Here is a 56,233-nt window from a genome sequence, read left to right as displayed (position 1 = left end):
GGCCGCCTCCAGCTCGTGGCCCTATCAGGCCAACGGCCTGAAGGCGGAAGGCCAGCCTGTCGCCACCGTATTTCCGAAGGAGGGGGTGACCGGCTGGGCGGATACCACCATGCTGCACAGCGAGGCGAAGCACCCGGTCTGCGCCTATAAATGGATGAACTGGTCGCTCACGCCGAAGGTGCAGGGCGATGTGGCGGCCTGGTTCGGCTCGCTGCCGGTGGTGCCTGAGGGCTGTAAAGCCAGCGCGCTGCTCGGAGAGAAAGGCTGTGAGACCAACGGCTATGACCAGTTTACCCGCATCCACTTCTGGAAAACGCCGATTGCCGAGGGGGGGAAATACGTTCCCTACAGCCGCTGGACGCAGGACTACATTGCGATAATGGGCGGCCGCTAAGGATCGGAGGTAAACAATGACGTACGCGGTCGAGTTTCAGAATGTATCGCGCCTGTATGGCGATGTACGGGCAGTGGACGGGGTCAGCATTGGCATCCGTGACGGCGAGTTTTTCTCGATGCTGGGTCCTTCGGGCTCGGGGAAAACCACCTGCCTGCGGCTGATTGCTGGTTTTGAGCAGCTCTCCGGCGGCACCATTCGGATCTTCGGTCAGCCGGCCAGCGAGCTGCCGCCCTGGCAGCGGGACGTCAATACCGTGTTCCAGGACTATGCGCTGTTTCCCCATATGTCGATCCTCGACAATGTTGCTTACGGCCTGATGGTCAAAGGCGTGGCGAAGAAAGCGCGCCATGCCCGCGCCCAGGAAGCGCTGGAAAAGGTGGCCCTCGGTTTTGCGCACCATCGCAAGCCCTCCCAGCTCTCCGGCGGTCAGCGGCAGCGGGTCGCCATCGCCCGGGCGCTGGTGAACCAGCCGCGGGTGCTGCTGCTCGACGAGCCGCTGGGCGCTCTGGATTTAAAGCTGCGCGAGCAGATGCAGGTGGAGCTGAAAAAGCTACAGCAGTCGCTGGGGATCACCTTCATCTTCGTTACCCACGACCAGAGCGAAGCGCTGTCGATGTCCGATCGCGTGGCGGTGTTTAACAACGGGCGCATTGAGCAGGTGGACGCCCCCCAGGATCTTTATCTGCATCCGAAGACCGCCTTTGTCGCCGGTTTTGTCGGCACCGCCAACGTCTTTGAGGCCGAGGCGGCCCGGCGGTTATGCGGCCTGGCGGGCTGCTGGTCGCTGCGCCCGGAGCATGTTCGCCTGCAGGGCGGCGGGGAGGTGCAGGTGCAGGGCGTGGTTCAGGCGGTACAGTATCAGGGGGCGGCGACGCGGATCGAGCTCCGGCTGGCGGATGGCGACAAGCTGCTGGTCAGCCAGGCCAATATCGACGGCGCGGCGGCGGCGAGCGTTCCTCGAACCGGGCAAACGGTGCAGGCGTCATGGTCGCGTGCGGCGATGACCCCGCTGGAAAGCGGAGGCTGAGATGACCATGCCGATTGTTCCTGCGCAGGCCGGACGCGTATCGGGGATCTTCTGGCGCCGGCCGGCGCTGGGCCTGTTTTTGCTGCTGCTTGGGCCGTTGATGTGGTTTGGCATCGTCTATCTGGGCTCGCTGCTGACCCTGCTGTGGCAGAGTATCTACACTTTTGACGACTTCACCATGTCGGTGACCAGCGACTTTACGCTGGCCAACCTGCAGGCATTGTTCAACCCCGCCAACTACGACATTATCGTCCGCACCCTGGTGATGGCGCTGTGCGTGACCTTGGCCAGCGCCCTGCTGGCGCTGCCGATGGCCTGGTATATGGCGCGCTACACCAGCGGCAAAATGAAGGCCTTCTTTTATATCGCGGTCATGCTGCCGATGTGGGCCAGCTATATCGTCAAGGCCTACGCGTGGGTGCTGCTGCTGGCCAAAGATGGCGTAGCGCAGTGGTTCCTCGGCCATCTCGGGCTGGAAGGGGCGCTGAACGCTCTGTTGACCGTCCCGGCGGTGGGCGGCAACACCTTATCCACTTCCGGCCTCGGACGCTTTCTGGTCTTCGTCTACATCTGGCTGCCTTTTATGATCCTGCCGGTGCAGGCGGCGCTGGAGCGTATTCCGGGCTCTCTGCTCCAGGCCTCGGCCGATCTTGGCGCTGCCCCACGGCAGACCTTTCGCTACGTGGTCCTGCCGCTGGCTATTCCCGGAATTGCCGCCGGGTCGATCTTCACCTTTTCTCTGACGCTGGGCGATTTTATCGTGCCGCAACTGGTCGGCCCACCGGGGTACTTTATCGGCAATATGGTCTACTCGCAGCAGGGGGCGATCGGCAATATGCCGATGGCGGCGGCGTTTACCCTCGTGCCGATCGTGCTGATTGCCCTTTATCTGGCGTTCGTGAAACGTCTGGGAGCCTTCGATGCACTCTGAACGCGCACCCTGGTACCTGAAACTGGCGACATGGGGCGGGGTGGTCTTTCTCCACTTTCCGCTGCTGATCATCGCCATCTATGCTTTTAATACCGAAGATGCTGCCTTCAGCTTTCCGCCGCAGGGGCTGACGCTGCGCTGGTTCAGTGAGGCGGCAGGGCGCAGCGATATTTTGGAAGCTGTGACGTTGTCACTTAAGATCGCCGCCCTGTCGACGGCCATTGCCTTAGTGCTTGGCACGCTTGCTGCAGGCGCCCTGTGGCGGAGCACCTTTTTTGGTAAGAACGCGGTGTCGCTACTGCTGCTCCTGCCCATCGCCCTGCCGGGGATTATAACCGGCCTGGCGCTCCTGACAGCCTTTAAAGCGGTCGGCCTGGAGCCTGGTCTGCTGACCATCGTGGTGGGGCACGCGACCTTCTGCGTGGTGGTGGTGTTTAACAACGTCATCGCTCGCTTCCGCAGGACCTCCTGGAGCCTGGTGGAGGCCTCGATGGATTTGGGGGCGACTGGCTGGCAGACCTTTCGCTACGTGGTGCTACCCAATCTGGGTTCGGCGCTGCTGGCGGGCGGGATGCTGGCATTCGCCCTGTCATTTGATGAAATCATCGTCACGACTTTTACCGCGGGGCATGAGCGAACCTTGCCGCTGTGGTTATTGAATCAGCTGGGGCGGCCGCGAGATGTGCCCGTTACCAACGTTGTCGCGCTGTTGGTGATGCTGGTAACAACGATACCAATCTTAGGGGCCTGGTGGCTCACCCGCGACGGCGATAACGTCGCCGGAAACGGGAAATAAAACCATGAAACAGGATAATGCTATGCAACACAACCTCTTAATAAACGGTAAGTTAGTGGCAGGTGAAGGCGAAAAGGTGCCGGTATACAACCCTGCGACCGGCGAAGTGATCCTGGAGATTGCCGAAGCGACAGCGGCCCAGGTGGATGCCGCCGTTGAGGCGGCGGATCGGGCGTTTGATGCCTGGAGCCAGACGACGCCGAAAACGCGCGCGGAATGCCTGCTGAAGCTGGCGGATGCCATCGCGGCACAGGCGGAGTCCCTGGCGCAGCTGGAGTCGCTGAACTGCGGCAAGCCGCTGCACTGCGTGCTTAACGATGAGATGCCGGCCATTGCGGACGTTTTCCGCTTCTTCGCCGGCGCCGCCCGCTGCCTGCCGGGAATGGCGGCCGGAGAGTATCTGGAAGGGCATACCTCGATGATCCGTCGCGACCCGGTGGGCGTGGTAGCCTCCATCGCGCCGTGGAACTATCCCCTGATGATGGCGGCCTGGAAGCTGGCCCCGGCGCTGGCGGCAGGCAACTGTGTGGTGATAAAACCCTCCGAGATCACGCCGCTGACGGCGCTGAAGCTGGCAGAGCTGGCAAAAGATATCTTCCCGGAAGGGGTGATCAACGTACTGTTCGGCCGCGGCAAAACGGTGGGCGATCCGCTGACCGCCCACGCGAAAGTGCGGATGGTTTCCCTGACCGGGTCGATTGCCACCGGCGCCCATATCATCGGCCATACCGCCTCGTCGATTAAACGTACCCATATGGAGCTGGGCGGTAAGGCGCCGGTCATCGTCTTTGACGACGCGGATATCGACGCGGTAGTGGATGGCGTTCGGACCTTCGGGTTTTACAACGCCGGCCAGGACTGTACGGCCGCCTGCCGGATCTACGCACAGCAGGGTATTTATGAGCAGCTGGTGGAGAAGCTCGGGGCGGCGGTGGCCAGCCTGAAAATGGGGGCGCCGGAGGATGCCGCCACCGAGCTGGGGCCGCTGAGCTCGCTGGCCCATCTTGAGCGGGTCAGCGCCGCGGTGGAAGCCGCAAAGGCACTACCGCATATTAAAGTGGTTACCGGTGGCAATCGGGCTGACGGCGCCGGCTATTATTTCCAGCCGACGCTGCTCGCCGGAGCCCGGCAGGAGGACGCTATCGTGCAGCGCGAAGTGTTTGGCCCGGTGGTCAGCGTGACGCCTTTCAGCGATGAAGCGCAGGCCCTGAGCTGGGCAAATGACTCCCAGTATGGGCTGGCCTCTTCGGTGTGGACGAAAGATGTTGGCCGCGCCCACCGGCTCAGCGCCAGGCTGCAGTACGGCTGCACCTGGGTCAACACCCACTTTATGCTGGTGAGTGAAATGCCGCATGGCGGCCAGAAGCTGTCGGGCTACGGGAAAGACATGTCGATGTATGGCCTTGAGGATTACACCGTGGTTCGCCATGTGATGGTTAAACATGGCTAACGGATTGACCCTTAAGCGGCAAAAGATTATTACGCAATGGGTGTGTTAGTGCGCTAATAGTCACGATGGCAAAAATGGTTAAAACTCGCGGCGGGGGATGTGAGATTATTCTGATACCCCTTCAAGAGCTAAGCCATCGTGAGTGCCGGAGATAAGCGCCGGATGGGGTTCGCCAGCCACCCTGGGCGCATCGCGCCCGGCGGGTGAGGCGGCAACGTCGCGGTTTGCGACCGGATACCGGCCCCTGCCTGATGGCAGGGGCTTTTTTATGTCCACAGTAAGCCAGGAAGAGGAGGATGCCAGCGACGCTGGAGCAGGGAGGAATTTGTTTTAACCGTATTCAGCGTTTGGTTTTTTTGCTCGGCAAGCTGGCGCTGCGACGGTCACGGATATAGGAAATAAGATTATACACCGCCGCGACCAGCAGGATCAGCGCGATGACCAGCGTGATGATTCCGGACATATCCACCTCGAAATATAAAAGCGCACTGCGCTAAAAACATTACCAATAGTTATGAATGTAAGTATTCTCTGCAGAGAAGGCAAATGATATTTGTTGTCATTTAGCGCTATTTTGGGCCCTGGCCAGCGAGGCCAGACAGGAAAAGGTTTGGTTACAATAGTTTGTGGTAGCCTGTTATCTTATTCAGATCCAGCGCCAGCGTGGTATATCGCATTTTCGGTCAAGGCGCGCTAATCTTTTCATTTGCGATTGGCGAAATATTATCTTTATCAGATGAATCAGATTGCGCTGAACAGAAACTATTTCACGACTATAAATAAGGCTTTTATATTTGCAGTCAGCGGGTGATATTTATTCGCAATATTTAATCACCGACGAATCAATCCACCATACGCGCCAGCGCGGTGGCGCACCCTCCCGGGTTTGACTTTCCGCCGCCGCTCATGCGATCATTTCCTGCATATTCAGTTTTAACGTTGATGTCGCTGTGAAAATTTTTGCTTTTATTCTGCTGGCTGTCGGCACCGTGGCGCTGAGCTATGGTAACGCGCCGGCAAAACGTATTCAGGGCTGTGAGAACGCGGGAGTGGGGCAGGCCGTCTGCGCCGCCGCCGAATGGGATAATGAGAAAGTGAATGTTCTGCCTCATTATAACCCTGAGCTGAACAAGGTTATTATCGCAGGCCATTCAGCCCGTAGCGTTTATGACCCTGATAATGGCGCCAGCCTCCGCACGTAAAAAAGCAGCCCAGTGGGCTGCTTTTTTAGGTTTCGTTGCTGAGTAAAATGATTAAAACCAGCCAAATCTCACCGACAGCAGGCTGATAAGCGCGAACGCGGCGCAGACATTAATCATAACGACGGTCTTGCTGGAGACATCCATAACGCCACCTTAATGAGTAAGTCCCTAAAGGTATAGTACGGCGGGCGCGGTTGCGCTATCGGATTAAGACGAATCAGGCTTTGTTCTGAATATTGAGCCCGATTCTGAATTTGTTATACAGGTATCTCTGAATCACGACGTCATGGCAGATAATTATCCCACCATGGAACGCTCCTCAGGGAAGGAAAACTAAGAATGACGTTATATCAAAAAATGTTGGTGTTTTACGCCATTATGGGCGTGATCTGTGCCGTAATTAGCTGGTTTTTAACCAAAGAGAGTTGGGTGATCCGCCTGCTGGCGGCCCTGTTGATCGGTGCCACCTGGCCGTTCAGCTTCCCCATGGCGCTGCTCGTCTCGCTGTTTTAACCTTCCGGCGGCGGACGACAGAAAAGGGTGGCGGCAAAGGTAAGGTTACTGTATAAAAACACAGTAACCTTATCATGGAGGCAAACAGGTGAACGGTTTCTTTTCGTCCGTCGCAGGCGCCACATTGCGCTGGCTCGATCTCCCGGGAGAGGGGCTTCCGCTGGTGTTTATCCACGGCCTCGGCTGCGCGTCCTCTTACGACTACCCCCGCGTCGCCAGCGACCCCGCGCTCAACGGGCGGCGCAAAATACTTATCGACCTCCCGGGCTTCGGCTACAGCGATAAACCGCACGACTTTAGTTACAACATACATAAACAAGCGCAAGCTGTGGAGCAGGTCCTCAACCACCTGCGCCTGCAGCGCTTCGCGCTGTATGGGCATAGCATGGGTGGAAGCATCGCCATCGAAGCGGCAGGGCTGCTGGCGGAGCGAGTGACGACGCTGCTGGTGTCTGAACCCAACCTGTTCGCCGGAGGCGGTGAGTACAGCAGACGCATTGCGGCGCAGGCAGAGGGGGCCTTTATCGCTGAAGGTTACGCCAGGATGCTGGCGGAAGAGCGCTCGCCGTGGGCCGGCTGTTTGCAAAACAGCGCCCCCTGGGCCGTCTGGCGAGCCGCCAGCAGCCTGATAAACGGCAGCGACACGCCCTGGTTTACCCAGCTCTGCCAGCTGCGCTGTCAGAAGATGCTGATCGTCGGCGAGCAGTCGCTCCCTTATGCGGATATCGAACGGGCAGAGGCGCACGGGATCCCGGTCGGGATTGTGCCCCACGCGGGGCACTCGATGGCGTGGGAAAACCCGGAAGGGCTGGCGCAACTCATCGCCAGCCACGGCTAAGGGGAGACGGCGTCAGAAAGGCAGTTCGCGGGGCTGGGTCTGGAGCGTTATCCAGCGCAGCTCAGTGAATTCTGCAATTCCGGCCCGGCCGCCGAACCGGCCATAGCCGGAGGCTTTGCAGCCGCCAAACGGCATTTGCGCTTCATCATGAACGGTTGGACCATTGATATGGCAAATGCCGGTTTGCAGACGTTGCGCCAGGTTCCACGCTCTGGCGCTGTCGCGGCTGTAGACCGCCGCGGAAAGGCCATATTCGCTGTCGTTGGCTACCGCCAGCGCCTCTTCGTCATTATTAACCCGAATAATCGCTTTTACCGGGCCGAAGGACTCTTCGTTCCACAGCCGCATCTCGCGGGTGACGCCGTCCAGTAAGGTCGGCGCCATGTGGGTATCGCTGGCTTTACCGCCGGTCAGCAGGCGGGCGCCCTTGGCTAAGGCATCGTCGATTAACGCGTTGCAGCGGGTGACGGTATTCATGTCGACCACCGGGCCGGTCAGGCTGGCGGGGAGAGAGGCGGCGCGCCTCGCCAGCAGAGGGATAAAGCGCTCCGCCACGGCGTTGTCGACAATAATGCGCTCGGTGGACATGCAGATCTGTCCGGCGTTGGCGAAGGCGCCAAAAATGGCGCCCGCCGCCGCCTGTTCGATATCGGCATCGTCGAGGACCAGCAGCGGCGCTTTGCCACCGAGCTCCAGCACCGCTGGTTTCAGATACTGCCCGCAGGTGCGGGCGATAATCCGCCCCACCGGCGTGGAGCCGGTAAAGTTGACACGCCGCACCGCCGGATGGGCGATCAGCGACTCCACCAGCGCCGGCGCGTCTTGCGGCGCGCAGGTAAGATAGTTCACCACACCCGGCGGGAAGCCCGCCGCGTCGAGGGCGTCGATAATCAATCCTTGTGTCGCCGGGGAGAGCTCAGCGCCCTTGAGGATCACCGTGTTGCCGCAGGCCAGCGGCGTCGCCAGCGCCCGGGTGGCAAGGATCAGCGGCGCGTTCCACGGCGCCATGCCCAGCACCACGCCAGCCCCCTGGCGGACGCCCATCGCCAGATTGCCCGGCACGTTGGATGGAATGATCTGTCCTTCAATCTGGGTGGTCAGCGCCGCCGCTTCGCGCAGGATATCAGCCGCCAGATGGACGTTAAATCCGGCCCAGTGCGCGGTCGCGCCGGTTTCCGCCGCCATGGCGGCGATAAATTTAGCCTCCCGCAACAGCATATGTTCCGCCGCGTCGAGCAGTAAGCGACGCCGTTCCGCCGGGAGCGTATCGCGCCACTGTGGGAAGGCGCTGGCCGCGGCCTCGACGCAGCGTTTGCCGTCGGCGAGACTGGCGGCAGCGGCAACCGAAGCGACATCGTCTTGGGCCGGGTGGCGCCGGGTGAAGGTCCGACGGTCTTCGGCATCATGCCACTGGCCATCAATGTACAGATTGCAGGTGATTGTCATGGGGGTAGTAACCTCTTGTTCTGCGGTCCCTCCAGTGTACCGGTCGCCGCTGATGGCGAGCGTGAGCGGGGCGGTTATCGCACATTTTTTTGCCGTAATTGTGCGTAGCTCACAACATCCCAATCGTGCCTGACGCAATAAGCAGCGCGACGCCGATTAAACCAGCAAATTCAGCGCGATTGGCATAAGGTGATAGCCATTGATTATTTGCCGGTGGCGAGGGGCTGTGCTGTTATTACTGTTCTTATAATCAATAATCAGGACTTATAACCATGTCTACAGGGAAAACTACGCTGGCGCTGCTGCTGAGCGCGCTGTTGCCGGTCAGCGCCGCATGGGCCGCGGGCAATGATACGCTGGTCTATTGCTCAGAGGCCTCCCCGGAGTCTTTCAACCCGCAGATCGCCAGCTCCGGCCCGTCGTTCGTCGCCAGCTCGCAGGTGCTGTATAACCGCCTGGTCACTTTTGACCCGGTGAAGAACACGCCGATCCCGTCGCTGGCCACCGAGTGGCACGTCTCTGAGGATGGCAAGACCTGGACCTTCACGCTGCGTCAGGGGGTGAAGTTCAACAGCAATAAATTCTTCAAACCGACCCGCGATTTTAACGCCGACGACGTCCTGTTTTCCGTGCTGCGCCAGATGGATCCTCAGCATCCTTATCACAAGGTGTCGCAGGGGAACTATGAGTACTTCCACGACGTGGGCCTCGATAAGCTGATTAAGTCGGTGAAAAAGGTCGATGACTATCACGTCCAGTTCGTACTTAACGAGCCGAACGCGGCGTTTCTTGCCGACTGGGGAATGGACTTCGCCTCTATTCTGTCGGCGGAGTATGGCGAGGCGATGCTGAAGAAAGGGACGCCGGAAAACGTTGATAACTGGCCTGTCGGTACCGGACCCTATGCCCTGCAGCAGTATAAAGTGGATTCGCAAATCCGCTATATCGCCAATCCCCACTACTGGGAAGGCGAGGTGCCGACTAAGCACTTAATCTTTTCCATCACGCCAAACGTCGAGACACGCCTGGCGAAACTGCAGACTAACGAGTGCCAGATTATTCCTGCGCCTTCGCCGGTTCAGTTCCCGGTAATTAAGGGCAATAAAGATCTGGCGCTGCACGCCGTCGAGGCGCTGAACGTCGGCTACCTGGCGTTTAACACGGAGAAAAAACCGTTTGATAATGTGCTGGTGCGCCAGGCGTTAAACTATGCCACCGACAAGCAGGCAATCGTTAAGGCGGTGTTCCTCGATTCCGGTACGGTGGCGAAGTCACCGATCCCGTCCACCATGCTCGGGTATAAAAAAGACCTCCCGGACTACGACTACGATCCGCAGAAAGCGAAAGCGCTGCTCAAGCAGGCGGGTCTGGAGCAAGGGGCGGAAGTGACCCTGTGGTCGATGCCGGTTCAACGTCCGTACAACCCGAACTCAAAACGCATTGCTGAAATGATCCAAAATGACTGGGCGAAAGTCGGGGTGAAAGCGAAGATCGTCAGCTATGAGTGGGGCGAATACCTCGCCGGCATGCGTAAAGGTGAACACGATAGCGCGCTGTACGGCTGGATGTCGGACAATGGCGACCCTGACAACTTTGCCGGCACGCTGCTCAGCTGTGATAATATCCAGACCGGCTCTAACGCCGCCCGCTGGTGCGATAAGTCGTATGACGCGCTGGTGAAGAAAGCGCTGCTGGTGAGCGATCCGCAGGCGCGCGCCACGCTCTATGAACAGGCGCAAGAGATCTTCTACCAGCAGGCGCCGTGGATCACCCTGGCGACCGGCAAGACCTTCTATGCCACCCGCAGTAACGTCAGCGGCTACCGCGTGAGCATGATGGGCAGCGATTTTTCCAAAGCGAAGCTGAATTAAGCGAAAGGAGAACAGGATGGCACATCTGGATGAGGTTATCGTCAAAGTCGATGACACTATTGCCGAGGGGGTTATCGCTCATATGAATGAGCTGCTGATCGCCCTGAGCGATGACGCGCAACTCAGTCGTGAGGAGCGCTATACCCAGCAGCAGCGCCTGCGCACCGCTATCGCCCACCATGGCCGACAGCATCAGGAAGAGCAGGACGCGCGCCGCGAGCAGTTGACCAAAGGCGGCGCGATCCTCTGAAGAGGTGCTCAGAACTGGCGTCTGGCCACCAGCCAGGCGCCCACTACCAGCATCACCGCGCCGCATAATGGCCCGATCAGCGCCCGCAGCGGTACGCCGTGGGCGCGAATTAAATCCATGATCAACCCGCCGACCAGTTGGCTGGCCACCAGTACCGCAATGGTGGTGGCCGCGCCGACGTTTTGATAGCCGCTGATGCTGGCAAAAACGAAAAAGGACCCCAGCAGGCCGGGGATCAGCGTCCACCACTTCACGCTCATGGCCAGCTCCTGAAAGCCAGCGGCGCCCTGGCGCAGGAGTAACAGGGTCACGAAAATAACGATACCCACCAGCGAATTGAGCAGCATGGCGATGAGGATCGTCGACGCCGACTGGGTGATGCGCACCATCAGGGTGTTCTGTAGTACCAGGCCTACGCCGGCGGCCACCAGACAGGCGAGGGTGAGCGACGCATTCATGCCTTACCGTCCGGTTCCTGGCGCGCATCCAGCTGCAGCTGCATAAAGGTGAGATCCAGCCAGCGGCCAAATTTGGTTCCCACCTGCGGCATCTGCCCGGTGGTGATAAAGCCCAGCGTTTCATGCAGGTGCAGCGAGGCGTGGTTCTGCGACTCGATCCCGGCGACCATCACATGTTTATTCAGCCGCCGCGCTTCGGCGATCAGCGCAACCAGCAGTTTGCGGCCCAGGCCTTTCCCCTGATGGTCGGGGTGAACGTACACCGAATGCTCCACGGTGTGGCGAAAGCCGTCAAACGCGCGCCAGTCGCCAAAAGAGGAATAGCCGGTGATGACGCCGTTTTCCTCGCTCACCAGCACCGGAAAGCCGGCCAGCTGGCGGGCTTCAAACCACGCGATGCGGTTGTCGGTATCCACGGTTTTATCATTCCAGATAGCGGCGGTATGCACGACGGCGTGGTTATAGATCTCGGCGATCGCCGCGCAATCGTCTTTAATGGCAGGGCGGATGGACATAGCAAACCTCAGTTCTCGTACACTATAGTAGTACGTTATTATTACAATAATGAACGTCACGCTGTCATCCGTTTTCAGCAAAATATTGCTGATGGGCCAGGGTTTGCGCGGCCCAACGGGCGATTGTGTAATGCGGGCGCGCACACTATAGTGTTACGTTATGAATACTATAGAAGACAACCTCAATCAGCGCATTAGCGCGCGCATCCGCATCGAGCGCGAATCCCGCGGCTGGTCGCTGAACGACCTCGCCGAACGGGCTGGCGCTTCGCGGGCGATGATCCATAAGATCGAGCGCGGTGAAAGCAGCCCGACGGCCTCAATGCTGGGCCGCCTTTCCGGCGCCTTCGGCATCAGTATGTCAACGCTGATCGCCCGGGCGGAAATGCAGGAGGGCAAGCTGCTGCGCTTTGCCAGCCAGCCGGTGTGGCACGACCCGCAAAGCCACTATCTCCGTCGCCACGTCTCGCCGCGCAGCGATCTGCCCATTGACATGGTGCAGATCGAGCTGCCGCCCGGCAGCGATGTGCCGATGCCGGCCTCGTCCTACGCGCTGGCCCGCCAGCTGATCTGGCTGCAGCAGGGCGAACTGGTGTTCATGGAAGGGAATACCCGCCACGAGATGCAGACAGGGGACTGTCTGGAGCTCGGCCCGCCGAACGACTGCCGCTTTATCAATGAGTCCGCAGAGACCTGCGTCTATCTGGTGGTGCGCCTTAATCAATCGCCATCCGGCTCTTAATGTTAAAGCGCATTGCGCATAAAGCAGCTAGCCTCAGTACAGTCTGCTAACAAGAGGAGTTTGCTATGACAGAACAACCGCAACGCCATCGCCGCTGGGTACTGGCTTCCCGTCCCCATGGTGAACCGACGGCAGAGCATTTCCGCCTGGAAGAGAGCGAGGTACCGACGCCAGGGCCGGGTCAGGTTCTGCTGCGTACCGTTTATTTATCGCTGGATCCCTATATGCGCGGGCGGATGAGCGACGCGCCGTCCTATTCACCGCCGGTGGCCATTGGCGCGGTGATGGTGGGCGGGACCGTGAGTCGCGTCGTGACCTCGCAGCATGATGATTTTCAACCAGGCGACTGGGTGCTTGGCTACAGCGGCTGGCAGGATTATGAGCTTTCCGACGGCAGCGGACTGGTGAAGCTGGGGGACAACCCGCAGCACCCGTCCTGGTCGCTGGGGGTTCTGGGGATGCCGGGCTTCACCGCCTACATGGGGTTGCTGGACATTGGCCAGCCGAAGGCGGGTGACACGCTGGTGGTCGCTGCGGCCACCGGGCCGGTGGGCGCCACGGTCGGACAGATCGGCAAAATTAAGGGCTGCCGTACCGTCGGCATCGCCGGCGGCGCGGAGAAGTGTCGCTATGCGGTTGACACCTTAGGCTTTGATGTCTGCCTTGACCATCGCGCAGCGGACTTTGCCGAACAGCTGGCCCAGGCCTGCCCGCAGGGCATTGACGTCTACTACGAAAACGTCGGCGGCAAGGTGTTTGACGCGGTGCTGCCGCTGCTGAATACCGCGGCCCGGGTTCCGGTCTGCGGGCTGGTGAGCGGCTATAACGCCACCGGTCTGCCGGATGGGCCGGATCGTCTGCCGTTGCTGATGGCGACCATCCTCAAGAAACGCATCCGGATGCAGGGCTTTATTATCGGCCAGGATTACGGGCATCGGATCGCGGAATTCCAGCAGCAGATGGGGCGCTGGGTGCAGGAGGGGAAAATTAAATATCGCGAACAGCTGATTGACGGTCTGGAGCAGGCGCCGCAGGCGCTGATCGGCCTGTTGAAAGGCGAAAACTTTGGTAAGGTGGTGATCCGCGTGTCGGCGGACGACTAATACGCCGGGTTTAGCCTGAATGCGCCTCTCTCCCGGCCGGGAAGAGAGGCGCTGCATGAATATCAGGCGTAAAAGGCTAACCGCTGGGCGAGCAGATCGACAAAGGCTTCGCGGTCCACATCCAGCAGCAGGGTGGTATTGGGCAGATTGCCGGTCAGATGGTAGTAATCGACCACCGTCATCCCCTGGGTATATTTTCCTTCCGTTTCCACGCCGACCCAGCGCTCGATGGTGGTAAAGAGCTCCGGCTTGAGGAGCCAGGCGATGGTGCAAGGGTCGTGCAGCGGTGCGCCGTCGAAGCCCCACTTTTCATCCTTATGGTAGGCCATAAAGAAGTCGAGCAGTTCGGCGACGATAGTGGATACCGGATTGCCAATCTTGCGGAATCGCTCAATATCCGCAGGAAGGATCTGCGCCCGGTGGGTGACATCCAGGCCCGCCATTACCACCGGGATCCCCGACTGAAAGACCATCTCCGCAGCCTGCGGATCAACGTAGATATTAAACTCCGCCGCCGGCTGCCAGTTGCCCAGCCCCATGGCGCCCCCCATGATCACGATGCGGGCGATCTTCACGTGCAGCTCCGGATGGCTGGCGAGCAGCAACGCCACGTTAGTCTGCGGCCCGGTGGCCACCAGTGTCACTGGCTCCCGGCTTTCCCGCAGCACCCTGGCCATCAGCTCGACGGCGGTGCAGTTCTGCGGGGCAAAGGCCGGCTCCGGCAGGTTCGGGCCATCCAGTCCGCTTTCCCCGTGCACGTTATCGGCGATGATCAGGTCGCGCATCAATGGCTTCCACGCGCCGCCGGCGACCGGAATATCCGCTCGGTTCAGCAGGGTCAGCATACGCAGCACGTTGCGCAGGGTCTTCTCCGGCGTCTGGTTGCCTGCGGAGGCGGTGACGGCTTTCACCTCCAGCTCCGGCGAGGCGAGAGCGAGGACCAGGGCGATCGCGTCATCATGTCCCGGATCGCAATCAATCATAATCGGCAGTGCCATAGCAGCTCCTTGTTGGCGTTGTTCTGTGACCAGACTAACGCTGCGGCGCGAAGCAGACGAGATAGTGTGCAGAATAGTGTGATGGCAAGCACGGTTGCACCGGCAATCGCACGGTTAGTCGCGGCGGTCCTGCGTCATCAGGCCTCGCCTTGCGGTGGCGCAAGCTTGCGTCCGCCGCGGCGCGATAGAATAAAAATCGCTAATCCTTACGGATATTAATGGTTTGCTTTTCGGCGAGCGGATTCTTATCCTTAAGAAAACTCAAGAGGTTATGACGATGAAAGATGTAGTAGATAAATGCAGCACCAAAGGCTGCGCCATTGATGTCGGGACGATCATTGATAACGAGGACTGCGTCTACCGGGCTGAGAAATTATTCCCGAGCCGCGAGGAAGCGGAGTCAACCGTAGCCGCCGTTCGCGAGCGTGCCGCCGCGGCGGCGCCCGCCAGTGAACCGCCGCAGGTTGACTACACCCTCGCCGCCGCCGGCGACGAGGTGAAGCTCGATCTGTCCATCGCCTTCTCCTGCCAGGCTGAAAAGATCATTTTCGAATTGTCCCTGAGAAACCTGCTTTAATCAGCGTCCTGGGCGCCAGCGCCCGAGAATAACACCTTCGCCCGCGAATCCGCGGGCGAAGTCGAGCGTTACTCGAAGCGCCAGGCGAGGTTTAGCCCGATACCGTAGTTGCGTCCGGGCGCGGGCTCGTAGTAGCGTCCGTTGGACTCGTTGACGATGACGGACCCGACGTACTCGCGGTCGAACAGGTTGTCGACCCGGCCGAACAGATCCATATCCATCCTGCCATAGCTCCACTTATAGCCGGTCGTCAGGCCGACCACCGTCCAGGACGGGGCTTTGGCGGTGTTTTCGTCATTCGCCATGATGTCGCTCATGTAGCGAATATCGCTTCCGGCGTACCAGCCCTGCTCCGGCTGATAGCCGAAGGAGGCGTAGCCCATATTGCGCGCGATCCCCGGAATACGGTTACCGTTGCAGCTGGCGTCGCCGCAGACGTTGGTGCGATAGGTCGCGTCCAGCCAGGTCCAGGCCGCCTTCAGGCGCCAGCTCTCGCCAAACTGCTGATCCAGTCCCAGCTCCATGCCCTGACGACGGGTCTTGCCGGCGTTTTTATAGCTGGTGCGCCCGCCGCTGCTGCTGTCGACCACGATCTCATTATCGGTATCAGTCTGGAACAGGGCGGCGGTGAGCAGCCCATTGCCGATCCGCGTCTTGCTGCCGATCTCCACCGTGTCGTTGGTGGAGGGCTTCAGGCCGAAATTAAGGCCGCTCTGGTTATCGGAGCGGTATGACAGTTCGTTGATGGTCGGCGTCTCGAAGCCGCGGCCGGCGGAGAGGTAGACGTTCCACGCGTCGGTCAGGGCATACTTCAGCGAGCCTGCGGGCAGCCATTTGTGATAGCTGGCATCGCCGCTGTCATCGCCATTGCCCGGCGTGATGTAGTAGTCATTCGAATCGAACCATACCGAGCTGTAGCGCACCCCGGCATCGAGCGAAAGTTTGTCGGTGAGCTGCCACTGGGTCTGCAGGTAAGGGTCGACGTTCCACATCAGGTTGCGTTCGTTACGACGCAGCGCGCCCTGTTCGCCATACTGCGGCGCGCCGTTGACCATCACAAAGTTTTCATAGCCTTTGCGGCGCTCGCTCATGTTCTCGTAGTCAAGACCGGCGGTCAGGGTGACCGGCACCAGCAGCTCCCCGCGATGGGTCAGCCGGGTATCGATCCCCTGGTAGTGGCGGGTGAGGTCAATCACCCCGCCGGCGTGGCTCGGCTTCAGCTGTGGCGCGCGCGGGATCGACTGGAACTGGGTGGTTTCGCGTTCCCCGGCGTACATCATGACGCTGAGATCGTCCTGGGCGCTCAGCTGGCGCTCATAGCGCAGACCTGCCTGGGTCTGCCGGGTATTTTTGCGGGTATTATACTGGTCGCCGCGCGGCGACTGGCGCGGGTTATCGCGCCATTCATCGGCGGTTAATCCGCCGGCGTCATTGGCTTTGATATCGACACTATTCAGCAGCAGAGTCAGCTTACTGACGTCGTTGATACGCACCCCCAGCCGGGCGTTGGCCAGATTTTTGCGCGCGCCGCTGTGATCGCGATAGCCGTGGGTGGTGAAGCGGTTAGTCGACACCGTGTAATCCACATCACCCGCGTGGCTGCCGTCGCCAACGGCGCCGGTGGCTTTCATTCCATAGTGCCAGGTGCCAAAGCTGCCATAGTAGCTGCTGGCTTCCACGGTGGGCGGCTGGGTGCCGGTCTGGCTGGTGACGTTGATCACCCCGCCGGACGAGTTACCGTAGAGGGCAGAGAAGGGGCCGCGCAGCACCTCAATGGTGTCGACGCTGCCGATATCGATATTGGACGTCTGCCCCTGGCCGTCGGGCATGGTCGCTGGAATGCCGTCCACATAGATGCGCAGCCCGCGCACGCCGTAGGTGGAGCGGGAGCCAAAGCCGCGAATCGACAGCTGCAGATCCTGGGCATAGTTTTGCCGGTTCTGTACCTGCAGGCCCGGCACGGCGCCTAGCGATTCAGAAAGGTTGACGCGCGGCGCGGCCTGGCGCATCTCATCCCCATTGACCACGCTGACGGCGGCGGGGGTATCCAGTTCAGAAACGGTGGTTGGCGCAGCGGTCACCACCATGGTTTGTTCATCGGCGGCCTGGGCGGCGGCGATGAGCGGCAGCAGCAGGGCCGGCAAGGCCGCATGTCGCACGGATAGGATTTTCATCGATAGTACTCGGGAGACGAACCAAATGGAACATATGTATATATGTTACCCCGTTTGTAAAATATTTGAAAATTATTAACTGCCGTTGGTTAACGGATAGTGCTCAAGGCTGACGAATTTACCGAACAACAACAATTAGCGCTCCACTTTAATAAGAATAATGATTACTATTCTCATTCAAAACAAGGTAGAGCCATGACTTTGCCGCCGGAAGCGATGTCGGGTCAGCACATACAGGTTTATCAAAGGGAGTCGTCATGTCATTACGTCAGTTTGCCGCGCCGCGTCTGCGCCATTCACTGTTATTCACTTCTCTGCTGCTGGCAGGCAGCTTTAGCGCCCACGCCGCGGAAGAGATGCTGCGCAAGGCCGTCGGAAAAGGGGCCTACGAAATGGCCTACAGCCAGCAGGAGAACGCGCTATGGGTTGCCACTTCGCAGAGTCGTTCGCTGGACAAGGGCGGGATTGTGTATCGTCTTGACCCCACCACCCTCGACGTGACGCAGATTATTCACAACGATCTGAAGCCGTTCGGCGCCGCTATCAACCATGCCACCGGTACGCTGTGGTTTGGCAATACCGTTGACAGCACCGTCACCGCCATTGACGCCAAAACCGGCGCCGTGAAGGGGCGACTGGTGCTGGACGAGCGTCAGCGCAGTGAAACCGTGCGCCCGCTGCAGCCGCGCGAGCTGGCGGTCAATGAGCAAACCAACACCGTCTACATTACCGGTCTGGGCAAAGAGAGCGTGATTTGGGTGGTGGACGGCGCTACCCTGAAGCTGAAAACGACCATTACCGGCACCGGGGCAATGGCGACGGGCCTGGCGATCGACCCGCAGGCTAAGCGTCTCTATACCACCAACGCCGACGGCGAACTGCTGACCATCGACAGCGAGAACAACACCATTGTGTCGCGCAAAAAATTGCTGGATGACGGCAAGGCGCATTTCTACCTTAACCTGAGCCTCGATACCGCCGGCCACCGCGCCTTTATTACCGACAGCAAGCAGCCGGAAGTGCTGGTGGTCGATACCCGCGACGGCAAGGTGCTGGAGAAAATCGCCGCGCCGGAATCGCTGGCGGTGCTGTTCAACCCCACCCGCAACGAAGCCTATGTGACGCATCGTAAAGCGGGGGAGGTGAGCGTTATCGACGGCAAGAGTTATAAGGTGGTGAAGACCTTTAAAACGCCGACCCATCCCAACAGCCTGGCGCTCTCTGATGACGGCAAAACGCTGTACGTCAGCGTGAAACAAGCTTCCAGCCGTGAGAAAGAGGCCACCGCCCCGGACGATGTGATCCGCATCGCGCTGTAAGGTCCCCGGGCGCGACGACCACTGCCACCGGTGGTCGCGCCCGGCATCTCACCCTCTGTTACAAACGCGTATTGGCCTGATAAACCAGATGGTTATACACTTACCCCTTTCCCGCCTCGCGCGTCTTGCCATTTACTGCTTGAGCGTCGGCGCTGTGCTGTGAATCGCATGCACGCGCTTACGCACGCCAAACCAGCCCGCCACCAACAGCACCGCCAGCAACGGGATGGAGCCAATGGTATAGGTGCCGTTCGGATAATCGAAGGCCATCAGCACCAGCACGCTAAACAGGAACAGCAGCGTCAGCCACGAGGTGAACGGCGCCCCCGGCATTCTGAAGCTCACCTGAGCCGCTTTCCCTTCCTTAATCGCTTTGCGCAGACGCATCTGACACACCACGATAAAGCCCCAGGAAGCAATGATCCCCAGCGAAGCGACGTTGAGGACGATCTCAAACACCTGCGACGGCACCAGATAGTTGAGGAACACCCCGACCACGTACACCGCCAGCGTCGCCAGGATCCCGGCGTAAGGGACGTGGTGACGGCTCATCTTCGACATGAACTTAGGCGCGGAGCCCCCCATCGACATGGAGCGCAGAATACGTCCGGTGCTGTAGAGGCCGGAGTTAAGGCTGGAGAGGGCGGCGGTTAACACCACGATGTTCATCACGCTGCCGATGTACGGCACGCCCAGTTTTGAGAAGAAGGTAACAAACGGGCTCTGTCCCGCCTGGTAGGCGTTCCACGGCAGCAGCAGCACCAGCAGCACCACCGACCCGACGTAGAACAGGCCGATACGCCAGATCACGCTGTTGATGGCCTTCGGCACCATCCTCTCCGGATCTTTACACTCACCGGCCGCGGTGCCCACCAGCTCAATGGAGGCGAAGGCGAAGACCACGCCCTGCACCAGCACCAGCGCCGGCAGGAGGCCGTGCGGGAAGAAGCCGCCGTTATCGGTGATCAGGTGGAAGCCTGTGGCATTACCGTCCAGCGGCTTACCGGAGCCGAGGAAAATGGTACCGACCACGAGAAACGCGACGATCGCCAGTACTTTGACCAGTGCGAACCAGAACTCCATCTCGGCGAACCACTTCACGCCGATCATGTTCATGGTGCCAACGATGGCTAGCGCGCCAAGGGCGAAGACCCACTGCGGCACATCGCCAAAGGCGCCCCAATAGTGCATATACAGCGCCACGGCGGTGATATCGACGATCCCGGTCATTGCCCAGTTAACGAAGTACATCCAGCCGGCCACGTAGGCGGCTTTTTCGCCGAGGAATTCCCTGGCATAAGAGACGAAGCTGCCGCTCGAGGGGCGGTGGAGAACCAGTTCGCCGAGCGCGCGAAGAATAAAGAAAGAGAAGATGCCGCAGACCAGATAGACCAGTGCGAGCGCTGGCCCTGCCATTTGTAAACGTGCCCCGGCGCCGAGGAACAAACCGGTACCGATGGCGCCGCCGATGGCAATCATCTGTACCTGACGGTTGCCCATCGCTTTGTGATAACCCGCTTCGTGTGAGTTGAGCCAGTGGCGTTTTGCAGCATGGTGCTCCGCTGCAGTGTCGTGTTTCGTATTCATTGATGTATCAGTTTCCTGTCAATGCCCATGTTTGCAGCCGGTGTGGAGGACGGCTGGCACATTATGCTGGCTTTCTCATCATTCTGACGTAGGAGATAAGCTCAGACATGGCGCTGAATCCTACACGTAACCTAATAGTTACGCACCTAAAACATTTACCGATAGCATTTGACAGATTTATCAATGAGATCAGCGTCGCAGAGTTTCCCGCAACAGAATGAAAGCGCTGGTATGTTGGCGTCGACTGGGGTAGTAGCGAGGCTGTCCGGGGACGGCGTGGGGCCAGTTCGCCTGCTGGCGCATTCGTTGGTCACAGGCGATAGCCAGCTGTTCGCCGAGTCGCAGCCCAGCGTTTAACCGGTCATCGACGACCACCGTTTGGCCATTATCATCAGTGCTTTTGATGTTAATATCCGGATATTCCAGCATAAATGGCTTCAGCGTCAGTCACGGCGGGGATGCGCAGACGGGAGAAGCATGACGCCTGCCTGCCGAAGAGCAGAATGAACAGAGCGGTTAAGCCTTAGTGTTTAATTCATTCTGGCGGCGCAGGTATTGTAAGATGCAAGATCAGACCCATAGCGCCAGGCGACCCCACACAATGACCCCCTTACACTTTCATAAATATCACGGACTGGGTAATGATTACCTGGTATGCCATCGCGCCGTTGCCGACCAGCTGAGCAACGAGCATATTCGAATTCTGTGCCATCGCCACTATGGCGTTGGTTCCGATGGTCTGCTGATCGACAGCGGCGATCAAACCCATCCCACGCTGCGTATTATCAATCCGGACGGCTCCGAGGCGGAGAAAAGCGGTAATGGGCTACGGATCTATGCGCGCTATCTGTTTGATAGCGGTCGCGTCGGCCATGAGCCTTTTTTAGTGCACACGGCGGGCGGAGATGTCTATTGCACCGTGGAGAGTGATTTTCATCAGATTAGCGTGGATATGGGGCGGGCGAATTTCAATCCGGCGGCGTTACCCGCCTTAGTGAATTTGCCCGAGGCGGTGAATTATCCGTTGACGCTGGCGGATGAAACCCTGTCCGTCGTGCTGGTCTCCATGGGCAATCCCCACTGCGTTGTCCTCGTGGATAAGCTCGACCTGGAACAGGTTCATCGTTTAGGACCGCAAATTGAACATCATGCCTTATTCCCCAAACGCTGCAATGTGCAGTTCGTGGAAATTGTCGATCGCCATACGCTGAAGATTGGTATCTGGGAGCGGGGCGCCGGGTTTACGATGGCCTCCGGGAGCAGCAGCTGCGCGGCGGCCAGCGCCATGCGCCGGTTAGGGAAGGTGGACGATCGGGTGGATGTCAACATGCCTGGTGGTCAGCTGCACATCACCTTCGACGCAGATTTTCAGGTCCGTATGCGTGGCCCGGTGCATAAAATCGCCAGCCTGACGCTGGATAAAGACTGCTTTGTTGGCGGCAGCGCCATCTTCACTGGCGCTGCATAACAGATGGCGCGGTCAGCCTGAAATTAACTCTCCTGAGGATCAGCCGACGGCCCGTTTGCCGAACAAACGATGGTGGCATGATCCCACCAGGCATTGTGCTTAACGTTGGTGGCAAGGACGCTAAACTGCGCCTGCTGTATCTCATTCAGTAAAGCCGGGAGGGGTTTAAGCGTACGCCAGGGCTGCCCCTCTTTCAGGAGATGATGCTTGACAGGATCGTAAGTGGCGAGGTCTTCAGCATAACGAGGAAGCCCGCACATCGAGCCGATCACCAGCCGGCCTGCGGGTTTCAGCAATCTTCTCGCCTCGGCGAAAAAACGGCGACGCTCATCTTCCAGCAGACAATGTAAACAGCTGCCATCAATGATTAAGGCAAACTGGGCATCCTCACATTGAGAAAGATGACAGACGTTGCCGACGAAAAATGTGGCGTCCAGACCCGCTTGCTGAAAACGGTCTTCTGCCCAGCGGATCGCCGTTTCGGACACATCAACACCCGATACGGCATAGCCTCTTTCCGCCAGATACTGGGCTGCCATGGCACCATTGCCACATCCCAGTTCAAGTACCGGCGCGCCGGGAGCGGGTAAATAGCCATGGGCATCCAGCCAATGAAATGTTTTTTCTTGTTGTATCTTTGCCCTGGCAAAACCATCACCCGCCCAGGCGCTGGCTCCGTTGGCTAACAGTTGTCTGTAGCGGGCTTCATAGGGGTTCATCCTGAAAACACCTTTTATCATTGATAAACATCACTACTATATACGCCATTTAACATTGAAATAAGTATTCGTTTGGCTACCAGGGAGAAACAGAGATGAACATCAACGTGGTCGGCACCAGCGGCTCAGGCAAATCCACTCTGGCCCGGCGCCTGGCGCACCGGCTGGGACTACCCTGGATCGAGCTCGATCGCCTGTACTGGCGGCCGAACTGGCAGGGCACGCCGGATGAGGCGTTTTTCGCCGCCATTGCCGCCGCTACGGCCTCGCCGGGCTGGGTGCTGGATGGCAACTACAATCGCAGCCGCGGGGTCAAATGGCGCGAGGTGGATCTGGTGATCTGGCTGGATTATGGCCTCTGGCGCACGCTGCGCCAGGCGGTGTGGCGGGCCGCGAGCCGGGCGTGGCGACAACAGGAGCTATGGCCGGGCACCGGCAACCGCGAGAGTTTCCGCCGTTCGTTCTGCAGCCGGGAATCCATCATCCTCTGGACGCTGAAAACCTGGCGGCAGAATCGCCGACGCTATCTGGCCGATATGCAGGATCCGCAATATCGTCATATTCGCTTCATCCGGCTGCGCAGTCCGCGGCAGGCCGAGGCGCTGCTCCGCGAGCTGGAAGCGCAGCGGTCAGGCGGGCATATCTAATTTTCAGCAGTACACATGTGAATTAATTGTTTCTTAATAGTTAGCAGAGATTTTAATAATGCAGGCACGTACTTTCATATGAGCCTGCGAAATGTCTTATCGAATCAGTATTCTGGATAAAAGTCCGCTTGCCGCCGGGGAAACCGCCGCGCAGGCGCTGGCGCGCACATTAACGCTGGCGCAACACGCCGAAGCCTGGGGCTATCACCGCTTCTGGGTCGCCGAACACCACAATACCGATCAGCTGGCGAGCCCCTCTCCGGAGCTGGTTATCGCCTGGCTGCTGGGCCACACCCGGCGCATTCGTCTTGGGTCCGGCGGCGTTATGCTCCAGCACTACAGCCCCTATAAAGTCGCGGAAAACTTTAACCTGCTGGCCGCCCTCGCGCCGGGTCGCATCGATCTCGGGGTGGGCAAGGCGCCTGGCGGCCTGCCGCTCTCCACCCGCGCCCTGCAGCAGGGCCTGCATCAGGAGGAGAAAGGGACCTTTGCCGATCAGCTGGCGCAGCTGGATAACTGGCTGTCACTGACTGAGCCAGGGGGAGAGGAGAGCCTGCGCGCCACGCCGATCCCGCCGCGCCGGGCCGACGGATTTCTGCTCGGCGCCAGCCTGGAGAGTGCGGAACTGGCCGCCCGTCTTGACTGGAACTTCGTGTTTGCGGCCCATCTCAATGGCGACAGCGCGCTGCGCCGCACGGTGATCAACCGCTGGCGCGAGCTCAGCCCGCGTGAGGCGATCGTCGCCGTGCAGGTGGTGGTGGCTGACGATCCGGCCACCGCCGCTGCGCTGGCGCAGCAGGTCGAGGTGTGGGGCGTCGAGCTGGAGAACGGCCAGCGGGTGACCGTCGGCAGTGAGGCTCAGGCCGTCGCCTTTGCCCGCCAGGCTGGCAGCCGGCCGACACGCATCCACCGCCGCGAATCTTCACTGATCTCCGGTACTCCCGAACAGGTTAAAGCCCGGCTTGACGCGCTGCAGGCGGAAGATCAGCTGGATGAATTAATCATTGATACCCCCATTAGCGACGGGCCAGCGCGCCTGCACTCCCTGCGCCTGCTGGCGCAGGCTCACTACGGCAAGGAGGTGCTGAATGTCCTTTGAACAACAACTGATTAGCTGGCGGCGCGAGCTGCACCAGAACCCAGAGCTCTCCCTACAGGAAGTAGCCACCACCGCGCGGATCCGCGACTGGCTGCAGAGCGGCGGGCTGACTCTGCTGCCCTTCGATCTGAAAACCGGGCTGGTCGCCGAAGTCGGCAGCGGCGACAAGGTGATTGCCCTGCGGGCGGACATCGACGCGTTGCCCATCGAGGAGGCGACCGGTCTGCCTTACCGCTCGCAAAATGAAGGGGTGATGCATGCCTGCGGCCATGATATTCACACCAGCGTGATGCTGGGGGCGGCGCTGCTGCTGAAGGATCGGGAAGCGGAACTCCCGGGGCGGGTACGGATCCTGTTTCAGCCGGCGGAAGAAAATTTTGGCGGCGCGAAAACCCTGATCCGCGCCGGGGCGCTGGAGGACGTGTCGGCGATCTTTGGTATGCACAATGAGCCCGGCCTGCCGGTGGGCGAATTTGCCACCCGCGGCGGCGCGTTCTACGCCAACGTCGATCGCTTCGTCTTCAAAGTGACCGGGAAGGGGGCGCATGCCGCCCGCCCACATGAAGGAAAGGATGCGATCCTGCTGGCCAGCCAGCTGGTGACGGTGCTGCAGAGCGTGGCCAGCCGGGAAGTGAACACCCTCGACTCAGTGGTGCTCAGCGTGACGCGGGTCCAGGGAGGCAATACCTGGAACGTGCTGCCGGAGAGCGTCGAACTGGAGGGGACGCTGCGCACCCACAGCAGTGAAGTGCAGCAGCGGGTCAAGGCCCGGGTCAGCGAGATCGCGGCCGGTTTCGCCAGCGCCTTTGGCGCACAGATTGACGTCTTCTGGTATGCCGGCCCGACGGCGCTGGTCAATGACGCCCGCTGGGCCGACTTCGCCAGCGACGTGGCGGCCCAGGCCGGGTACCGCACCCATCACGCCGATCTGCATCTCGGTGGCGAAGATTTTGCGGTCTATCTTCAGCATATTCCCGGGGCGTTCGTCAGCATCGGCAGCGCCAGCGAATATGGTCTGCACCATCCGGCATTTAATCCGGATGAACGGCTGATTGCGCCCGCGGCGCATTATTTCGCCCGGCTCGCGGAAGAAGCGTTACAACACATTTAACGGATGGCAGGGGAAGGGGTAGCTATGTCTGAAAATCGACAATTGCGTCTGGGAACCATATTACATGGTGCATCGGGAAATATGTCCGCATGGCGTCATCCGGCGGCCCAGGCCGACGCCAGTATTAATTTTGATTTTGTTACAGAGACGGCGTTAAAAGCGGAAGCGGGTAAGCTGGATTTTATTTTTGTCGCCGACGGTTTATATATTAATGAAAAATCGATTCCCCATTTTTTAAATCGCTTCGAGCCCTTAACGGTGCTTTCCGCGCTGGCCGCGGTTACCCGGCGGCTGGGGCTGGTGGGGACCTTATCCACTTCGTACAGCGAGCCGTTTACCACCGCCCGACAGTTCGCCAGCCTTGACCATTTAAGCCAGGGGCGGGCGGGCTGGAACGTGGTCACTTCGCCGCTGGAAGGGTCGGCGAAAAACTTCTCCCGGGCCCAGCATCCGGATCATGCGCTGCGCTATCGCATTGCCGATGAATATCTGCAGGTGGTGAAAGGCTTATGGGATTCATGGGAAGAGGACGCCTTTGTACGCAATAAAGCGACCGGTCAGTTCTTTGACAAAAATAAGCTGCATACGCTCGATCACCATGGCGATTTCTTTAAAGTGGCCGGGCCGCTAAATATTGCCCGCACGCCACAGGGACGGCCGATTATTTTCCAGGCCGGCGCGTCGGACGACGGCAAGAAATTAGCCGCACGCCACGCCGATGCCATTTTTACCCATCAGGAATCGCTGGCCGAGGCGCAGGCATTTTATCAGGATGTCAAAAGCCAACTCAGCGCATATCAGCGCACCCCGGACCAACTGCATATCTTCCAGGGCGTCAGCGTCATCGTCGGGGATGACGCCGAGGATGCGGAACGTCAGTACCAGACTACCGCGGCGCTGGTTTCCATCGAGGATGCGCTGAACTATCTTGGGCGCTATTTCGAACACCATGATTTTTCGCAGTATCCGCTTGATGAACCGTTCCCGGATATTGGCGACCTGGGACAAAACAGCTTCCGCAGCACCACCGACGAGATTAAACGTCACGCCCGCGAGCGGGGATTAACCCTGCGCCAGGTGGCCCTGGAGGCCGCGAGCCCACGTCCGCGCTTTACCGGCACCGCCAGCGATGTCGCCGATGGCCTGCAATTGTGGTTCGAACAGCGCGCGGCGGACGGTTTCATCATTCAGGGCGGCACGCCGGAAACCTTCCCGCGCTTTGTTGACGAGGTGGTGCCTCTGTTACAGGCGCGCGGTTTGTTCCGTCGCGACTATTCGGGCACCACCCTGCGGGAAAGTCTGGGCCTGGCGCTACCCGCTAATCAATTCCAAAAATAAGAAAAGAGAATCACGCTATGCAGAAAACAACACTCTTGCTGGCCGTCGCGTTGGCATTTAGCGCCTCGTCGTGGGCCCAGGACGTCAAGATCAATGGCACCGGGGTAAGCCTGGAGGCCAACAAAACGCCGATTCACACAGCGAAAAACCCGAAGGCCATTGCCCTGTTGCCGAAAGATCTGCATCTGGCGGTGCCGGGGAAATTCACCGTCGCGGTGGCGGCCCTGAACTCACCGCCGCTGACGGTCTTCGCCGATGACAACAAAACCCTGCTCGGCAGCGAGGCGGATATCGCCCGGCTGGTGGCGGAGAGTCTCGGGCTGGAGGTGAACGTAGTTCCCACCTCCTGGGAAGACTGGCCGCTGGGAGTCACCTCCGGCAAATATGATGCCGCGATCAGCAATATTACCGTCACCAAAGAGCGAAAAGAGAAGTTCGATTTCGCCACCTACCGCAAAGATTCGCTGGGCTTCTACGTCAAAAGCACCAGTCCGCTGAACAAAATTGACAAGGCGGAGGACATCGCCGGGCTGAAGATTATCGTCGGCTCCGGTACTAACCAGGAGGCGATCCTGCTGGCGTGGAACGCGGAGAACGTCAAGAAGGGGCTGAAGCCGTTTACCCCGGTTTACACCAAGGATGATGCCGCCCAGACGCTGGCGCTGCAGACCGGGCGAGCCGACGCCTTTTTCGGCCCTAACGTAATTGGCGCATGGAAGGCGGCGCTGACCGGCAAAACCAAACTGGTGGGCAGCGTCGATGGCGGCTGGCCGAAAGCGGCGCATATCGCGGTAACGCTGAAAAAAGACAGCGGGCTGGTGAATGCCGTCCAGGCGGCGCTGAACGGCGCTATCGCCAGCGGGGACTACGCCAAAGTGCTTAACCGCTGGGGAGAAGGGGTGGAAAGCATACCGCAATCGGAAATCAACCCGCCCGGGCTGGGCGACTGACAGGAGGCGCGATGAGCGAAGCATTCCGCGATATTTCTCCGGACGCCCCGGAGCTGCAGCCGATTATTAGCGGGCTGTTTGCTGAATACGCCGCCCGCTACGGCGACTATTTTTCCCGCGATGCGGAAGTGGAGTTGAGCGAGTGGTATTTGCCGCCGCAGGGGCTGTTTATCGTCCTTGAGCGTGAGGGCGAAATTATCGCCACCGGCGCTTATAAACCTAAGGATCGCCACACCGCAGAGATCAAACGTATCTGGACGCACCGCCGTCTGCGCCAGCAGGGGCTGGCGGCGAAAGTAGTTCAGGAGCTGGAGCGGCGGGCGGTGCTGGCCGGGTACAGCCATATCTACCTGACCACCGGCTTCCGCCAGCCGGAGGCGGTAAAGCTCTATCTCAGCCAGGGGTATGAGGCGCAGTTTGACCTCGCGCGAGACCCGGAAGAGTACAGTCAGCCGCCTTACGATGGCCGGCTGCGGTTCACTAAAGCGCTGGCGGTGAGCGCCTTTAGCCACAGCGCCTGAGGAGGCATTATGCATACATCTGAAACGATAAAAGTGGTGCCGGCGCGCTATCCGCTGCGGGTGGTGGGAGCCCTGGTGGCCCTGCTGGTGCTGGCGGTAGTGATCCAGTCGGTGGCCTTCAACCCGCGCTGGGAGTGGGGCGTCTTCGCCCGCTGGTTCTTTGACCCGGTGATCCTCGAAGGGCTGGGACAAACCCTGCTTCTGACCCTGCTCGGCACGGTGCTGAGCGTGATCTTCGGCGGCCTGCTGGCGCTGGCCCGCTTGTCCTCATCCTGGCTGCTCAGCAGCCTCGCCTGGAGCTATATCTGGCTGTTTCGCTCGCTGCCGCTGATTGTAGTGCTGATCATTCTCTACAACTTCTCCTATCTTTACGACACCCTGTCGCTGGGGATCCCGTTTACCGGCGTCACCTGGGCCAGCTACCAGACGATAAACGTGCTGGGGCAATTCTCCACGGCGGTGGTGGGCCTGACCCTGGTGCAGAGCGCCTATACCGCGGAGATTATTCGCGGCGGCTTCCTCGGCGTTGACCATGGGCAGTATGAGGCCGCTGCCGCGCTGGGGCTGCCCGCCTGGCGACGCACGCTGCGCATTATTTTGCCGCAAGCGCTGCGCACCATTCTGCCATCCGGCTTCAACGAGATCATCAGTCTGGCGAAAGGAACGGCGATGGTGTATGTCCTGGCGATGCCGGAGCTGTTCTACACCATCCAGATGATCTACAACCGTACCCAGGAGGTGATCCCGCTGTTGATGGTCGGCGCCGCCTGGTATCTGGCGATCACCAGCGTTCTCTCCGCCATTCAGTACCTGGTGGAACGTGGACTGGCGCGCAGCGAGCGCCGCTCGGCGGTGAACAGCGCCCGCAGCAGCCGTCTGAATCAACCCGCACGTCAACCACAGCCCCAGGAGGCCGTCCATGCCCAGCTCTCGTAATGGCCATATCTCTATCACCGGCGTCAGCAAATACTATGGCCGCCACAAAGCGCTGGACGATGTGTCCTTGGAGATACTTCCGGGCACGGTGACGGTGATCCTCGGCCCTTCCGGTTCGGGCAAGTCCACGCTGCTGCGCACCATTAATCACCTCGAGCGCGTTGATGAGGGGTTTATTCAGATTGATGGCGACTATATCGGCTATCGCCGCAAAGGCGACAAGCTGTATGAGATGAAAGAGAAGGAGATCCTCCGCCAGCGGATCAACGTCGGCTACGTGTTTCAGAACTTTAACCTGTTTCCGCACCTGACGGTGCTGGAGAACCTGATAGAGGCGCCGATCGCCCACAAGCAGGCCACGCGCAAAGAGGCCATTGCCCGTGCCTGGGAGCTGCTGGACGTGGTTGGACTGCGCAATAAAGCAGATGCCTGGTCGCGGCATCTCTCCGGCGGCCAGCAGCAGCGTATCGCTATTGCCCGGGCGCTGGCGCTGGACCCGCGGGTGATCCTGTTTGATGAGCCCACCTCGGCGCTGGATCCGGAGCTGGTGGGCGAGGTGCTGGATGTCATCAAGAAGCTGGCGCGCTCTGGCACCACTCTGGTGGTGGTCACCCACGAGGTTGGCTTTGCCCGCGAGGTGGCCGATCAGGTGGTGTTTATGGTCGACGGCAGGATCGTCGAGCAGGGCAGCAGCGACGAGGTGCTCAACCATCCGCAGCATCCGCGTACCCGGCAGTTTTTATCCAGGGTGCTGCCGTTATGAACAGAGCGATAGCGACCCTTGTATTCAGCGCCCTGGCGCTGGACGCTCACGCGGCGCTGGATCTGCGCGCCAATGAGCAGCCATTGCCGGTCACCCGCGACCCGCAGGCGATCGCGAAAATTCCACCGGGCTATCGCTTCGTGGAACCGGGGACGCTGACGGTGGCGATCTCGGCGCTCAATTCTCCGCCGCTGGCGCTGCTTGCCAGCGACAACCGCACGCGGATCGGCAGCGACCCGGATATAGCCCGCCTGCTGGCCGGGAGCCTTGGCCTGAAGCTCAGGCTGGTGCCCACCGCGTGGGAGGACTGGCCGCTGGGCATCGCCGCCGGCCGCTACGATGTGGCGCTGATCAATATCGCGGTAACCGAGAAGCGCAAAGAGAAGTTCGATTTCGCCACCTACCGGGTGGACTCCCTGGCCTTCTCGGTGAAATCCACCAGCGACATCGCCGCGGTAAACGGACCCGCCGACCTCGCCGGGCGCAAAGTGATCGTCGGGTCTGGCACCAACCAGGAGCGGATCCTGCTGGGCTGGAATGAGGACAACCGGGCCGCCGGGCGGCCGCCGGCCCAGCCGGTCTACCTGACCGATGATGCCTCCGGCAACCTCTATATCCAGTCCGGGCGGGCGGATATCTTTTTCGGCCCGCAGTCGGTGGCCGCCTATAAAGCGGCCCTTAATGGCCAGACCCGGGTGGTAGGCCTGGGGCCGAAAAAAGCGTGGGTGGCGACAACCACCAAAAAAGGCAACGGCCTGGTCTTTGCCCTGCAGGCAGCCCTCGACGGGGCGATTGCCCGCGGTGAATATCAGCAGGTGCTGGCGCGCTGGGGAGAGCAGGGCGAGGCGGTGGCGCAGTCGGTGGTCAACCCGCCGGGGATCACCTACTAACCACCCGGGCCATGGTGTGCCGGTTGGGTGAGCGGTAATTTTCTGCCTACACTTAGGCTTTATCCTGGAGGCAGACCATGATTACCGTTTATGGCGTGCCGGGATGGGGCTCGACGATTAGCGAGCTGATGCTCTCCCTGGCCGATATTCCCTACGAGGTGGTTGACGTTGAGGGCTTTGACCAGCCCGGCCCGGCGCGCGAGCGCCTGCGGCAGATTAACCCGCTGTGTCAGGTGCCCACCCTGAGGCTGGCCGACGGCAACATCATGACCGAAACCGCCGCCATCGCGCTGATGATCCTCGACCAGCGTCCCGACCTGGCCCCCGCGCCGGGGACGCCGCAGCGTCAGCAGTTTCAGCGCCTGCTGGTCTGGCTGGTGGCTAATGTCTATCCCACCTTTACCTATGCCGATTATCCGGAACGCTGGGCGCCCGCCGCAGCGGAGCAGCTGGTGGAGAATTGTCGCCAGTACCGGAACAACCTCTATCTCTGGTTCGAACAGCAACTGGCCGCCAGGCCGTGGGCGCTGGGCGCGTCGATTACCCTCCTGGACTGTTATATCGCGGCGATGTACAGCTGGGGGCCTCGGCAGGCGTGGTTTGACGACCACGCGCCAAAATTCGCCGCCGTCGCCCGGGCGGTCTACCAGCGGCCGGAGCTGGCCGCGGCGCTGCGCCGTAACAAGCTGATTTAACGCACGCGATGCCAACCATAACGGCCATTGTGTGGTAGCGTTATGGCTCTGACCACAAGGAGTCTTTGCTATGCCGCATGTAGATATTAAATGTTTTCCCCGTGAACTGACTGACGAACAAAAAACCGCACTGGCCGCCGACATTACCGAGGTGCTGATCCGTCATCTGAACAGCAAAGAGAGCGCGGTCAGCGTCGCGCTCACCCAGGTTGAGCCGGACGCGTGGCAGGCGGTGTGGGATAGTGAGATCGCCCCGCAGATGGCGCAGTTGATTAAGAAGCCGGGTTATAGCATGTAATTGCCACTGGCGGGCATGATGCCCGCCAGTGACGCTCGGTCAGAACCAAATCTCCGTCTGCACGCCGAAGTTCCATGTCCCGCCAGCGGTAAAGCCTTTGCTGCCGAAATCATCGTTGATCGCATAACGATCCAGGTCTTTATCCCAGTTCATCCACGTGACAAAGAAACGTATCTCCGGCCGCGCTTTGATATCAAACACATCGCCCACTTTAAAGGTGGGGGCGAAGGTCAGCTTGTAGAAATCACCGCGCACCGCCTGATACTGATAAACGTTGTCATTATAGCGATAGCTGCGCCCGTTCGGATTGAGATCCATATACTGCCACGAGGCCTCATACAGCAGGGCGAAGTGAGCGGAGATCCCTTGCGATACCCGCAGGTTAAACGTCGCCCAGTCGTAGCGGTCGCCGTCGCGATAGCGGTCTTCGCTGTGCTGGGCTATCACCGACGGCGCCAGCTGCCAGTTTTTCCCCAGCGGCAGGATCCCGTACGACGCAAAGCGCAGGGAGGCCGCGTTCTCGGTCAGGTCGCCATCGCTCCCCGGCTGACGCGCTTCGGCGCCCAGCCCGACGCCGTACTGCAGGGCGCTTTCCGACACCCCCGGCGCCAGGCCGTAGAACTGCTGTTTGTCGTGGAGGGCCAGCATCGCGTAGTAGCCGTTTTTGGCGGTGTTATCGCTGCGCAGGGCATAGCTCCCGGTGGTCGAGGTATTATCTTTCAGGTCATCGTTGCCCTGGGCGGTCATCACCGTGGTCATCAGCTGCCAGTTGCCGTAAAAATGGTTTGCGGTGAACAGCAGATTCTGGATGTCATTATCCGCGTAATTATCGCTGCCAAGGTCGCCGAAGTTACGCGCATACACCGAATAATCGCCGCGCAGGCCGCTTCCCCAGTCGACATCATTGATCCCGCCGCCGGTGCCACCGAGGAACATGATGTCGCTATCGGTAAAGTGGATATCGAAGTTATCCCGATCGAAGCGCTTGCCAGCCCAGATCGAGGCGCGTTTTAACGGCCCGGTGAACTCGGCGAAGTCGCCCATCTCGACGTACAGCTGACGAATGTTCAGATGGTGGCTGTCGTTATCCTGAACCCACGGATCCGGGTTGGTGGCCCCGTCGGCGAGCATGGTCTTAAAGCGCGCCCATGAGCCATCGTTGAAGGTAAGCTTTTTGCCAAAGCTCAGCTCAGCGTAATTATCTTTTTCGTTGCCGAGACGGCCGACGTGGGCATCGCCGTTGAGCGAACTGGCCGGGGAGATACCTGGCCCGCCGCGGGCGCCTTTGCCGTGGCTGTTGACTAACATTCCGGAGCGGGCGTAGGCGTTGAACTCGAAGCCATCGCTGAGGCTGCTTTTCGCCAACTGTTTGTCGGTGTCCTGCTGCTTTTGCTCGGTCGCTGCGGTGCGCTGACTGAGGGTCTGCACCTGCTTTTCCGCTGCCGCCGCGCGCTGTTCCGCGGCGCTGGTGCGCAGCTCCGCCTGCTGCGCCCGGCGTTTAGCTTCTCCCGCCTCCTGCTCCGCATGATTTAGCCGGGCCTCCAACAGAGCCAGCCGTTGCTCGACAGTGAGTGGGGCCGCACTCGCGCCGTAAGCCGAAAAAAGGGCGCAGCAAACCGCTGCGCTTATCAAAGAGATACGCATATCAATCCTTATTTTTTTCAGAGGTATGAAGGGTGTGCTGCGCCTTACAGGGCGTGGTTTTCTCCACCAACAGACGATGCGTTCGACGGCGCACGGCGTCCAGCGTCAAGGTCAGCGCGGATCTGCTCGTACTGGTCGTCGAGGCGGTAGAAGCGACCCATCCACAACATTGAGGCCACAATCAGCAGCGCGGGGATATAGAGGTAGCAGGCTTTTATCGCCAGCATCGCGCCGTCGCTTTGCGTCTGGTTAGCGATATAACCGGCGGATGAGAGCAGTACCCCGGTAATGGCTCCTGCGCCCGCCATAGCCACCTTGCCAAGAAAGCCGTTGATGGAGGTTAAAATGCCGGCGGTATTGATGCCGGTTTTCCATACCCCGTAATCCACCGGATCGGCCTGCATGGAAAAGTAAATTGCCGTGCGCTGTCCGGCGCCAAGCGATAACACGACCGCTCCGGCAACCAGACCCCAGCTGTTAACGCCTGCCGCCATCATCATACCCATGCCGACCAGGTTGATCCCGCTGGCGACCAGATACACGTGGCGCTTTTTCATCCGGCTGGCGAGCAGCGGCACGGTGAGGGTGCCCAGCAGGGGAACGAAGGTCGAGATCCCGGCGACGACCGCCGTGAGTTCGTTATTGCCGACGTAATAATGGAAGAAGTAGACCAGCGCCCCGGTTTGGAAGAAAAACGCGCCCCACATCAGGAAAATGTTGATGGCGAAGACGAACCACGGTCGATTGGCGCGCAGGCTGACCCAGGCGCGTTTTAAGGTCATGCGCTCCTGAGTAATGCTGATATTTTCCTTAACGTTCCGGAAGCTCACCAGCAGAAAAAAGGTGGCAATAACGCCGAAAACTACCGCCGTATAGAAGAAGCCGTGCTCCTGATTGCCTTTCCCCAGCGCGCCAACCAGCGGCAGAGTGGCGACCGCGACAATGGTCGCCCCGAGCGAGCCGAGCAGAATACGCACTGCCGACAGCGTCGTGCGCTCTCGCGAGTCGTTCGTCAGAAACGGCAGCATGGCGCAGAATGGAATATTAACGAGGGTATAGAGAAACGACAGGCACAAATAGGTGACAAAAGCGTAGATCAGCTTACCGGTGGTGCCGAAATCGGGCACGTAGAAGGCCAGAATACACAGCAGTCCAAAGGGGATCGCGCCAATCAGCAGATACGGACGGCAGCGCCCCCAGCGGGTGGCGGTATTGTCGATTACCAGCCCCATCAGCACGTCGGCCACGCCGTCCACCAGCCGGGTGACCAGGAACATCAGCCCGACATAATAGGCCGGGAGGCCCATCACGTCGGTGTAAAAAAACATCAGATACAGAGAGATCATCTGCCACACAAGGTTGCAGGAGAGATCGGCAATGCCATAGCCAAGGCGCTGCCGCCACAGGGTAAACGTTGTTTCTGCCATAAATCACTCGCTTATCGTTGTTGTTAAAGTCCGTACTGGCGAATAAACCAGGCCGGCGTACAGCTCCACGCATGGCAGTAACTATTGATGAGCTTACTGCCATAGGGGGAAAAGTCAGGATGCTGCGGATCGAAAATTTCCCAGAAGGTGTCGGCGCCGTAGTCGACCATCGCTCCCCAGTAGGCCTTGATCTCCGCTACCGCCTCCTCGCGCAGGCCGCATTGCAGCAGGGCGACAATGTGATGATGGCGCAAGTACGGGGTATTCATGGCAATGGCGGGCGGATGTTGCTGCAGGCGGCGCATCAGCGCTTGCCGCTGCCCGGCGGTGCCAACCTCCGCCAGTACCAGCCAGATCTGCGATGCCCATGAGACCTGGCGCGCGGCGCCGCTGATAAACACCTGCCGCTCGCTGTCCCACAGGTGGCGGAGGGCGGCCTCTTTCAGCTGCGCGAGCGTAGCGGTGTAGTCGGCTACCCGCTGCGGTTCAACACGCTGCGCCAGCCAGAGGGCACGCTGCAGGCAGTAGATAAGCACCCCCTGCGCCGATGACTGTTTATTCAGCTCTGCCTGCCAGTCGATAAATACCCACCAGTCATCGCTGTCGCGCACCAGACCCTGGGGATCGCAGCGGGTCAGCGCCAGCTCGATTTGCCGTCGCGCCGTGGGCCACAGTTCACGGGCGGTTTCCATGTCGCCAGTGCTTTGCAGGTAGTGATAGAGTACGTCGACAAAAAATAATGAATAATCAAAGAGAAATGTGTCATCGGCACGCACGTCAGGCTGAACAAAGACATTGGCGGAGACCATGCCATCTTCCCGGGTATGGCCGGCAAACAGGTACAGGCAGCGGCGGACCAGATCGTGGTGGCCGAAGGTCACGTCATTGACCAGCGCCTGCAGGCGCAGGTCGCCGAGCCACAGCCGACGGTCGCGTTTCGGCCCATCCTCAAACACCTCCTGCATGCAGTTTTGCAGGGTGCGAACCGCGACGTCATCAATGGCTTTCAGCTCCGAATCGGCGATGACCGCCGGCTGCGGGCTGCCGGCTGAGGTAACGGTTTCCAGGGCTATCTCATCGAACTGCAGACGAAATTTGCGCGACAGCGCTTTGATTTCCACCTTCAGGTAGCGCAGGCAGTAGCGACGCGGCAGGTCAACCCGGGCGGGCAGGACGTCGAGCCACAGATCCTGTTGCTGCAACCAGCTACTGCTCAGCCACCCCTGGTACTCGCTGAACGGCTCGCAGACTTCGCTCAGCGTTTCGCCGAAGGTGAAGTGCAGATGGGCCGGGGCATCCGGCGGGCTGCCGACGCTGCGGCAGCTGAACTGCAGGTAGCCAACAAAATGGCTGCCAAAGTCAATGATAATGCTGTCGCCGACGCGAAGCGGCTGCTGATAAAACTGCTCAGGCGTGCAGACGGTGTGTCCCCGCCAGCCGTTCAGCGCCGCCGGATCGGCGACGGCCTCGACGATGGCCTGCGGCGCCTGGCGCTGACGATGTAGCGCGGGCGTTAGGGCGGCCGCACGCTCTAATAAATGCGGATGGCGGGTCATCGCCACACTGGAATTGTATTGAATTGCCTGTGACATACTGCGTCCTCTCCATTAGGTTAGGCGCAGCATAGGCCGTCGTCCGGCGGCACCACCACTCTGGCAATGCCAAACCGTCAGTGAAAATGGCAGGAATAATGAGGTGGGGGCGCTGGCGATCACAAATCCGCACATCGGGCGCGTGCCGAGGGCCGGAATAGATTATCGTGCCCCTGCGCACCAGGCTGTTCAGGATTTGCTGTAATGATGACACTGACCATTGAGTATTATTTCACCCACCCCCAGGATAAGCTCGGCATGTACGCCAGCGACCCGGAAGATAATAGCCAGGAACATGGCCACGAGTTTGCCGAGCTGGTGATCGTCGAGGAGGGGCATGGATTACACGTTATTAATGGCCGCCCGCTGTATATCCAGCAGGGCGATGTATTTTATGTCCAGCCTGGCGATGTCCACTATTATGATGAGCTGGGGACGCTGAAGTTGATTAATGTCTTAATTAATCCGGCGGTGGCCTTTCGCTATTTACAGCAGATGGAGGGATTGCTGCAGCAATTATCGGCGCAGCGCGCCGCCTGCTATGGCTGGCTGGCACCGGAGACCCGCAGCTATTGTCGGGAACTGGTGGAAAAGATATTTTCCCCGGCGCTGAGGGCGGCGGATAATACCCCGCAACGGGAGTCTCTCTTTTTCCAGCTGGTGACCACCATTCTCACAGCCGAGTCGGAAGCCGAATATAGCAGCACCCGCTATAAACTGCATAAATTACTCACCTGGCTGCAGGAGCACTGTTTCGAAGAACATAACTGGCAGCAGCTGGCGGAGCAATTTCATCTCACCACCCGCACGGCGTTTCGCCATATTAAAGAGGCCACCGGATTAACGCCGGATAATTATCTGAAACGTCTGCGACTGGTCTCCGCGCGGGTCAAATTACGCGAAACGGAGATGACCATTACCGAAGTGGCTTATCTGTGCGGCTTCGCCAACAGCAACCACTTTACCACCCTGTATAAAAAAGTGTTTGGCCTGACCCCAAGCGCCGATCGCCGCCGCCCACCGGGTTAAAAGGGGGGCCGCAGGCCGGGCAGGGGAAAAATCTGCCACCCGCGGCAGGTCACGCTTATTCGTCGAGGGAGTTTGCCCGCACGTGGCGGCCACTGGCGACAAAATTGCCTGTCCCCAGATGATGCAGGGTATTGATCTTATCGTCATCGAACTGCCAGCGTCCGGTGACGAATGCGCGTTCATCGGCGGCGGCAGACACCACCTCCCCGAACAGGGTGTCGTACTGGGTCTGGGCCGCCGTCGCCGGCAGCAGGCGGCACTCCATCCATGCCAGACACTTCTCCTCGATCAGCGGCAGGCCCAGCTCCGGACCGGTCACCACCGGAATTCCGTAAGCATTGAATTTGTCTTCATCGCGGCCACTGACGCTGCCGACGGCGTAGGTCCAGCTGGCGGCGGCCACGCCGGGAACCACGATGCCGAAGGTGCCGTTGCGCTCGATGATTTCCCGCGTCCAGGTGCTTTTATCCACCACGATAGCCACCCGCGGTGGGGCGAATTCCACCGGCATCGACCAGGCGGCGGCCATGACGTTGCGCCGGTCGGACGCAGCGTCGTAGCTGGTGATCAAAATGGTCGGACCGTGGTTGAGCAGGCGGCTGGCATACTGCAGTTCCACGTGGCGAAAGCGGCTCATAGGCGTTCCTTGAGTAATGGGTCGGTTGGCGGGTAATACGTTAAGCCGCAATGAAAATGTAATCAATACGTCATCTCGTCTGACTATAGTCGCCAGCACAAAGTCCCAAAGAGGATCACAATATGTTGGCTCCCCTGATGTTATCCCAGGTGAGCGCGTCCCGTCGGATGTCGACCGCCGGGCAGGGGTTGCTTTCCCGCAAGGGAGGGCGACAATGCGCGCGCTGACCCCTATCACTCTGCAGGCGGTCTCATTCGCCTTCGCAGAGACCCCCATTCTCGATCGCTTCTCGCTGCATATCGAACCCGGCAGCATTGTGGCGCTGCTGGGCCCGTCCGGCTGCGGCAAAAGCACCTTGCTGCGCCTGCTGGCGGGGCTGAGCGTGCCGGCCAGCGGTGAAATCCGCTTTGGCGATCGGCTGGTGGCCAGCGCAGGCTGGGGATTGCCCCCGGAACAACGCGATATCGGCATGGTTTTCCAGGATTACGCCCTCTGGCCGCATATGAGCGTGGCGCAGAACGTCGCCTTTCCGCTGCGCATGCGCGGCATTGCCCGCGCCGAACGCGAGCGCCGGGTGAGCGAGGCGCTGGCGCGGGTGGGCCTCGACGGCTTTGCCGAACGTAAACCTTCAGGCCTTTCCGGCGGCCAGCAGCAGCGGGTGGCGCTGGCGCGGGCGATCGTCGCCGCGCCGCGGGTGCTGCTGTTTGATGAGCCGCTCTCCAACCTGGACAGCGAACTGCGCGAATCGCTGTGTGGCGAAATGAGCCGCCTGCTGCGCCAGCTCGGCATCACCGCCGTGTATGTTACCCATGACCGCCGTGAAGCCGAGCTGTTAGCCGACCGGATAGTCCATTTATCCGCGGGCCGCGTGGCCGCTGTCCGCGCCGTTACGCCAACCTCAGGGGACGTTGTATGAACACCGTTATGACCGTTAAGAAAGGAGTGGTACTCGCGATGGCTCTCTCCGCCATGATGCTCTCAAGCGCCCATGCGCTGACCGTTTACACCGCCGGCCCTGGCTCGCTGGCGAAAAGCCTGGCCAGCGGTTTTGAACAACAGACCGGGGTGAAGGTGACCGTTTTCCAGGCCACCACCGGCAAAGTGATGGCCCGTCTGGAGGCCGAGCAGGCCAACCCACAGGCGGATGTGCTGATCTCCGCTTCATGGGATACCGCGGAGGATCTGCACCAGCGGGGTTGGTTGCTGCCTTTTCACAGCGCCAACGCCGACAAGGTACCGGCTAATCTGAAATCGGCGGACTATATCGCCCAGGGGGTCTCGGCGCTTGGCATCGTCTGGAACAGCAAAAGCGGCACTCCGGAGCCGAAAGAGTGGCGGGATCTCACCCAGCCGGCGTTTAAAGATAAGGTGACGACGCCTGACCCGGCGCTCTCCGGCGCGTCGCTGGATCTGCTGATTGGCCTGCAAAACAGCATGGGCGACCAGGCCTGGCAGCTGTTTGACGATCTGAAAAAGAACGGCATGGTGGTCAGCGGCCCCAACGCCCAGGCGGTGACGCCGGTGATGCAGGGGGCGAAAGCGGCTGTGTTCGGCGCGGTGGATTATGTCTCCTACGGCAATATTCAGCAGGGCGAGTCGCTGAAGGTGATCTTCCCGGCCAGCGGGACGGTGATTGCCCCACGCCCGATGATGATCCTCAAAACCAGCCAGCATGCCGACGAGGCCAAAGCCTTTATCGATTACGTGCTGTCGCCGGAAGGTCAGGCGCGGGTCGCCGACGCCTGGCTGATGCCCGCTCGCCGCGATGTGGCCGCTAAACGCCCGCTGCTGGACGCGCTGAAGGTCTTGCCCACCAGCGGCGAGGGGAGTAGCGAGCGTAGCGCCGTCCTGACCCGCTTCAGTCAGCTGTATGCCCAATAATTGACACGATTCTCCGGCGCTGGCCGCCGGAGAACGCTTCGTTTCAGGAACCGCTGTGAAACAAAAATTCCTTTCCGGCGTGACGCTTGCCGCCCTGACGCTGCTGGTCGCGTTACCGCTGTTGTTTATTCTGCTGCAGGCGATTTTTCCCCATTTTAGCGCCGGTTCGCTCCATGACGCCTTTGGCGGCGTCTCGCCGCTGCTGGCCGACCCCCAGCTGCCGTCGATGCTCGGCGGTACGCTGTGGATTGCCGGCGGCGTGGCGCTGGCCAGCGTGATGATCGGCCTGCCGCTCGGCATTCTGCGCGGTATGTTTTCGTTGCCGCTGCCCCGGCTGTGGGACCTGCTGTTTTTGATCCCCTTTCTGACGCCGCCCTATATCTCGGCGCTCTCGTGGATGCTGGCTCTGCAAAGCCAGGGCTATCTGCAGCAGCTGACCGGCTGGCAGCTAAACGATCTGCTGTTCAGCCGCAGCGGGATCGTGCTGGTGATGACCTTTAACATTTTTCCGGTGGTTTACTTTGCCGTCTCCCGCAGCCTGCTGGCGAGCGGGCAACGGCTGGCGATGGTCGCCCGGGTCCATGGCGCCAGCGCCTGGCGCGCCTTCTGGCACGTGACGCTGCCGATGCTCTCCCCGGCGCTGGCGGCGGGGATGCTGCTGGCGTTTACTCTCGCCATCGAGGAGTTTGGCGTCCCGGCGGCGCTGGGCAGTCGGGCGGGAGTAGTGATGCTGACGGTGGGCATTGAGAAAAAGCTGGCCGACTGGCCGGTGGATCTCACCGGCGCTGCGCTGCTGTCGCTGCTGCTGATGGCGGTGGCGTTGTTCGCCTGGTGGCTGCAAACGCGGCTGGTGGGGGAGAAGGAGGTCACCAGCGTCACCGGTAAACCGGGAGAAAACCGCGGAGCGTCGCTGGGCTGGATGACGCTGCCCGCGCTGCTGGTGATGGCGGCCGTCGGCGGCCTGGCGGTCGGGGTCCCCGCCGTCTCGATGATGCTCACCAGCCTGATGGGCACCCTCTCGGGCGGGGTGAGCCTGGAGAATGTCACGCTGCGTCACTTCGCGGCGCTGTTCGACCAGCAGGGCGATGCCCTGTCGGCCCTCGGCGTCAGCCTGTCGCTGGCGTTAGGTTCGGCGCTGATCGTCGGCGCGCTGGGGCTGCTGGCCGCCTGGCTGGTAATGGTGCAGAAGATCAAAGGGCGCGGGGTGGTGGATGCGCTGTCGCTGATGCCGGCGGCGCTGCCCGGCGTGGTGGTGGGGGTGGGATTGATCCTGCTGTGGAATCAGCCCTTCTGGCCGCGCTCGCCCTACAACACGCTGTGGATGCTGCTGCTCTCCTATTGCTGCCTGCTGCTGCCCTGGCCGGTGCGCTATGTCGGCAGCGCGCTGCGCCAGCTGGGCCCGAACCTTGAGCCCGCCGCCCGGGTGCACGGCGCGTCGCCGCTGCGGGCGCTGCGGTTGATTGTCCTGCCGCTGGTCTTTCCGGCGCTGCTGGCGGCGATGCTGATGGTGTTTGCGGTGGCGTCCCGGGAGCTGGTGACTTCGCTGCTGCTGTCGCCCGCCGGCACGCAGACCGTGGCGGTGTTTATCTGGCGCCAGTTTGAACAAGGATCCGTTGGTCAGGGCATGGCGATGGCCAGCCTGACGCTGTTGACCGGTCTGGTCCTGATGCTGACGGCGCTGGCGCTGATGCAGCGCAGCACGCGCGGTTAACAGCAAGCGCACAAAAAAGAGGGTCGGCGCGGAAAAATAGGCTATAAATGTCGGACACCTACAGCTGGAGACCCTGATGAGTCCCTTTTTACGCGCCTATTTTTCCCGTCTGGGCTGGACGGGCGAGCCTGATGTTTCCATTGATACCTTGCGCCAACTGCATCTGCAGCATAACAGCGCCATCCCCTTTGAAAACCTCGACGTCCTGCTGCCGCGCGAGATCCATCTTGACGACCTGGCGCTGGAAGAGAAGCTGATCGCCGGCCGCCGCGGGGGGTATTGTTTTGAACAAAATGGCCTGCTGGAGCGCGCGCTGCGCGAAATAGGCTTTAACGTTCGCAGCCTGCTTGGCCGGGTGGTGCTGGCCAATCCGCCGCAGATGCCGCCGCGCACTCACCGTTTATTGCTGGTGGAAGTGGCGGGCGAGCGCTGGGTAGCCGACGTTGGCTTCGGCGGCCAGACGCTGACCGCGCCGATTAAGCTGCTGGCCGATATCCCGCAGCAGACGCCGCACGGCAGCTATCGTCTGGTGCATGAAGGGGATGAGTGGACGCTGCAGTTCAACCATCACGAACACTGGCAGTCGATGTACCATTTCGATTTAGGCCGCCAGTATGCGTCTGATTATGTGATGGGTAACTTCTGGTCGGCGCACTGGCCGCAGTCCCACTTCCGTCACCACCTGCTGATGTGCCGTCATCTGCCTGACGGCGGCAAAATGACCCTCACCAATTTCCACTTTACCCACTGGGAGAATAACCACGTGGTGGAGAAGGTCGATTTTGCCGATGTCTCCGCGCTGTACGAAGGGCTGCAAACCCGCTTCGGCCTGGGCGTGGACGATCCTAAACATGGCTTCAGCGAAGCGGCGCTGGCGGCGGTGATGGCGGCTTTCGATACGCATCCGGAAGCCGGGAAGTAAATTTCCTCATGCCCGGCGGCGCTGCGCTGACCGGGCCAGGGGAAAGATATCGAAGGGAGATAGAAGCGTTTATGTAAGCCGGGTAAGGCGTAGCCGCGATCCGGTAAACTAACGGCACAACGCGTTAAATGGCTTCCGCCAGCAGCCAATGCCTGCGATGGAACTACGCCGCGCCATAGAGGATCGTTATCGTCGTAATGTCAAAGTCAGCTAAAACAATTCCAGAGTAATCATCTTATTCAAATAACGGCTAAACGCCGTCTCGTCCAGGGTCTGGGTGCCGAGGGCGTAAATCCCGTCGAGGCCGCACACCAGGGCGATAAAACGCCAGGCGATATCCGCCGGCGGCTCGGTCGAATGAAACTCACCGCAGGCGAGGCCCTGCTCAACGATCGCCACGGTCTCGGCATGCCACATGGTCATGGTTAGCAGGTAGGCCGCTTTGATGTCCGGGTCGCTGTCGGCCAGTACCTGGCCTTCCCGCCACAGGCGGATATAGGGTTCCAGCCGGCCATCCTCGCTGCCGATCATCGAGAATAACCGCTCGCGCCAGCTGGCGTCCTCGGCCACCAGCGGCATGTCGAGCATCTCGCGGATAAGACGGATGAACACCTGGGACTTCAGCTCGCCGATGGAGGCGAAGTGGTGGTGCAGTTGCCCGGCGGCCACCTGCGCTTCGCGGGCGATCTGCCGCACGGTCATGGCGCTGAAGCCGCCGCGCAGCGCCAGGCGCATGGCGGCCTGCATAATCCCTTCCCGTCGCTCATCCCGCTGTAAATAGTGCATAGAACCCCGCTGATATCTGGCTTTGGCCGAGTGTAACAAAAAGTTGGACATGCGTTCAACAATCCGGCAGGATCGCCATCCTGGACGTGTGTCCAAGTTCTAACATTGAGGTACAAGCTATGTCACGGCAATGGATGACGCTGATGGCGATTTTGCTGGTTTATATTCCGGTGGCGATTGACGCCACGGTGTTGCATGTGGCCGCGCCGACCCTCAGCGTCGCGCTGGGCAGCAGCGGCAATGAGCTGCTGTGGATCATTGATATCTATTCATTGGTGATGGCCGGGATGGTGCTGCCGATGGGCGCCCTTGGCGATAAAATCGGCTTTAAACGTCTGCTGCTGCTCGGCAGCGCTATTTTTGGCGTCGCCTCGCTGTGCGCCGCACTGTCGCCGACGGCTCTGACGCTGATTGCCTCCCGTGCCCTGCTGGCGGTGGGGGCGGCGATGATCGTCCCGGCGACGCTGGCCGGCATCCGCAGCACCTTTGCCGAGGCCAGCCAGCGCAATATGGCGCTGGGGCTGTGGGCGGCGGTGGGCTCCGGCGGCGCGGCCTTTGGCCCGCTGGTGGGCGGCATATTATTGGAGCATTTCTACTGGGGATCGGTGTTCCTGATCAACGTGCCGATTGTGCTGGTGGTTATCGCCATTAACGCGAAAGTGGTGCCGCGCCAGCCCGCGCGCCGCGACCAGCCGCTGAACCTGCTGCAGGCGCTCATTTTGATTGCGGCGATCCTGATGCTGGTGTTTAGCGCCAAATCGGCCCTGAAGGGCCAGCTGGCGCTGTGGCTCACCGCGCTGGTGGCGATCGGCGGGGCGGCGATGCTCACCTGGTTTATCCGCAAACAGCTGTCGGCGGCCCGGCCGATGGTGGATATGCGACTGTTCACTCATCGCATTATTTTAAGCGGGGTGATGATGGCGATGACCGCCCTGATTACCCTGGTGGGTTTTGAGCTGTTGATGGCTCAGGAGCTGCAGTTTGTGCATCAGAAAACGCCGTTCGAGGCGGGGATGTTTATGCTGCCGGTGATGGTGGCCAGCGGCTTTAGCGGGCCGATTGCCGGGATGCTGGTGTCGAAGCTCGGGCTGCGCGAGGTGGCGACCGGCGGGATGTTGCTCAGCGCCTTCAGCTTTCTGGGCCTGGCGCTGACCGATTTCAGCACTCAGCAATGGTTGGCCTGGGGGCTGATGACGCTGCTGGGCTTTAGCGTCGCCAGCGCGCTGCTGGCCTCCAGCTCCGCCATTATGGCGGCGGCGCCGAAGGAGAAAGCGGCGGCGGCCGGGGCGATCGAAACCATGGCCTATGAGCTGGGCGCTGGCCTCGGCATTGCCCTGTTCGGCCTGATCCTGACCCGCAGCTACAGCGCCACCATTGTGCTACCGTCCGGGCTGAATGAGACCATGGCGCAGCGGGCGTCGTCATCGATCGGCGAGGCGGTCAGCCTGACCCAGGCGCTACCCGCCGGGGTGGCGGAGGCGCTGATGGCGGCGGCGAAGGCGGCCTTTACCCAGGCGCACAGTCTGGTGCTGGCGACAGCGGGGGTCATGCTTCTGCTGCTGGCCGCCGGGATCTGGCGCAGCCTCGCCACGGTGACGAAGCCGCAGACGGCGCTATAGCTGTAGCGACAGGTCCATCGCCGCGCGGCGTAGCGGGGCGAGGGCTTTCTCTTTTAACGCCGCGGCGCTGACCGTCGCGGCCGGCACCCCGACATTCAGCGCGGCCACCACCTGGCCATGACGCGACAGCACCGGCACCGCCAGCGAGCACAGGCCCACCTCTATCTGCCGGTCGGCGAGGGCATAGCCCTGCATGCGCACCCGATCAATCTCCGCGCGTAGCCCGGCCATATCGCACAGGGTGTGTGGGGTGTAGCGAATGAGCACGGCACGTGACAGTGTCACCTCCAGCTGCTCTTCCGGCAGCGCGCTGAGCAATACCCGACCCATCGACGTCGCCCACGCCGGCAGGCGACTGCCGCGTCCGATATCGACGCTCAATAAATTATTCACCGCCGCGCGGGCAATATAGAGCACGTTATCCCCGTCGAGTGTCGCCGCCGAACAGGATTCGCCGAGGGCTTTGCCGAGGCTGTCCAGCGCCGTCTGCGCCACTTTCGCCAGCGGGGTGCCGGCGAGATAGGCATGGCCCACCGCCAGCACCCGGGGGAGCAGCTCATAATGGCGGCCATCCGGGCTATGGACCATGCCCAGCGCGGCGAGGGTATACAGGCAGCGGCGTACCGCCGCGCGGGAAATTTGCGTTTTCTGGCTTAACTGGGAAATGGTCAGCCGCTGACGCTGTGGGGTGAAGGCGTTAAGCACCTCCAGACCGCGGGCCAGAGACAGCATAAAGTTGGGATCGTGCTCGGCCTGCCTGGCGCTCAGCGTATTGGGGATATTGTCGCTCATCGCATCCTTCTCCGTTGCAGCGTAAAGCTCACGGCAGATCACTATACATTGCGCAAAATGGGGCGCGCTGAATTGTGCCGGTTTTACCACCACGATCACATTAATAACCGTCTTTTAACAAACGCGTCGATAATCGCACAACATTTCGATTATCGCCGTTGACCATCCGCCAGGCCGAACCCTATTGTCAATGGCATAGCCCTCCCCGTTATGGATGTGGGTACAAAAAGTTATACATCTCATCAGGAAGCGAAAATGACTGCCACCGTAGAACGTATTGAGAGCTGGATTGTGGATGTCCCAACCATCCGGCCACATAAATTGTCGATGACCACCATGGGATGTCAGACGCTGGTGATCGTGCGCCTTACCCGCTCCGACGGCATCTGCGGCATTGGCGAGGCCACCACCATCGGCGGCTTGAGCTATGGCGTCGAGAGCCCGGAGACTATCTCGTCGGCGATAACGCATTACCTGACGCCGCTGCTGCTGGGGCAACCGGCTGATAACCTGAATGCGCTGACCGCCCGCATGAACAGCGCCATTAAAGGCAACACTTTTGCCAGGTCCGCCATTGAAACCGCGCTGCTGGATGCCCAGGGCAAAGCGCTGGGGCTGCCGGTGTCGGCGCTGCTCGGCGGCGCGCTGCAAACGGCGTTGCCGGTGCTGTGGACGTTAGCCAGCGGCGATACCGCGAAAGATATTGCCGAAGGGGAAAAACTGTTAGCCGAGCGGCGCCATCAGGCTTTTAAGCTGAAAATTGGCGCACGCGAATTAGCGACCGACCTGCGCCATACTCGCGCCATTGTGGAGGCGCTAGGGGATCGCGCCAGCATCCGCGTCGACGTCAATCAGGCCTGGGACGCCGCAACCGGCGCGAAAGGCTGCCGCGAGTTGGCGGCGATGGGCGTCGACCTCATCGAACAGCCGGTCAGCGCCCACGACAACGCGGCGCTGGTGCGGTTAAGCCAGCATATTGAAACCGCGATCCTCGCCGACGAAGCGGTGGCCACCGCTTACGATGGCTATCAACTGGCGCAGCAGGGCTTTACTGGCGCTTACGCGCTGAAAATCGCCAAGGCCGGCGGACCGAACAGCGTACTGGCGCTGGCCCGCGTCGCCCAGGCGGCGGGTATTGGCCTGTATGGCGGCACCATGCTGGAGGGGACCGTCGGGACTGTCGCCTCGCTACACGCCTGGTCGACGCTGCCGCTGCAGTGGGGCACCGAAATGTTCGGCCCGCTGTTGCTGAAAGACGATATCGTCAGCGTACCGCTCTCCTTTGCCGACGGCGAGGTGGTGCTCCCGCAAATCCCGGGTCTTGGCGTCGAGCTGGATGAAGACAAACTGCGTTTTTACACCCGCCAGGCGTAGCGGGAAACAGGAGAAACAGATGCTATTTAAAGTGGATATGACCGTGAATATACCGCTCGGCTTTCCCGTCGCCGAAGCGGAGGAAATAAAACAACGCGAAAAAGCCTATTCGCAACAATTACAGCGGGAAGGCAAATGGCGACATATCTGGCGCGTCGCCGGTCTTTACGCCAATGTCAGTATTTTCGATGTCAAAGATACCGAAGAGTTACATCAAATATTAATGGGATTGCCGCTGTATCCTTTTATGGATATTCGCGTCGAGGCGCTGTGCCGCCATCCCTCGTCTGTTCGTGACGATGATAGCTAATAATAACACCTGACCTCATGCCGGGGTGACCCGGTAAATACCCTACAACGATAAGAGAGAATAATAATGAGTAATGCTTTCGTACAACAAGAAGCCGTGCAGAAATTATTACGTGAAGGGGCGGGTTTACATGTCCCTGGCGGAAACGAACGTTTTAAAGCCATTATTCACCGTCTGCTGGAGAATATCTGTACGCTGATCGACGACTATAACATCACCGAAGAAGAGTTCTGGCATGCGGTGAACTATCTGCATGCGCTGGGTGGTCGTCAGGAGGCGGCGCTGCTGGCGGCAGGGCTGGGTCTGGAGCATTTCCTCGACCTGCGTCAGGATGCCATTGACGCAGCGGCGCGCCGGGAAACCGGCACCCCGCGCACCATCGAAGGGCCGCTGTATGTGGCCAATGCGCCGCTGGCCGAAGGTCACGCCCGGATGGATGATGGCGCCGACCCAGGGGAAGTGATGTGGCTGCATGGCCAGGTCAAAGATACCGAGGGCCGGCCGGTGGCCAACGCCATCGTCGATATCTGGCACGCCAATACCCTCGGCAATTACTCCTTCTTCGACCCGAGCCAGAGCGAATACAACCTGCGCCGTCGGATCCGTACCGGCGCCGATGGCCGCTATAGCGTGCGCAGCATCCTGCCTTCCGGCTACGGCTGTCCGCCGGATGGACCAACGCAGAAATTGCTGGATCAGTTAGGCCGCCACGGCAACCGTCCGGCGCATATTCACTTCTTCGTCTCCGCGCCGGGGCATAAACATCTCACCAGCCAGATCAACCTCAGCGGCGATAAATACCTGTGGGATGATTTTGCCTTCGCCACCCGCGACGGTCTGATTGTCGACCCGATTAAAGTGACGGACCGCGAGACTATCGCGCAGCGCGACCTTGAGGGAGAGCACACTGAGGTCTGTTTTGATTTCACCCTGTGTAAAGCGCTCAGCGCCGACGAAGAGCAGCGCGGCGCCCGCCTGCGCGCCAAAGCGTAATCTGCTGTAACGGCCCCGGGCACGCGGTTGCCCGGGCCAGACATTGCACCTGAAAGCTAACAATTCACCCGGTTTATTTCATCCTGAATACTGCAGGAGGGACTGACTCATGCAAAAAACGCTATCAGCGCTTAAAGACAAAATTAACAACGCCTTAATTGTCGATCGTGAAAATCATATTTACCGCTGCCATCGGTCGATATTTACCGACCCGCAGCTGTTTGAATTTGAAATGAAGCATATCTTCGAAGGTAACTGGGTATTTCTCGCCCATGAAAGCCAAATTGCCGAACCGGGTGATTATTATACCCTGACGCTGGGGCGTCAGCCGGTGATTATTACCCGCGATAAAAAGCATGAGCTGCATGCGTTAATTAACAGCTGCGCTCATCGCGGCGCCATGTTATGTCGAAGGAAAACCGGGAATAAAAACTCTTTTACCTGTCCGTTTCACGGCTGGACCTTCAGCAATAACGGCAAATTATTAAAAGCCAAAGATGAAAGCACCGGCGCTTATCCTGACACCTTCAAACAGGAAGGATCTCACGACCTGCAAAAGCTGCCGCGTTTTCAGTCCTATCGCGGTTTTTTATTCGGTAGCCTCAATGCCGACGTGCAGCCGCTGGAAGCCTATCTCGGGGAAACTTGTAAAATCATCGATCTGATCGTCGACCAGGCGCCGGAGGGGCTGGAAGTGCTCAAGGGTTCGTCGAGCTACGTTTACGAAGGCAACTGGAAGCTGGGCGCGGAGAACGGCGCTGATGGCTACCATGTCAGCGTGGTGCACTGGAGCTACGCCTCCACCATGTCGCGACGCAACTATGAAGCGCAAGGCACCCATGCGGTGGACGCCAACGGCTGGTCAAAAAGCCTCGGCGGCGGCTACGGATTTGACAACGGCCACATGCTGCTGTGGACCCGGGCGCTGAACCCGGAGGTGCGCCCGGTGTATGCCCATCGCGAGCGTCTGCAGGCGGAATTCGGCGAACGGCGCGCCGACCAGATGGTCAACGAAACCCGCAACCTGTGCCTGTACCCCAACGTCTATCTGATGGATCAATTCTCCACCCAGATCCGCGTCATTCGTCCGCTGGCGGTGGACAAAACCGAAGTCACTATCTGGTGCTTTGCCCCGAAGGGAGAATCCGACCAGGCGCGGGCCCTGCGTATCCGCCAGTATGAAGATTTCTTTAACGTTAGCGGGATGGGCACCCCGGACGATCTCGAAGAGTTCAGCGCCTGTCAGCGCGGCTATCTCGGTGAAAATCTGGCGTGGAGCGATCTCAGCCGCGGCGCGTTGCGCTGGGTCGATGGTCCGGATGAGCATGCGCAGCACGCCGGATTTAATCCGCGCTTAAGCGGCGTGAAATCGGAGGACGAGGCGCTGTACATCGCCCATCACCATCACTGGCAGACGCTGATGCTCGCGGCGATTGAACAAGAGCAGCAGCGCTATGACCAGTCGATCACCCAGCGTGTGGAGGTGGCCTGATGCTGAACCTCGAACAGGTACGCCAGTTTCTCTATCACGAAGCCCGTCTGCTGGATGACCGTCAGTGGGATGAATGGCTCAGCTGCTACAGCCCGCAGGTGATCTACTGGATGCCGGCGTGGGGCGACGACGATCAGCTGACGCGCGACCCGCAAAAAGAGATTTCGCTTATCTACTATCCCAACCGGGAAGGGCTGGAGGATCGCGTTTACCGCATTAAAACCGAGCGCTCCGGGGCCAGCACGCCGGAGCCGCGGACCACCCATATCATCAGCAACGTCGAACTGCTGGGGGAGAGCGACGAGGGGCTGGAGGTGCGTTACAGCTGGGTGACCTGGAGCCACCGCTATCAGCACACCGATGCCTTTTTCGGCGCCACCTGCTGCACGCTGACCGAGCAGGACGGCCGGCCGCAGATCGTGCGCAAAACCGTGCGCCTGAATAACGACTATATCCGTCAGGTGATTGACGTTTACCACATTTAAGAGGCGCCTATGACCTTCACTATTGCTCTTAATTTTGAGGACGGTATCACCCGCTTTATTCAATGCCATGCCGGAGAGAAAGTCCTGGATGCTGCCTATCGGCAGAAGGTGAATCTGCCGATGGACTGCTCGGACGGCGTGTGCGGCACCTGCAAATGCCACTGCGCCAGCGGGGAATACGATCTCGGCGAGGAGTATCTCGACGAGGCGTTAAGCGATGAGGAAGCGCAGGCCCGCCAGGTGCTGACCTGCCAGATGGTGCCGACCAGCGACTGCGTTGTCGATGTGCCGGTGGCCGCCGCGCAGTGTAAAACCGCCCTGACGAACACCGGGGCGCAGGTGCGACAGGTGAATTGTCTGTCCGATACCGCCATCGAGCTGGTGGTCGCCCTCGATGAGCCGCTGGACTTCCTGGCGGGGCAGTACGTCAACATTCAGGTGCCAGGCACGCCGCACGTTCGCGCCTATTCCTTCAGCTCACGGCCAGGCTCGGCAGAAGGGCGTTTCCTGATCCGTAACGTGCCCGGCGGCATGATGAGCCAGTGGTTAACCCTGCAGGCGCGGCCCGGCGATCGTCTTACCCTCAGCGGCCCGATGGGCAGCTTCTATCTGCGCCACGGCGAACGTCCGCTGCTGATGCTGGCCGGCGGTACCGGGCTGGCGCCGCTGCTCTCCATGCTCGAGACCTTGCAGGCGCAGAACGCCGCGCGCCCGGTGACCCTGATGTATGGCGTCACGCGCGACGCGGACCTGGTGAAGACCGAGGCGCTGGAGGCATTCCGTCAGCAGTTAACCCACTTTCGCTGGCTGCCGGTGGTGGCGGATGAAAACAGTCCTTGCCCGCAGCGCGGCTTCGTCACCGACCATCTTAACGACGCCATGCTGAATAATGGCGAGGTCGATATCTACCTTTGCGGCCCGCCGCCGATGGTCAACGCGGTCGCCACGGCGCTGCGCGAGCGAGGGATCACCCCGGCGGGCTTCTGGTACGAGAAATTTATCGCCAGCCAGAGCGCGGCGGCATAAGGAGGCAGTATGCGTTTTAGCGATAAAGTGGTCGCCATCACCGGCGCGGCCCAGGGCATTGGCCGACAAACCGCGGAGCAGGCGGCTGCGGAAGGCGCGGCTCTGCTGCTCATCGATCGTTCGCCCTGGGTGCATGAGCTGGCGGCGACGCTGGCTCAGTCCGGCAGTCAGGTGCTGGCGCTGGAGGCGGACCTGGAACAGTGGCCGAGCGCCGAGCAGGCGTTTGCCGACGGGGTGGCGCATTTTGGCCGCATCGATGTGTTAATCAATAACGTCGGGGGGACCATCTGGGCGCGGCCGTTTGCCGAATACCAACCGGAGCAGATTGAGAAAGAGATCCGCCGCTCGCTGTTTCCTACCCTGTGGGGCTGCCGCGCGGCGCTACCGTGGATGCTGAAGCAGGGCAAAGGCTGCATCGTCAATATCTCGTCGGTGGCGACAGCAGGGGTCAACCGGGTGCCTTACTCGGCGGCGAAAGGCGGCGTCAATGCGCTGACCCGGTCGATTGCCATGGAGTACGGCGGCAGCGGCATCCGCATCAATGCCGTCGCACCGGGCGGGACGGAGGCGCCGCCGCGCCTGACGCCGCGTAACGACGAGCAGCCCAGTGAACAGGAGAAGGCGTGGTATCAGCAGGTGGTCGATCAGACGGTGGCCAGCAGTCTGATGCACCGCTACGGCACGCTGGCGGAACAGGCAAACGCGATCCTGTTTCTCGCCAGCGATGAGGCCAGCTATATCACCGGCGTCACCCTCCCGGTGGCGGGCGGCGATCTCGGCTAACGGCGGGTCGCGTACCAGCAGAGCAGGGAGCCGAGACACACCATCCCGGCCCCCTGCCAGAACGACCATGATAGCGCGGCGCTAAGCAGGATCGCCGCCAGCGCGGAGGAGAGCACCGGCGTGAAGTAGGAGGCCGCCGCCAGCAGGCTGACGTTGCCGTGGAGGATCCCCACGTTCCACGCGGCGTAGGCCAGACCGAGCGCCACCGCTACCGTCAGCAGCTTGATGCTGACCGGCCAGCTGAAGACCATCGGCGGCTGCGGCGTGGCGAGAAACTTCAGCCATAGCGTCAGCGCGGTTAACAGGACGAACAGGGTAATGGCATTTTTGCCGCCGGCATATTTGGCCGTCACCGTGCAGTAGGCCGCCCAGATAAAGGCGCCGACAAAGGCCAGCAGATAGCTGAGCGGACTGGAGATGACGTTGCTGATAATCTCCTCCAGCTGCAGGCCGTGCTCACCCCCCAACACCCAGCCGACGCCAAGCAGGGCGAGAAGCAAACCGGGGATCACCAGCCAGCTGCTTTTCTGACCATTAAACAGGATGGCGAACAGGATGGTCAGGCTGGGCCACAGATAATTGACCATCCCCACCTCAATGGCCTGCTGACGGCTGGCGGCATAGCCCAGGGACAGCGCGAGGCAGATTTCATAGCTGACAAACAGCACGCTGCCGGCCAGCAGATAGCGGCGCGGGATCTGGCGCAGGTTAGGGAAACCGACGGTAAAAATCAGCAGCAGGCCGCTGAGGCTGTAAATCATCGCCGCGCCGCCGACCGGTCCCAGTCCTTCGCTGACGCCGCGAATCAATCCGACCATCGTGCTCCATAAAATAATGGCGGCGAAGCCGATGGTCGTGGCTCTCTTTTTCTCCATGCTTATCCTGAGGGTTACGCGAATGCAGCCGGCATATATATCATCTTTTGACCGCCGCGGGGTGAAATTTTCCGCCATGGGTAACCCCTGGGGATTAGTGAAAACGGCCGCGGCTGGCGATTAAGGGGGAGTGGGTTTTGCTCCTTGATTTGACGCAAATTTTCCCGGGATTTTACTGTTAGTTTCCTCCGCGCGATGAATCAACATCCTGCATGGAGGAATGCAATGGACGTCAGCCGCAGAAAGTTCTTTAAGATCTGCGCAGGCGGTATGGCCGGAACCACAGCTGCCGCCCTGGGCTTTGCCCCCAAAATGGCGCTGGCTCAGGCACGCAACTACAAATTGCTGCGTGCGAAAGAGATCCGCAACACCTGCACTTACTGCTCCGTTGGCTGCGGGCTATTAATGTATAGCCTCGGCGACGGCGCGAAAAACGCTAAAGAAGCGATTTACCATATCGAAGGAGATCCGGACCATCCGGTGAGCCGCGGCGCGTTATGCCCGAAAGGCGCCGGCCTGCTGGACTATGTCCACAGTGATAACCGCCTGCGCTACCCGGAGTACCGCGCCCCGGGATCCGATAAATGGCAGCGACTCTCCTGGGATGAAGCCTTCAGCCGCATTGCCCGGCTGATGAAAGCCGACCGCGACGCTAACTTTATGGAAAAGAACGAGCAGGGCGTAACGGTTAACCGCTGGCTTTCCACCGGCATGCTGTGCGCCTCGGCGGCGAGTAATGAGACCGGCATGCTGACGCAAAAATTTGTGCGATCGCTCGGCATGCTGGCGGTAGACAACCAGGCGCGCGTCTGACACGGACCAACGGTAGCAAGTCTTGCTCCAACATTTGGTCGCGGTGCGATGACTAACCACTGGGTGGATATCAAAAACGCGAACGTCGTGGTGGTGATGGGCGGTAACGCCGCGGAAGCCCACCCGGTGGGATTCCGCTGGGCGATGGAGGCGAAGAACAACAACGACGCCACGCTTATCGTCGTCGACCCGCGCTTTACGCGCACTGCGTCGGTGGCCGATATCTATGCGCCGATTCGCTCCGGTACCGACATTACCTTCCTGTCGGGGGTGCTGCTGTACCTGATCGAACATAACAAAATCAATGCCGAGTACGTGAAGCACTACACCAACGCCAGCCTGCTGGTGCGGGATGATTTTGCCTTCGAAGAGGGGCTGTTCAGCGGCTATGATGCGGACAAACGCCAGTATGATAAATCGTCCTGGAACTACCAGTTCGATGAAAACGGCTACGCTAAACGCGATGAGACGCTAAGCCATCCGCGCTGCGTGTGGAATCTGCTGAAGCAGCACGTTTCCCGTTACACGCCAGAGGTGGTCGAAAACATCTGCGGTACGCCGAAAGCGGACTTCCTCAAGGTGTGCGATGTGCTGGCCTCAACCAGCGCCGCCGATCGCACCACCACCTTCCTGTATGCCCTGGGCTGGACGCAGCACACCGTCGGCGCGCAGAACATTCGCACCATGGCGATGATCCAATTGCTGCTCGGCAATATGGGCATGGCCGGCGGTGGCGTGAATGCCCTGCGCGGTCACTCTAATATTCAGGGGCTGACCGACCTTGGCCTGCTGTCTACCAGCCTGCCAGGCTACCTGACCCTGCCTTCTGAAAAGCAGCCGGATCTGCAGACGTACCTGGCGGCCAACACGCCAAAAGCGACCCTGCCGGACCAGGTGAACTACTGGAGCAACTACCCGAAATTCTTTGTCAGCCTGATGAAATCCTTCTACGGCGAGGCGGCGCAAAAAGAGAACGACTGGGGCTTTGAGTGGTTACCAAAGTGGGACCAGGCTTACGACGTTATCAAATACTTCAACATGATGGATAACGGCAAAGTCACTGGCTATATCTGCCAGGGCTTTAACCCGGTCGCGTCCTTCCCGGACAAAAACAAAGTGGTTCGCAGCCTGAGCAAGCTGAAGTATATGGTGGTTATCGATCCGCTGGTCACCGAAACTTCCACTTTCTGGCAGAACCACGGTGAGTCTAATGACGTCGACCCGTCGACGATCCAGACGGAAGTCTTCCGCCTGCCATCGACCTGCTTTGCTGAAGAGGACGGTTCGATCGCCAACTCCGGCCGCTGGCTGCAGTGGCACTGGAAAGGTCAGGATGCCCCAGGTGAAGCACGTAACGACGGCGAGATCCTGGCCGGGATTTACCATCGCCTGCGCGAACTGTACCGCACCGAAGGCGGTAAAGGCGCAGAGCCGCTGCTGAAGATGAGCTGGCGCTATAAGCAGCCGGACCATCCGGAATCGGAAGAAGTCGCGAAAGAGAACAACGGCTATGCGCTGGCGGATCTTTATGACGCCAACGGCACCCTGGTGGCGAAAAAAGGCCAGCTGCTGAATAGCTTCGCGCTGCTGCGCGACGACGGGACGACGGCGTCTTCCTGTTGGATCTATGCCGGCAGCTGGACGGAGCAGGGCAACCAGATGGCGAATCGCGATAATGCCGACCCTTCGGGTCTGGGCAATACGCTGGGCTGGGCCTGGGCGTGGCCGCTCAATCGTCGGGTGCTGTACAACCGCGCTTCGGCCGATATCAACGGCAGGCCCTGGGATGCGAAGCGGATGCTGATCCAGTGGAACGGCAGCAAGTGGGTCGGGAATGATATTCCGGACTTCAATACCGCGCCGCCAGGGAGCAACACCGGGCCGTTTATCATGCAGCAGGAGGGGCTGGGTCGCCTGTTTGCGCTCGATAAACTGGCGGAAGGGCCGTTCCCGGAGCACTACGAGCCGATGGAAACCCCGCTTGGCACTAACCCGCTGCACCCGAAGGTGATCTCCAGCCCGGTGGTGCGTTTGTATGAAGAGGACGCCATCCGCTTAGGTAAGAAGGATAAGTTCCCGTATGTCGGGACCACCTATCGTCTGACCGAGCATTTCCATACCTGGACCAAGCATGCGCTGCTCAATTCCATCGCGCAGCCGGAACAGTTTGTCGAAATTAGCGAAGGGCTGGCAAAAGCGAAAGGGATTGCCAACGGCGACCGGGTGAAAGTCAGCAGCCAGCGCGGCTTTATTCGCGCGGTAGCGGTGGTGACGCGCCGCCTGCAAACGCTCAACGTCAACGGCCAGCAGGTGGAGACCGTCGGGATCCCGCTGCACTGGGGTTTTGAAGGCGTGGCTCGCAAAGGCTATATCGCTAACACCCTGACGCCGAACGTTGGCGATTCCAACTCGC

54 protein-coding genes and 2 pseudogenes (2 of these 56 cut by a window edge) are annotated in these 56,233 nt (G+C 60.2%); 39 read left to right on the top strand and 17 right to left on the bottom strand.

Translation table 11 applies throughout. From position 1 onward, the window contains the following. The 5 genes in view from ydcS to patD are tightly spaced (at most 22 nt apart) and all read left to right on the top strand, a layout consistent with a single transcriptional unit that may run on beyond the window. Positions 1 to 394: the 3' end of a putative ABC transporter substrate-binding protein YdcS gene (gene ydcS, locus CE636_RS03830; RefSeq protein WP_017900481.1), read on the top strand. The gene continues 752 nt to the left of window position 1, outside the view; only the last 394 of its 1,146 coding nucleotides appear in the window; the start codon falls outside the window, past its left edge; the stop codon is at positions 392 to 394. A 16-nt stretch (positions 395 to 410) separates the two neighbouring features. Beyond that, positions 411 to 1,424, top strand: coding sequence for an ABC transporter ATP-binding protein (locus CE636_RS03825; protein WP_004202778.1), 1,014 nt, complete (start codon positions 411 to 413; stop codon positions 1,422 to 1,424). A gap of 1 nt (position 1,425) precedes the next feature. After that, entirely contained in the window at positions 1,426 to 2,355 is a 930-nt protein-coding gene (locus CE636_RS03820) for an ABC transporter permease (RefSeq protein ID WP_017900482.1), read from the top strand. Then, the gene (locus CE636_RS03815; protein WP_017900483.1) at positions 2,345 to 3,151 is read left to right on the top strand and encodes an ABC transporter permease; all 807 of its coding nucleotides are present in this window, start codon (positions 2,345 to 2,347) and stop codon (positions 3,149 to 3,151) included. The genes CE636_RS03820 and CE636_RS03815 overlap by 11 nt, the downstream gene beginning before the upstream one ends. Before the next feature lie 22 nt (positions 3,152 to 3,173). Continuing rightward, positions 3,174 to 4,601 carry an aminobutyraldehyde dehydrogenase gene (gene patD / locus CE636_RS03810; RefSeq protein ID WP_017900484.1) on the top strand — a complete coding sequence of 476 codons (1,428 nt, stop codon included), beginning with the start codon at positions 3,174 to 3,176 and terminating at the stop codon, positions 4,599 to 4,601. A 340-nt stretch (positions 4,602 to 4,941) separates the two neighbouring features. Here patD and CE636_RS28515 read toward each other — a convergent pair whose 3' ends face one another. Further along, on the bottom strand, positions 4,942 to 5,064 hold the full coding sequence (locus CE636_RS28515; protein WP_004175940.1) for a small membrane protein: 123 nt from the start codon (positions 5,062 to 5,064) through the stop codon (positions 4,942 to 4,944). Positions 5,065 to 5,551: 487 nt separating this feature from the next. Here CE636_RS28515 and CE636_RS03805 point away from each other — a divergent pair, with 487 nt between their 5' ends. Further along, positions 5,552 to 5,803: a hypothetical protein gene (locus CE636_RS03805; RefSeq protein WP_017900485.1), complete on the top strand. Its 252-nt coding sequence runs from the start codon at positions 5,552 to 5,554 to the stop codon at positions 5,801 to 5,803. Between the two features lie 51 nt (positions 5,804 to 5,854). Here CE636_RS03805 and yncL read toward each other — a convergent pair whose 3' ends face one another. Beyond that, positions 5,855 to 5,947 (bottom strand): stress response membrane protein YncL, encoded by a 93-nt coding sequence (yncL, locus tag CE636_RS03800; RefSeq protein ID WP_002906891.1) that lies wholly within the window; start codon positions 5,945 to 5,947, stop codon positions 5,855 to 5,857. A gap of 195 nt (positions 5,948 to 6,142) precedes the next feature. Between yncL and CE636_RS03795 the strand changes: the two genes are divergently transcribed. Both CE636_RS03795 and CE636_RS03790 read left to right on the top strand, forming a co-directional pair. Further along, complete coding sequence (locus CE636_RS03795; protein WP_004202771.1) at positions 6,143 to 6,316, top strand: GhoT/OrtT family toxin; 174 nt, start codon at positions 6,143 to 6,145, stop codon at positions 6,314 to 6,316. An 88-nt stretch (positions 6,317 to 6,404) separates the two neighbouring features. Next, entirely contained in the window at positions 6,405 to 7,154 is a 750-nt protein-coding gene (locus CE636_RS03790; RefSeq protein WP_017900486.1) for an alpha/beta fold hydrolase, read from the top strand. A 12-nt stretch (positions 7,155 to 7,166) separates the two neighbouring features. Here the strand turns inward: CE636_RS03790 and CE636_RS03785 are convergent, their stop codons facing one another. Beyond that, positions 7,167 to 8,600: an aldehyde dehydrogenase gene (locus CE636_RS03785; RefSeq protein ID WP_017900487.1), complete on the bottom strand. Its 1,434-nt coding sequence runs from the start codon at positions 8,598 to 8,600 to the stop codon at positions 7,167 to 7,169. A gap of 272 nt (positions 8,601 to 8,872) precedes the next feature. Here CE636_RS03785 and CE636_RS03780 point away from each other — a divergent pair, with 272 nt between their 5' ends. Further along, positions 8,873 to 10,471 (top strand): ABC transporter substrate-binding protein, encoded by a 1,599-nt coding sequence (locus tag CE636_RS03780; RefSeq protein ID WP_004202766.1) that lies wholly within the window; start codon positions 8,873 to 8,875, stop codon positions 10,469 to 10,471. Positions 10,472 to 10,487: 16 nt separating this feature from the next. Continuing rightward, positions 10,488 to 10,721, top strand: coding sequence for a YdcY family protein (locus CE636_RS03775; RefSeq protein WP_004202765.1), 234 nt, complete (start codon positions 10,488 to 10,490; stop codon positions 10,719 to 10,721). Between the two features lie 8 nt (positions 10,722 to 10,729). Here CE636_RS03775 and CE636_RS03770 read toward each other — a convergent pair whose 3' ends face one another. Then, positions 10,730 to 11,179, bottom strand: coding sequence for a DMT family transporter (locus tag CE636_RS03770; protein ID WP_017900488.1), 450 nt, complete (start codon positions 11,177 to 11,179; stop codon positions 10,730 to 10,732). Beyond that, positions 11,176 to 11,694: a GNAT family N-acetyltransferase gene (locus tag CE636_RS03765; RefSeq protein WP_004202758.1), complete on the bottom strand. Its 519-nt coding sequence runs from the start codon at positions 11,692 to 11,694 to the stop codon at positions 11,176 to 11,178. Before CE636_RS03765 ends, CE636_RS03770 begins: the two co-directional genes overlap by 4 nt. Before the next feature lie 160 nt (positions 11,695 to 11,854). On the opposite strand from CE636_RS03765, the gene CE636_RS03760 reads away from it, so the two are divergent. Then, entirely contained in the window at positions 11,855 to 12,436 is a 582-nt protein-coding gene (locus tag CE636_RS03760; protein WP_004202756.1) for a helix-turn-helix domain-containing protein, read from the top strand. A 65-nt stretch (positions 12,437 to 12,501) separates the two neighbouring features. Beyond that, entirely contained in the window at positions 12,502 to 13,539 is a 1,038-nt protein-coding gene (locus tag CE636_RS03755) for an NADP-dependent oxidoreductase (protein ID WP_017900489.1), read from the top strand. 62 nt (positions 13,540 to 13,601) lie between these two features. Here CE636_RS03755 and rihA read toward each other — a convergent pair whose 3' ends face one another. Beyond that, positions 13,602 to 14,537, bottom strand: a complete 936-nt coding sequence (rihA, locus tag CE636_RS03750) for a pyrimidine-specific ribonucleoside hydrolase RihA (protein WP_017900490.1) — start codon at positions 14,535 to 14,537, stop codon at positions 13,602 to 13,604. A 277-nt stretch (positions 14,538 to 14,814) separates the two neighbouring features. Here rihA and CE636_RS03740 point away from each other — a divergent pair, with 277 nt between their 5' ends. Beyond that, complete coding sequence (locus CE636_RS03740) at positions 14,815 to 15,114, top strand: DUF406 domain-containing protein (RefSeq protein WP_020481014.1); 300 nt, start codon at positions 14,815 to 14,817, stop codon at positions 15,112 to 15,114. Positions 15,115 to 15,182: 68 nt separating this feature from the next. Here CE636_RS03740 and pqqU read toward each other — a convergent pair whose 3' ends face one another. After that, positions 15,183 to 17,288: a TonB-dependent receptor PqqU gene (gene pqqU / locus CE636_RS03735; RefSeq protein WP_017900492.1), complete on the bottom strand. Its 2,106-nt coding sequence runs from the start codon at positions 17,286 to 17,288 to the stop codon at positions 15,183 to 15,185. A gap of 257 nt (positions 17,289 to 17,545) precedes the next feature. On the opposite strand from pqqU, the gene CE636_RS03730 reads away from it, so the two are divergent. Continuing rightward, the gene (locus tag CE636_RS03730; protein WP_004202746.1) at positions 17,546 to 18,607 is read left to right on the top strand and encodes a YncE family protein; all 1,062 of its coding nucleotides are present in this window, start codon (positions 17,546 to 17,548) and stop codon (positions 18,605 to 18,607) included. Between the two features lie 132 nt (positions 18,608 to 18,739). Here the strand turns inward: CE636_RS03730 and ansP are convergent, their stop codons facing one another. Both ansP and CE636_RS03720 read right to left on the bottom strand, forming a co-directional pair. After that, a complete protein-coding gene (ansP, locus tag CE636_RS03725; protein WP_004202744.1) occupies positions 18,740 to 20,194 on the bottom strand; it encodes an L-asparagine permease in 1,455 nt (484 codons plus the stop codon). Between the two features lie 189 nt (positions 20,195 to 20,383). Continuing rightward, positions 20,384 to 20,635, bottom strand: a pseudogene (locus CE636_RS03720) (hypothetical protein); the annotation flags it as partial. A gap of 160 nt (positions 20,636 to 20,795) precedes the next feature. On the opposite strand from CE636_RS03720, the gene dapF reads away from it, so the two are divergent. Beyond that, the gene (dapF, locus tag CE636_RS03715; protein WP_017900494.1) at positions 20,796 to 21,662 is read left to right on the top strand and encodes a diaminopimelate epimerase; all 867 of its coding nucleotides are present in this window, start codon (positions 20,796 to 20,798) and stop codon (positions 21,660 to 21,662) included. A 23-nt stretch (positions 21,663 to 21,685) separates the two neighbouring features. Here dapF and CE636_RS03710 read toward each other — a convergent pair whose 3' ends face one another. After that, entirely contained in the window at positions 21,686 to 22,381 is a 696-nt protein-coding gene (locus CE636_RS03710) for a class I SAM-dependent methyltransferase (RefSeq protein WP_017900495.1), read from the bottom strand. Between the two features lie 95 nt (positions 22,382 to 22,476). On the opposite strand from CE636_RS03710, the gene CE636_RS03705 reads away from it, so the two are divergent. From CE636_RS03705 to pptA, 10 genes and pseudogenes are all read left to right on the top strand, one after another. After that, positions 22,477 to 23,028, top strand: coding sequence for a shikimate kinase (locus CE636_RS03705; RefSeq protein ID WP_017900496.1), 552 nt, complete (start codon positions 22,477 to 22,479; stop codon positions 23,026 to 23,028). Positions 23,029 to 23,119: 91 nt separating this feature from the next. Further along, positions 23,120 to 24,127, top strand: coding sequence for an MsnO8 family LLM class oxidoreductase (locus tag CE636_RS03700; RefSeq protein ID WP_012541571.1), 1,008 nt, complete (start codon positions 23,120 to 23,122; stop codon positions 24,125 to 24,127). Further along, entirely contained in the window at positions 24,117 to 25,238 is a 1,122-nt protein-coding gene (locus tag CE636_RS03695) for a M20 peptidase aminoacylase family protein (RefSeq protein ID WP_017900497.1), read from the top strand. Before CE636_RS03700 ends, CE636_RS03695 begins: the two co-directional genes overlap by 11 nt. A gap of 24 nt (positions 25,239 to 25,262) precedes the next feature. After that, positions 25,263 to 27,526 (top strand): annotated as a pseudogene (locus CE636_RS29365) (NtaA/DmoA family FMN-dependent monooxygenase). 11 nt (positions 27,527 to 27,537) lie between these two features. After that, positions 27,538 to 28,047, top strand: coding sequence for a GNAT family N-acetyltransferase (locus tag CE636_RS03680; RefSeq protein ID WP_004202731.1), 510 nt, complete (start codon positions 27,538 to 27,540; stop codon positions 28,045 to 28,047). Between the two features lie 9 nt (positions 28,048 to 28,056). Further along, positions 28,057 to 28,983, top strand: coding sequence for an amino acid ABC transporter permease (locus tag CE636_RS03675; protein ID WP_004202730.1), 927 nt, complete (start codon positions 28,057 to 28,059; stop codon positions 28,981 to 28,983). Next, positions 28,967 to 29,746 carry an amino acid ABC transporter ATP-binding protein gene (locus tag CE636_RS03670; protein ID WP_017900500.1) on the top strand — a complete coding sequence of 260 codons (780 nt, stop codon included), beginning with the start codon at positions 28,967 to 28,969 and terminating at the stop codon, positions 29,744 to 29,746. The genes CE636_RS03675 and CE636_RS03670 overlap by 17 nt, the downstream gene beginning before the upstream one ends. Positions 29,747 to 29,784: 38 nt before the next feature. Next, on the top strand, positions 29,785 to 30,636 hold the full coding sequence (locus tag CE636_RS03665) for a transporter substrate-binding domain-containing protein (RefSeq protein ID WP_074440910.1): 852 nt from the start codon (positions 29,785 to 29,787) through the stop codon (positions 30,634 to 30,636). A 77-nt stretch (positions 30,637 to 30,713) separates the two neighbouring features. Then, a complete protein-coding gene (locus CE636_RS03660) occupies positions 30,714 to 31,331 on the top strand; it encodes a glutathione S-transferase family protein (protein ID WP_004202727.1) in 618 nt (205 codons plus the stop codon). Between the two features lie 70 nt (positions 31,332 to 31,401). Further along, a complete protein-coding gene (pptA, locus tag CE636_RS03655; protein WP_002906690.1) occupies positions 31,402 to 31,629 on the top strand; it encodes a tautomerase PptA in 228 nt (75 codons plus the stop codon). 39 nt (positions 31,630 to 31,668) lie between these two features. Here pptA and CE636_RS03650 read toward each other — a convergent pair whose 3' ends face one another. Genes CE636_RS03650 through CE636_RS03640 form a run of 3 tightly spaced genes read right to left on the bottom strand, consistent with a single transcriptional unit; the run spans position 31,669 to position 36,292 of the window. Then, positions 31,669 to 33,273 (bottom strand): carbohydrate porin, encoded by a 1,605-nt coding sequence (locus tag CE636_RS03650; protein ID WP_017900502.1) that lies wholly within the window; start codon positions 33,271 to 33,273, stop codon positions 31,669 to 31,671. A gap of 44 nt (positions 33,274 to 33,317) precedes the next feature. After that, positions 33,318 to 34,700, bottom strand: a complete 1,383-nt coding sequence (locus CE636_RS03645; RefSeq protein WP_017900503.1) for a glycoside-pentoside-hexuronide (GPH):cation symporter — start codon at positions 34,698 to 34,700, stop codon at positions 33,318 to 33,320. A 23-nt stretch (positions 34,701 to 34,723) separates the two neighbouring features. Further along, on the bottom strand, positions 34,724 to 36,292 hold the full coding sequence (locus CE636_RS03640; protein WP_017900504.1) for a family 78 glycoside hydrolase catalytic domain: 1,569 nt from the start codon (positions 36,290 to 36,292) through the stop codon (positions 34,724 to 34,726). A gap of 204 nt (positions 36,293 to 36,496) precedes the next feature. On the opposite strand from CE636_RS03640, the gene CE636_RS03635 reads away from it, so the two are divergent. Continuing rightward, entirely contained in the window at positions 36,497 to 37,321 is an 825-nt protein-coding gene (locus tag CE636_RS03635; protein ID WP_017900506.1) for a helix-turn-helix domain-containing protein, read from the top strand. A gap of 55 nt (positions 37,322 to 37,376) precedes the next feature. Here the strand turns inward: CE636_RS03635 and CE636_RS03630 are convergent, their stop codons facing one another. Beyond that, positions 37,377 to 37,958 carry a flavin reductase family protein gene (locus tag CE636_RS03630; protein WP_004202718.1) on the bottom strand — a complete coding sequence of 194 codons (582 nt, stop codon included), beginning with the start codon at positions 37,956 to 37,958 and terminating at the stop codon, positions 37,377 to 37,379. 214 nt (positions 37,959 to 38,172) lie between these two features. Here CE636_RS03630 and CE636_RS03625 point away from each other — a divergent pair, with 214 nt between their 5' ends. The 4 genes from CE636_RS03625 to nhoA all read left to right on the top strand — a co-directional run bounded on the left by CE636_RS03625 (position 38,173) and on the right by nhoA (position 42,472). Beyond that, a complete protein-coding gene (locus CE636_RS03625) occupies positions 38,173 to 38,874 on the top strand; it encodes an ABC transporter ATP-binding protein (RefSeq protein ID WP_017900507.1) in 702 nt (233 codons plus the stop codon). Then, on the top strand, positions 38,871 to 39,839 hold the full coding sequence (locus tag CE636_RS03620) for an ABC transporter substrate-binding protein (RefSeq protein WP_017900508.1): 969 nt from the start codon (positions 38,871 to 38,873) through the stop codon (positions 39,837 to 39,839). Before CE636_RS03625 ends, CE636_RS03620 begins: the two co-directional genes overlap by 4 nt. A 55-nt stretch (positions 39,840 to 39,894) precedes the next feature. After that, a complete protein-coding gene (locus tag CE636_RS03615) occupies positions 39,895 to 41,550 on the top strand; it encodes an ABC transporter permease (protein ID WP_017900509.1) in 1,656 nt (551 codons plus the stop codon). 76 nt (positions 41,551 to 41,626) lie between these two features. After that, positions 41,627 to 42,472: an N-hydroxyarylamine O-acetyltransferase gene (nhoA, locus tag CE636_RS03610; RefSeq protein WP_017900510.1), complete on the top strand. Its 846-nt coding sequence runs from the start codon at positions 41,627 to 41,629 to the stop codon at positions 42,470 to 42,472. A gap of 210 nt (positions 42,473 to 42,682) precedes the next feature. On the opposite strand, the gene CE636_RS03605 is transcribed toward nhoA, so the two are convergent. Continuing rightward, positions 42,683 to 43,258, bottom strand: coding sequence for a TetR family transcriptional regulator (locus CE636_RS03605; protein WP_025999264.1), 576 nt, complete (start codon positions 43,256 to 43,258; stop codon positions 42,683 to 42,685). Positions 43,259 to 43,377: 119 nt separating this feature from the next. On the opposite strand from CE636_RS03605, the gene kmrA reads away from it, so the two are divergent. Further along, the gene (gene kmrA / locus CE636_RS03600; RefSeq protein ID WP_017900512.1) at positions 43,378 to 44,877 is read left to right on the top strand and encodes an efflux MFS transporter KmrA; all 1,500 of its coding nucleotides are present in this window, start codon (positions 43,378 to 43,380) and stop codon (positions 44,875 to 44,877) included. Here kmrA and CE636_RS03595 read toward each other — a convergent pair. Further along, complete coding sequence (locus tag CE636_RS03595; protein WP_074423806.1) at positions 44,872 to 45,762, bottom strand: IclR family transcriptional regulator domain-containing protein; 891 nt, start codon at positions 45,760 to 45,762, stop codon at positions 44,872 to 44,874. The genes kmrA and CE636_RS03595 overlap by 6 nt on opposite strands. Positions 45,763 to 45,879: 117 nt before the next feature. Between CE636_RS03595 and CE636_RS03590 the strand changes: the two genes are divergently transcribed. From CE636_RS03590 to benD, 7 genes are all read left to right on the top strand, one after another. Continuing rightward, complete coding sequence (locus CE636_RS03590; protein ID WP_072140466.1) at positions 45,880 to 47,043, top strand: muconate cycloisomerase family protein; 1,164 nt, start codon at positions 45,880 to 45,882, stop codon at positions 47,041 to 47,043. A gap of 19 nt (positions 47,044 to 47,062) precedes the next feature. Next, entirely contained in the window at positions 47,063 to 47,353 is a 291-nt protein-coding gene (gene catC, locus CE636_RS03585) for a muconolactone Delta-isomerase (protein WP_004202698.1), read from the top strand. A gap of 66 nt (positions 47,354 to 47,419) precedes the next feature. Further along, positions 47,420 to 48,346, top strand: coding sequence for a catechol 1,2-dioxygenase (catA, locus tag CE636_RS03580; protein WP_017900514.1), 927 nt, complete (start codon positions 47,420 to 47,422; stop codon positions 48,344 to 48,346). A 109-nt stretch (positions 48,347 to 48,455) separates the two neighbouring features. Then, a complete protein-coding gene (locus tag CE636_RS03575) occupies positions 48,456 to 49,838 on the top strand; it encodes a Rieske 2Fe-2S domain-containing protein (protein ID WP_017900515.1) in 1,383 nt (460 codons plus the stop codon). Then, positions 49,838 to 50,323: a benzoate 1,2-dioxygenase small subunit gene (gene benB, locus CE636_RS03570; RefSeq protein WP_004202692.1), complete on the top strand. Its 486-nt coding sequence runs from the start codon at positions 49,838 to 49,840 to the stop codon at positions 50,321 to 50,323. The genes CE636_RS03575 and benB overlap by 1 nt, the downstream gene beginning before the upstream one ends. Positions 50,324 to 50,332: 9 nt before the next feature. Continuing rightward, positions 50,333 to 51,349 (top strand): benzoate 1,2-dioxygenase electron transfer component BenC, encoded by a 1,017-nt coding sequence (gene benC, locus CE636_RS03565; RefSeq protein ID WP_017900516.1) that lies wholly within the window; start codon positions 50,333 to 50,335, stop codon positions 51,347 to 51,349. A gap of 9 nt (positions 51,350 to 51,358) precedes the next feature. Continuing rightward, the gene (gene benD, locus CE636_RS03560; RefSeq protein WP_004202690.1) at positions 51,359 to 52,132 is read left to right on the top strand and encodes a benzoate diol dehydrogenase BenD; all 774 of its coding nucleotides are present in this window, start codon (positions 51,359 to 51,361) and stop codon (positions 52,130 to 52,132) included. Here the strand turns inward: benD and yddG are convergent. Continuing rightward, on the bottom strand, positions 52,129 to 53,007 hold the full coding sequence (yddG, locus tag CE636_RS03555; RefSeq protein WP_004202687.1) for an aromatic amino acid DMT transporter YddG: 879 nt from the start codon (positions 53,005 to 53,007) through the stop codon (positions 52,129 to 52,131). The two genes, benD and yddG, sit on opposite strands and share 4 nt — an antisense overlap. A gap of 225 nt (positions 53,008 to 53,232) precedes the next feature. Between yddG and fdnG the strand changes: the two genes are divergently transcribed. After that, positions 53,233 to 56,233, top strand: the 5' portion of a protein-coding gene (gene fdnG / locus CE636_RS03545) for a formate dehydrogenase-N subunit alpha (RefSeq protein WP_094354824.1). The gene runs 47 nt beyond the window's last position; the window shows 3,001 of its 3,048 coding nt (coding positions 1–3,001); the start codon lies at positions 53,233 to 53,235; its stop codon lies off the right edge, out of view.

The sequence above is a fragment of the Klebsiella sp. LY genome (assembly GCF_004010915.1).
GTDB classification, from domain to species: domain Bacteria; phylum Pseudomonadota; class Gammaproteobacteria; order Enterobacterales; family Enterobacteriaceae; genus Klebsiella; species Klebsiella quasipneumoniae.
The sequence above is the reverse complement of the archived record's forward strand: the minus strand, read 5'-3'. Positions and strand labels throughout refer to the sequence as shown.

Bases quoted from the DNA above. Each gene is read 5' to 3' on its own strand.
- CE636_RS03825 (WP_004202778.1), top strand. From the start codon at position 411: ATGACGTACGCGGTCGAGTTTCAGAATGTATCGCGCCTGTATGGCGAT.
- CE636_RS03820 (WP_017900482.1), top strand. From the start codon at position 1,426: ATGACCATGCCGATTGTTCCTGCGCAGGCCGGACGCGTATCGGGGATC.
- CE636_RS03815 (WP_017900483.1), top strand. From the start codon at position 2,345: ATGCACTCTGAACGCGCACCCTGGTACCTGAAACTGGCGACATGGGGC.
- patD (WP_017900484.1), top strand. From the start codon at position 3,174: ATGCAACACAACCTCTTAATAAACGGTAAGTTAGTGGCAGGTGAAGGC.
- CE636_RS28515 (WP_004175940.1), bottom strand. From the start codon at position 5,064: ATGTCCGGAATCATCACGCTGGTCATCGCGCTGATCCTGCTGGTCGCG.
- yncL (WP_002906891.1), bottom strand. From the start codon at position 5,947: ATGGATGTCTCCAGCAAGACCGTCGTTATGATTAATGTCTGCGCCGCG.
- CE636_RS03795 (WP_004202771.1), top strand. From the start codon at position 6,143: ATGACGTTATATCAAAAAATGTTGGTGTTTTACGCCATTATGGGCGTG.
- CE636_RS03785 (WP_017900487.1), bottom strand. From the start codon at position 8,600: ATGACAATCACCTGCAATCTGTACATTGATGGCCAGTGGCATGATGCC.
- CE636_RS03780 (WP_004202766.1), top strand. From the start codon at position 8,873: ATGTCTACAGGGAAAACTACGCTGGCGCTGCTGCTGAGCGCGCTGTTG.
- CE636_RS03775 (WP_004202765.1), top strand. From the start codon at position 10,488: ATGGCACATCTGGATGAGGTTATCGTCAAAGTCGATGACACTATTGCC.
- CE636_RS03770 (WP_017900488.1), bottom strand. From the start codon at position 11,179: ATGAATGCGTCGCTCACCCTCGCCTGTCTGGTGGCCGCCGGCGTAGGC.
- CE636_RS03765 (WP_004202758.1), bottom strand. From the start codon at position 11,694: ATGTCCATCCGCCCTGCCATTAAAGACGATTGCGCGGCGATCGCCGAG.
- CE636_RS03760 (WP_004202756.1), top strand. From the start codon at position 11,855: ATGAATACTATAGAAGACAACCTCAATCAGCGCATTAGCGCGCGCATC.
- CE636_RS03755 (WP_017900489.1), top strand. From the start codon at position 12,502: ATGACAGAACAACCGCAACGCCATCGCCGCTGGGTACTGGCTTCCCGT.
- rihA (WP_017900490.1), bottom strand. From the start codon at position 14,537: ATGGCACTGCCGATTATGATTGATTGCGATCCGGGACATGATGACGCG.
- CE636_RS03740 (WP_020481014.1), top strand. From the start codon at position 14,815: ATGAAAGATGTAGTAGATAAATGCAGCACCAAAGGCTGCGCCATTGAT.
- pqqU (WP_017900492.1), bottom strand. From the start codon at position 17,288: ATGAAAATCCTATCCGTGCGACATGCGGCCTTGCCGGCCCTGCTGCTG.
- CE636_RS03730 (WP_004202746.1), top strand. From the start codon at position 17,546: ATGTCATTACGTCAGTTTGCCGCGCCGCGTCTGCGCCATTCACTGTTA.
- ansP (WP_004202744.1), bottom strand. From the start codon at position 20,194: ATGAATACGAAACACGACACTGCAGCGGAGCACCATGCTGCAAAACGC.
- dapF (WP_017900494.1), top strand. From the start codon at position 20,796: ATGACCCCCTTACACTTTCATAAATATCACGGACTGGGTAATGATTAC.
- CE636_RS03710 (WP_017900495.1), bottom strand. From the start codon at position 22,381: ATGAACCCCTATGAAGCCCGCTACAGACAACTGTTAGCCAACGGAGCC.
- CE636_RS03705 (WP_017900496.1), top strand. From the start codon at position 22,477: ATGAACATCAACGTGGTCGGCACCAGCGGCTCAGGCAAATCCACTCTG.
- CE636_RS03700 (WP_012541571.1), top strand. From the start codon at position 23,120: ATGTCTTATCGAATCAGTATTCTGGATAAAAGTCCGCTTGCCGCCGGG.
- CE636_RS03695 (WP_017900497.1), top strand. From the start codon at position 24,117: ATGTCCTTTGAACAACAACTGATTAGCTGGCGGCGCGAGCTGCACCAG.
- CE636_RS03680 (WP_004202731.1), top strand. From the start codon at position 27,538: ATGAGCGAAGCATTCCGCGATATTTCTCCGGACGCCCCGGAGCTGCAG.
- CE636_RS03675 (WP_004202730.1), top strand. From the start codon at position 28,057: ATGCATACATCTGAAACGATAAAAGTGGTGCCGGCGCGCTATCCGCTG.
- CE636_RS03670 (WP_017900500.1), top strand. From the start codon at position 28,967: ATGCCCAGCTCTCGTAATGGCCATATCTCTATCACCGGCGTCAGCAAA.
- CE636_RS03660 (WP_004202727.1), top strand. From the start codon at position 30,714: ATGATTACCGTTTATGGCGTGCCGGGATGGGGCTCGACGATTAGCGAG.
- pptA (WP_002906690.1), top strand. From the start codon at position 31,402: ATGCCGCATGTAGATATTAAATGTTTTCCCCGTGAACTGACTGACGAA.
- CE636_RS03650 (WP_017900502.1), bottom strand. From the start codon at position 33,273: ATGCGTATCTCTTTGATAAGCGCAGCGGTTTGCTGCGCCCTTTTTTCG.
- CE636_RS03645 (WP_017900503.1), bottom strand. From the start codon at position 34,700: ATGGCAGAAACAACGTTTACCCTGTGGCGGCAGCGCCTTGGCTATGGC.
- CE636_RS03640 (WP_017900504.1), bottom strand. From the start codon at position 36,292: ATGTCACAGGCAATTCAATACAATTCCAGTGTGGCGATGACCCGCCAT.
- CE636_RS03635 (WP_017900506.1), top strand. From the start codon at position 36,497: ATGATGACACTGACCATTGAGTATTATTTCACCCACCCCCAGGATAAG.
- CE636_RS03630 (WP_004202718.1), bottom strand. From the start codon at position 37,958: ATGAGCCGCTTTCGCCACGTGGAACTGCAGTATGCCAGCCGCCTGCTC.
- CE636_RS03625 (WP_017900507.1), top strand. From the start codon at position 38,173: ATGCGCGCGCTGACCCCTATCACTCTGCAGGCGGTCTCATTCGCCTTC.
- CE636_RS03620 (WP_017900508.1), top strand. From the start codon at position 38,871: ATGAACACCGTTATGACCGTTAAGAAAGGAGTGGTACTCGCGATGGCT.
- nhoA (WP_017900510.1), top strand. From the start codon at position 41,627: ATGAGTCCCTTTTTACGCGCCTATTTTTCCCGTCTGGGCTGGACGGGC.
- CE636_RS03605 (WP_025999264.1), bottom strand. From the start codon at position 43,258: ATGCACTATTTACAGCGGGATGAGCGACGGGAAGGGATTATGCAGGCC.
- kmrA (WP_017900512.1), top strand. From the start codon at position 43,378: ATGTCACGGCAATGGATGACGCTGATGGCGATTTTGCTGGTTTATATT.
- CE636_RS03590 (WP_072140466.1), top strand. From the start codon at position 45,880: ATGGATGTGGGTACAAAAAGTTATACATCTCATCAGGAAGCGAAAATG.
- catC (WP_004202698.1), top strand. From the start codon at position 47,063: ATGCTATTTAAAGTGGATATGACCGTGAATATACCGCTCGGCTTTCCC.
- catA (WP_017900514.1), top strand. From the start codon at position 47,420: ATGAGTAATGCTTTCGTACAACAAGAAGCCGTGCAGAAATTATTACGT.
- CE636_RS03575 (WP_017900515.1), top strand. From the start codon at position 48,456: ATGCAAAAAACGCTATCAGCGCTTAAAGACAAAATTAACAACGCCTTA.
- benB (WP_004202692.1), top strand. From the start codon at position 49,838: ATGCTGAACCTCGAACAGGTACGCCAGTTTCTCTATCACGAAGCCCGT.
- benC (WP_017900516.1), top strand. From the start codon at position 50,333: ATGACCTTCACTATTGCTCTTAATTTTGAGGACGGTATCACCCGCTTT.
- benD (WP_004202690.1), top strand. From the start codon at position 51,359: ATGCGTTTTAGCGATAAAGTGGTCGCCATCACCGGCGCGGCCCAGGGC.
- yddG (WP_004202687.1), bottom strand. From the start codon at position 53,007: ATGGAGAAAAAGAGAGCCACGACCATCGGCTTCGCCGCCATTATTTTA.